This window comes from Pantoea sp. Tr-811 (assembly GCF_011752535.1).
Taxonomy (GTDB): domain Bacteria; phylum Pseudomonadota; class Gammaproteobacteria; order Pseudomonadales; family Pseudomonadaceae; genus Aquipseudomonas.
In genome coordinates this window covers 170,334-228,004 of record NZ_VWXJ01000002.1, presented here as the reverse complement: position 1 = coordinate 228,004, position 57,671 = coordinate 170,334, and the positions used below count along the sequence as shown (strand labels likewise).

Genomic DNA, 57,671 nt, shown 5'->3' with positions numbered 1-57,671 from the left:
GAGGCGTCGTCACGGCCGGCCGAGCGGCCACGGCCAGCACCATTGTTGTCACGGCGAGCGCCGCCACCGTTGTTGCTGCGCGGGCGCTTGTCGCCGTTGGCACTGCGCGGCTGGCCGCCGTTGTTGCTGCGCCCCTGGCCCTGGCCGCCGCCGTTGCTGCGTTGGCCATTGCCTTGGCCTTGCCCTTGCCCTGCGCCACCTGGGCGGCGGTTGCGGCCCTGGTTCTTGGCATTCTGGTAGGGGCTGACGTAATCGGCGCGGTTGCCGAAGTTGTCGACATCATCGTCCAGGAATTCTTCCGGGTCACGGTCGGCAGTTGCCTTGGGCGCGCTGTTGCTGCTGGCCTGCTGCTGGCGTGGCTTCTTGTCACGCGGCTTGCGCGGTTGCTGCTGTTGCTTGTCGCCGGCCTTTTCCTTGTCGGCTGGCTTGTCGGCCGCCTGCTGCTTGGCCTTGCCTTTGTCCTTGCCCTTGTCCTTGCGCCCGCCGTTGGCGTCTTTGCCGCCTTCGCCGCGGGCCTGCTGGTTACGGCCACCACGGCCGTTGTTCTGCGGGCGCTCGCGCACTTCGGGCTTCTCGGCTTCCACCTGGCTGGCATCGAAGCCCATCAGGTCGCCATCGGGAATCTTCTGCTTGGTGACGCGCTCGATGCTCTTGAGCAGCTTTTCTTCATCCGGCGCGACCATGGAGATGGCCTCGCCCGAGCGCCCGGCACGACCGGTACGGCCGATGCGGTGCACGTAGTCTTCCTCGACGTTGGGCAGCTCGAAGTTGACCACGTGGGGCAGTTGGTCGATGTCCAGGCCGCGGGCGGCGATGTCGGTGGCAACCAGCACCCGCACGCTGTTGGCCTTGAAGTCGGCCAGGGCTTTGGTGCGGGCGTTCTGGCTCTTGTTACCGTGGATGGCGGCGGCGGTCAGGCCGTGCTTTTCCAGGTACTCGGCCAGGCGGTTGGCGCCGTGCTTGGTGCGGGTGAACACCAGCACCTGCTCCCAGGCACCCAAGGTAATCAGGTGCGCCAGCAGCGCGCGCTTGTGGCTGGCCGGCAGGCGGTAGACGCGCTGCTCGATACGCTCGACGGTGGTGTTCGGCGGCGTGACCTCGATGCGCTCCGGGTTGTGCAGGAGCTTGTCGGCGAGGTCGGTGATGTCCTTGGAGAAGGTGGCCGAGAACAGCAGGTTCTGGCGCTTGGCCGGCAGGCGGGCGAGGACCTTCTTGACGTCATGGATGAAGCCCATGTCGAGCATGCGGTCGGCTTCGTCGAGCACCAGGATTTCCACGTGGGCCAGGTCGACCTTGCCTTGGCCGGCCAGGTCCAGCAGGCGGCCTGGGCAGGCCACCAGCACGTCGACACCCTTGGCGATGGCCTGGATCTGCGGGTTCATGCCAACGCCGCCGAAGATGCAGGCGCTGACCAGGGGCAGGTCGCGGGCGTACACCTTGAAGCTGTCGTGCACCTGGGCCGCCAGCTCGCGGGTCGGGGTCAGCACCAGCACGCGCGGCTGACGCGGGCCGTGGCGCTGGGACTTGTCCGGGTGGCCAGCAGGGAACAGGCGTTCAAGGATCGGCAGGGCAAAGCCACCGGTTTTACCCGTGCCCGTTTGCGCGGCAACCATCAGGTCACGGCCCTGCAACACGGCGGGAATGGCCCGCTGTTGCACGGGAGTCGGCTGGGTATAGCCCGCAGCTTCGATAGCGCGGACAAGAGCCTCGGAGAGACCGAGGGAAGCAAAGGACATGGGCAATCCTGTTCTCGTGTGGGCTGGGCCCGTAGGGATGTTCTGCCTGGCGCGACGGGCATCGGTGGGATGCGATCGCGTCCGGTCCAGCTGGGCTTTCACTGCACATCCGGGAAACGGAAGGTAGACGCCTAGGGGCGTCGGTGCCGATCGGGATGCCTGTTGCGAGGCCGAGCGTCCGGGCGTGAGCCGGGCGGGAAGGCCCGAGTATAACAGAGCTAACGCGGCGTGCTGCTTTCCTGCTGCTCAACGGCGTCAGCAAGATCGCTGGCGTCGCCAATGTAGCGTTCGATAATCGCCAGGTAGGCCGGTTCTTGCCTGAAACGGCGCAGTTCCTCGGTAAACGCCTGGGCCAGCGCTTCACGCCCCGGTTTGCGCGCAAGGCCCAGGTACTGGGCCCTGCGGTTGATCACCAGGGGCAATTCCTCGACCTGCTGTTCAACGCCCAGGTGCCGGCGCAGGTAGCGCCCGACCCGGCGGTCGGTAATCAGCAGGTCGATGCGCTTGCGCATGAGCTTGCCGAAATTGGCCTCATGGCTGGGCGCCGCCTCGCGGCGAAAGGCGTCGGACTCGTTGAATTCGGCGCCATAGTCGTAGCCAGGCGAGGTGCCCACGGTAAGCCCGGCAAGGTCTTGCAGTTGGTTGACGGCGTGGCGCCGGTCGCGGGCCTGGTACAGCACGAACTCGACCTCCGACATCGGGTCGGCGGTGTAGATCATCCAGGCCTGGCGCGCCTCGACCTGAAACACGTCCATCACTCCGTCGGCCTGGCCTTGCTCGACCATTGCCAGGCAGCGCCGCCAGGGCATGAATTGCCATTGCACCTCGATCCCCAGGCGCCTGAACACCTCGCTGGTGATTTCGTAGTCGATGCCCTTGGCCTGGCCGGCTTCCTGATAGATGTACGGGGCCCAGTCGTCGCTGACCAGGCGCAGCCGTTCGCCCAGCGCCATCGGGCTCAGGCAGGCGAGCAGCAGGATGCACAACAGGCGGGAGAGGGCGGGCATGGCGCGAGATTACGCGCTCGGTCGTGGCTTAGCCAGTGAAGTTGATAGGCGCCTGGGCCAGCCTCTTCGCGGGTAAATCCGCTCCATGGAGCGAATCGCAATTATCTGATTTAACAGAAAACCCTGTAGGAGCGGGCTTGACCCGCGAAGCAAGCACCGCGGTGGATGGCACCGGCTGCGCCGGTGTTCGCGGGGCAAGCCCGCTCCTACAGCGGATTGCACCGGCTCCACGCTCAGGCATGGGGCGCGCGTAGCAGGTGCGCCTCGATATCCTTGCGGCGCTCCCCCAGCGACAGGCGCAGGCTTGGATGGCGCAGGCACTGGCGCAGCTCCTCGGGCGCCATTTGCCCATGGCGGTGGTTGAGGTTTTCCAGCGCCTTGTCCCACCAGGCTGGGGCGCAGGCGCGGTCGAACTCGTTGGGGTAGGGGTAGCAGCCATACAGCAGCTCGCGCACGAACTGGCGCTCGCGGCTCGGCAGGGTCAGGCTCAAGGCCCTGTAGCCCAGGCGTTGCCAGGCCGGTGGGCGGGGCAGTTGGTCATTGACCAGGAGCACGTCGGCCAGCGCCGCCTCGCCCAGTGGGTCATCGCCGTGCTTGCGCAGCCAGGCCTGGATCTTGGCGCGAAACTGCGCCTTGCGGCTCCAGTAGTGGTGGATCACATCGGTACACCCGGCCAGTGCCAGGTGGCGGTAGGCGGCCACTGCCAGGCAGAACTCTTCCAGGGTGTAGGCGCTGCGGGCCAGCGGGTGGAATTCGTCCATCATGGCGATGGAGCGGTCGAGCACTTCGGCGTTTTCGGCGCACAGGCCGATCACGCCCGAATTGACCAGGGGCATCTTGCAGTCGGCCAGGCCGCGCTCGGCCAGGATGCCCAGCAGGTTCTTGTACAGCAGGCACTTCTGGTCCTCGCCATAGCGGCCGCCGACCGCGTTGCACAGCAGGGTGCCAGGCTTGACCCGCTGGAACAGTTGCAGCGGCGAGTGGCGGAAAAAGGTGTCGGTATCGATCAACACGGCCTGCGGGCAATCGCGCAGCACCTGGCGCAGCAGCACGTGCTTGCTGCGAAAGTGATAACCATGGGGGGCATTCCAGGCCGTGCGGGTGGCTTCGTCGAGCAGGTGCACGGTTACCGGCAGCCTGGCATAAGGCTCGGCAGTGTCGGTGTAGACCTGGATATCGATGGCCGGGGCGTGGAGGTTGCCCAAGTGCGCGAGGGCGCTGACGATGCTGAAACAGGCTTCCTGATGGTACGTGGCTGGGCCGAATGCCAGGTACACGAGCTGTGGGCGTGATGGCAGGCAATGTTGCATGACGCGAAACCTGTTTGGACCAGAAAAAATTAAGGCCTCAGTCTACGACCAAAGCCTTAATCGAATCTGAACCAGAGTTTGCCAAAAAATGTCAGCGCGGCAGCTTCAGGTTGTTCCAGATCGCCAGGCTCGGTTCAGCCTGGTTCAGGGTGTAGAAGTGCAGGCCCGGTGCGCCGCCTTGCAGCAGCTGTTCGCACATGCGGGTGATCACTTCCTCGCCGAAGGCCTGGATGCTGGCGGCGTCGTCGGCATAGGCTTCCAGCTGCTTGCGGATCCAGCGCGGGATCTCGGCGCCACAGGCGTCGGAGAAGCGTGCCAGCTTGTTGTAGTTGGTGATCGGCATGATGCCCGGCACCACTGGAATGTCCACGCCCAGCTTCTGCGCGCGCTCGACGAAGTAGAAGTAGCTGTCGGCGTTGAAGAAGTACTGGGTGATGGCGCTGTCGGCACCGGCCTTGACCTTGTGCGCGAAGTTGGCAAGGTCAGCTTCGAAATTCGGCGCTTGCGGGTGCATTTCCGGGTAGGCGGCGACTTCCAGGTGGAAGTGGTCGGCGGTTTCCTGGCGGATGAACTCGACCAGGTCGCTGGCGTGGCGCAGCTCGCCACTGGCCATGCCCATGCCCGACGGCAGGTCGCCACGCAGGGCAACGATGCGCTTGATGCCGGCTGCCTGGTACTCGGCCAGCAGGGCGCGCAGGTCTTCCTTGGTATCGCCCACGCACGACAGGTGCGGCGCGGCAGGCACCTTCACTTCGTTTTCCAGCTGCAGCACGGTGTTCAGCGTGCGGTCGCGGGTCGAGCCACCGGCACCGTAGGTGCAGGAGAAGAAGTCCGGGTTGTAGGTCGCCAGCTGGCGGGCGACGCCCATCAGCTTCTCGTGACCGGCCTCGGTCTTGGTGGGGAAGAACTCGAAACTGTAGCGGCGTTCTTGTGACATCAGGCGTTCCTCGTGCAGCCTGCTTCGGGTGGCAGGTTGCAAGTAAAAGCCAGATCGGTGATGGCCGATCTGGCTTGGGCGGCGTTCAGGTTGCGGTCTTGAAGCGCGACGCTTCAAGCCTGCCGCTTAGTAGCGGTAGGCGTCCGGCTTGAACGGGCCTTCGACGGTCACGCCGATGTACTCGGCCTGTTGCGGGGTCAGCTGGGTAACCACGCCGCCGAAGCCGCGGACCATTTCCAGGGCCACTTCTTCGTCGAGTTTCTTCGGCAGCACTTCAACGGTCAGGCGCTCGGCTTTCTTGGCGGCTGGCAGTTCGGCGAACTTCTGCTCGAACAGGAAGATCTGCGCCAGTACCTGGTTGGCGAACGAGCCGTCCATGATGCGGCTTGGGTGGCCGGTGGCGTTGCCCAGGTTGACCAGGCGGCCTTCGGCCAGCAGGATCAGGTAGTCGTCGTTGTGCGGGTCGAAGGTGCCAGCGCCGGTGCGGTGGATCTTGTGGACCTGCGGCTTGACCTCTTCCCATGCCCAGTTCTTGCGCATGAAGGCGGTGTCGATCTCGTTGTCGAAGTGGCCGATGTTGCAGACCACGGCACGCTTCTTCAGGGCCTTGAGCATGTTGGCGTCGCAGACGTTGACGTTACCGGTGGTGGTGACGATCAGGTCGATGCGGCCCAGCAGGTCGGCGTTGATGCCGGCTTCGGTACCGGTGTTGATACCGTCCTTGAACGGCGAAACCACTTCGAAGCCGTCCATGCAGGCCTGCATGGCGCAGATCGGGTCGACTTCGGTGACCTTGACGATCATGCCTTCCTGGCGCAGCGACTGGGCCGAGCCCTTGCCCACGTCACCGTAGCCGATCACCAGGGCCTGCTTGCCCGACAGCAGGTGGTCGGTGCCGCGCTTGATGGCGTCGTTCAGGCTGTGACGGCAACCGTACTTGTTGTCGTTCTTGCTCTTGGTGACCGAGTCGTTGACGTTGATCGCCGGGACTTTCAGCTCGCCTTTGGCCAGCATGTCCAGCAGGCGGTGCACGCCGGTGGTGGTTTCTTCGGTCACGCCGTGGATCTTGTCCAGCATGGCTGGGTATTTCTTGTGCAGGATTTCGGTCAGGTCACCGCCGTCGTCCAGCACCATGTTGGCGTCCCACGGCTGGCCATCCTTGAGGATGGTCTGCTCGATGCACCACTCGTACTCCTGCTCGGTTTCGCCTTTCCAGGCGAACACCGGGATGCCGGCAGCGGCGATGGCGGCGGCGGCCTGGTCCTGGGTGGAGAAGATGTTGCACGACGACCAGCGTACTTCGGCGCCCAGGGCGACCAGGGTTTCGATCAGCACGGCGGTCTGGATGGTCATGTGGATGCAGCCGATGATCTTCGCGCCCTTGAGCGGTTGCTCGGCCTGGTACTTGCGGCGCAGGCCCATCAGTGCCGGCATTTCCGATTCGGCGATGATGACTTCCTTGCGGCCCCAGTCAGCCAGGGAGATGTCGGCGACCTTGAAGTCGGAAAAACCTGCAGGCGTGTTTACAGCGCTCATGAGAGCCTCCATTCGTAGTGTGCGAATGGGCGCCGTTGTGCGTTGAGCGTCCGCTTGCGCGGACAACGCCCCAACCGAGCCTGACAGGCCGAGCCTGCTGCAGCGCCCCTCGGTTGGGTGGCGGGATGGCCGCCACCGCGGGTGGCCATGAAATCGGCAGGGATTATAGCCGGGGCTGTGTGACACACCCAAGGCTTTCTGTCGATTAATCGCGACGATAGTCGATGATCAATGGAGCGGCGGCGACCGCTCTGCCATCATTGCTTCACGTCAGCCAAGCCGGTCAGGAGCCAAGATGAACTTTCACACCCGCAAATGGGTAAAACCCGAAGACCTCAACCCCAACGGCACGTTGTTCGGCGGCAGCCTGCTGCGCTGGATCGACGAAGAGGCCGCGATCTATGCCATCGTCCAGCTGGGCAACCAGCGCGTGGTGACCAAGTACATTTCCGAAATCAACTTCGTCAGCGCCTCGCGCCAGGGCGACATCATCGAACTGGGCATCACCGCCACCGAATTCGGCCGCACCTCGATCACCCTCAAGTGCGAAGTGCGCAACAAGATCACCCGCAAGGCGATCTTGACCGTGGACAAGATGGTCTTCGTCAACCTGGGCGAAGATGGCCTGCCGGCGCCGCACGGGCGGACCGAGATCAAGTACATCCAGGACCAGTTCCCGGATTCGGAAGTCGAGTAAGTGTTTCGCCAGTGCCGGCCTCTTCGCGGGGCAAGCCCGCTCCTACAGGCGGGCTTGCCCGCGAAGAGGCTGGAACCTGTCTCAGGGCTGGGCGCTGACCCTGCGCACCACCCCACCAATGCTCAAGCCCTGCACCAGAATCGACGACAGCACCACGATATAGGTGATCGACAGCAGCAGGTCGCGCTCATCGCCCATGGGCAGCGACAGCGCCAGGGCCACCGACACGCCGCCACGCAGGCCGCCCCAGGTCAGTACGCGGATGGTGCCCTGGGGCACCGTGCGCCAGCGGCGCAGCAGCAGGATCGCCGGGGCCACGGTCAGCAGGCGCGAGGCCAGCACCGCCACCGCCAGCACACTGCCGGCCGCCAGGTGCAGCCAGTTGAACGGCAGCAGCAACAGCTCCAGGCCGATCAGGGCGAACAGCAGGGCGTTGAGCATGTCGTCGATCAGCTCCCAGAAACCGTCCATGTAGCGGCGGGTCATGTCGTTCATCGCCAGGTTGCGCCCCAGGTTGCCGATGATCAACCCGGCCACCACCATGGCAATCGGCGCCGACACATGCAGCTCGTAGCACATGGCCGAGCCGCCAATCACCAGTGCCAGGGTCAGCATCACCTCCACCTGGTACTGCTCGACGCTCTTGATCATGCGGTAGGTGGCATAGCCGATCAGGCCGCCGAACAGCACCCCGCCGATGGCCTCGCGGGCGAACAGGATGGCGGTGTCGGCAATGCTCGGCGTTTCGCCCAGTTGAATGATGCCCAGCAGCACGGTGAACACCACGACTGCGGTGCCGTCGTTGAACAGCGACTCACCGACGATGGTGGTTTTCAGCGGCTTGGAGGCATTGGCGGTACGTAGCGCACCCAGCACGGCGATCGGGTCGGTGGGCGAGATCAGTGCGCCGAACAGCAGGCAGTAGATCAGCGGCACCTGCCAGCCGAACAGGGCGAACACCCAGTGCGACAGGTAGCCGATCACCACGGTGGCGATCAGCACGCCCAGGGTCGCCAGCAGCCCAATGGGCCAGCGGTAGCTGCGCAGGTCGCTGAGGTTGACGTGCAGCGCACCTGCGAACAGCAGGAAGGCCAGCATCCAGTGCATCAGCAGGTCGTTGAAATCGATCTGGTTCATCAGCCCTTCGACGCGCTCTTCCAGGCCAGGGAAGCCGATCAGGCTCAGGCCCTGCAGCATCAGGGAGAACAGCAGCGCCGTCACCATCACGCCGATGGCGGGTGGCAGGCCGATAAAGCGGTAGTTCACATAGGTGAGGAGGGTGGTGAGGCAGATAAACGCGGCAACTAATTCAAGCATCCCGATTCCTGTGACAGTGGCTTCCAAGTCGTTACCCGAATGGCTCGGGCAGTTCTTTGATGATCTGGCGAGGGCCTCGGGACACAGCTTTTGACCCAAATCCCACAATTCGTTCCCAGCACAGCGCTACCGCCATGCCCGCCAACGCCTTATATTCAACCCCTGAAGATCGTCACAAGGACCCCAAGGCGTGCTGGCAACTTCCCTGGTATTGGTCGCCGCCCTGCTGCACGCGACCTGGAACACCCTGATCAAATTCAGCGCCGAGCGGTTGCTGGTGATCGCCAGCATGGATGTGGTGGCACTGATCTTCGCGGTGTTCGCCGTCGCCTTCACCGAATTTCCCCCTGGCGAGATCTGGCCCTGGCTGCTGGCCTCGGCACTGGCCGAGCAGCTGTACCGCTTCCTGCTGATCCAGGCCTACCGCGTGGGCGACCTGGGGCTGGTCTATCCGCTGATGCGCGGGCTGTCGCCCCTGGTGGTGCTGGGGCTGACCCTGGCCTTTGCTGGCGAGTCGCTGAGCCAGCAACAAATCATCGGTATCCTGCTGATTCCTTGCGGCATGGCCTGCCTGCTGTGGCAAGGCGGCGGCGGGGACCGCCTGCCTTGGTCGATGCTGCCGGTGGTGGCGCTGATCGGCCTGTGCATCGGCTGCTACACCTGGTTCGACGGCCAGGCGGTGCGCCTGTGGGGCAAGCCCTGGGACTACCTGGTATGGCTGACCTTGCTCAGTGCCTGGCCTTTCCCGTTACTGGCCAGCGTGGCCAGGCGCGCGCCGTTCGTGCTGTTCTGGCGCACGCAGTGGCGGCTGGGCCTGGCGGTGGGGTTTTGCGTGCTGTTCAGCTACGCGCTGGTGCTGTGGGCCATGCACCTGGGGTCGGTGGCCGAGGCGGCGGCGCTGCGCGAGCTGAGCGTGGTGCTGGTGGTGCTGCTGGGCATGCGCTACCTCAAAGAACCTTTTGGCGGGCCAAGACTCCTAGCTTGCGGGCTGGTGTTGGCCGGCATGTTGGTAATGAAGCTGTGACCTTACGACTGAACAAGGAGTGCTGTGCATGACCGTTGCCCTGTGGTGCATCCTGATCGCGTTGTTCCTGGCGCCGCTGTGCGCGCTGATTGCCAAGGTATCGAGCGGCCGCTTCGGCCTGAAGGACAACCACGACCCGCGGGCCTTCCTCGACACCCTGTCGGGCTTGCCGCGCCGCGCACACGCCGCCCAGCAGAACAGCCACGAGGCCTTTCCGGCGTTTGCCGCGGCGGTGCTGGTGGCCGATATCGTGGGCAATGCCGAACAGGTGACCCAGGATGTGCTGGGGGTGCTGTATATCACCAGCCGGCTGCTGTACATCATCTGCTACCTGGCGGACTGGGCAGCGTTGCGCTCGGTGGTGTGGTTCGCCGGGGTGGCGTTGATCGTGTCGTTCTTCGTGGTTTCCATTTAGTGAGCGACTAACTAGCTGATTTAGCAGAAAACTCTGTAGGAGCGGGCTTGCCCCGCGAAGCAGGCAACGCGGTGCGTGGCACCGGCTGCGCCGGTGTTCGCGGGGCAAGCCCGCTCCTACAGAGGCAAAGCGTAACGTCAGAGGACTTTAGGCACTTCAGGCAACGGCTTGCCCTTGGGCCACAGCATCCAGATCTGCCCCTGCTGCTTCATGTTCCCCGCCAGCTCACCCGCTTCAGGCCCGGTTCCCCAGAACAGGTCGGCGCGCACCTCGCCCGCAATCGCCCCTCCGGTGTCCTGGGCACCCACTGGCCGCACCACCGGCGTGCCATCAGGCCGGGTGGTCGACAGCCACAACAAGCTCCCCAACGGAATCACCTTGCGGTCGATGGCCACGCTGTAGCCTGCCGTCAGCGGCACGTTCAGCGAGCCGCGTGGGCCTTCGTTGCTGTCTGGGCGGGTGCTGAAGAACACGTAGCTGGGGTTACTGGCCAGCAGTTCCGGCACCCGCTGTGGGTTGGCCTGGGCCCAGGCATGGATGGCGCCCATGCTCACTTCTTCCTTTTTCAACTGGCCCTGGTCCACCAGCCAGCGCCCGATCGGCCGGTAGGGGTGGCCGTTCTGGTCGGCATAGCCCAGGCGCAGTTGGCGGCCGTCTTCCAGCTGAACCCGGCCAGAGCCCTGGATCTGCAGGAACTGCAGGTCCATCGGGTCGGTTAGCCAAGCCAGTACCGGCGCCTTGACGCCGTTGCGGTTGATGACCTCAGCCGTGTCGTAGGGCTTGAGCACGCGGCCATCCAGGCGCCCGCGCAGGCGCTTGCCCTTGAGCTCGGGGTACACGCTGGCCAAGTCGACGACGATCATGTCGTCTGGCACTCCATACACTGCCACGTGGGCGGCTTCGGTGCGCTTCAGGCTGCCGGGGTAGACCGGTTCGTAGTAGCCGGTGATCAGGCCGTTGGCGTTGTTGTCGGCGGCTCGCAGGCCGTAGACCTGCAGGTTCTGCTCAAGGAAGGTGCGTACCTGTGTGGCGCTTGCGCTGTCGCTGCCGGCGGCTTCGCAGGTGGCGGCCCACACCGGGTCGCGCTTGAGCTTTTCGCAGCCGCTGCGCCAGGCATAGAAGCCGGCCAGCAGGTCTTCGTCGCTGACCGCAGGCAGGTCCTGCCAGGTGGCCGGGGCATAGGTGGCGATGGCATGGGGCTCAGGCTTGGCGTTGTCGCCGCCGTTGCAGCCTGCCAGCAAGGCCAGGGCGGGGAGTGTCCAGGCCAGGTGGCGCAGGGCAGATTTCATCAGTGGGTACCTGTTGGGGGCGAACATGAAGATTCGCCCTTGTGTTTTATGTGGCTATTGGTCTTTGCCCGATGGGCGGCGATACTGGCGGCCCATTTACCTAGGCCGACGTGAACCCGATGTTCAAGCGATTGACCGTTGTACTGCTTGCCGCCCTTGCCCTGAGCGCCTGTGACCGGGTTGACCCGAACTCGCCGCTGGGCAAGCGCAAGGCCATCTTCAAGGACATGCTCAAGACCAGCGAAGACCTGGGGGGCATGCTGCGCGGGCGCTTGCCGTTCGACGGCGTGAAATTCGCCGTGGGTGCGGCGAAACTCGATGGCCTGGCCCATGAGCCGTGGCAGCACTTCCCGCAGGTGCGTGATGGCGGCGACAGCAGTGCACGGGCGGACGTGTGGCAGCGGCAAGCGCGCTTCCAGGACCTGGCCAGGCAGCTGGAGGGGGTGACCGGTGAGCTGGTGGGCGTAACCCGCACCCAGCCGCTGGACGCGGCGCGGTTGAAAGCGCCGATGGACAAGGTGGAGGCGGCGTGCAAGGCGTGCCATAGCGAATTCCGCAATCACTGAAGCGCTGGGCTGGCGCTCACTCTGTAGGAGCGAGCGTTGCTCGCGATGGGGCGCGTAGCGGCCCCAGGCTTTCAGCTTCGTGGCCACAATTGCCGGGGCTGCCTTGCAGCCCATCGCGAGCTGCGCTCGCTCCTACAGGTACCGCGCTGGCTGGCCCAGGCGCCTTAGCGGTCCAGGTCGTCAACCGCTTCCTGCAATTCCTTGCGTGACTCGGCCAGCTTGTCCTTGCGCTTGTTGATCTTCTCGGCGTCGCCTTTCTTCTCGGCTTTCTTCAAGTCTTTTTCACGCTGTGCCACTTCGTGACGCGCATCCAGCACCTTTTGCTCGCGCTCTTTGCGCAGGCTGCTGTCGGTGCAGTTCTGCGCACCGCGCAGGGCCTCTTCCAGCCCGGCCACCTGGTCGTTGTTGCCGTGGTCACGGGCAATCTGCAGCTGGTTCTCGATGGCGCTGCGCTTGGCGGCGCAGCCGGTCAGGCCTTCATCGGGCGCGGCGGCCTGTGCGGCGCCAGCCGCCAGGCCCAGCGCGGTCAGCAGGGCGAGGGTGGACATGGATTTCATCAAAGCCTCCTGGACGGGGCGGGGCAGCAAAAGTTGGGGCAAATCCTGCCTTGGTTTTCACGATTTAGAAACCCTTCTTCGATGTTTCTGAAACAAGTTGGACGTTTTCCTACAGGTGTTATTGTTAAAAGGCGTTGCCAACTCATTGAAAACCCTCTATTCCGCGCGCTCCCAGCTGCTCGGCAAGCGCCTGCACCTCTGCGGCGGCGAAGAACGCCGTGAGTTGCCGTGCGCGGATGTCGCCGATGCCCGGCAGTGCCTGCCAGTCCTGGGCGCCAAGCCCGGCAAGGTGTGCCCAATCGCCAGGCAGGCTGAGGTTGCGCGGGGCGGGCACGCCGAGCCCGCGCAGCCATTGGCTGAAAGGCCGGGCCCGGCCCAGCGCGAAGCTTGCCTGCAACTGCCTGGCTGCCGCGCTGCTGATGCCGGGCAGGGCCGCCAGTTGTTCCACATCAAGGCTTAGCCAGTCGCCCAGGTGGGTAACCTGCCCGGCCTGCACCAGTCGCCGCCAGGTGCCTGGCCCGGTGCCCGGCATGGCCAGCCCCTGCTTGCCACTGAGCCACACCAGGCGGGCGATGAACTGCTCCTGGCAGCCATCGCTGGCCTGCCAGCAGCTGTGGGCGCCGTATTGCCCGGGGCCGGGCGGCGTGACCGGCTGGCGCTCGGTGGCGCGGTGCACCACTTGGTCGAAGCGTGGGATGGTCAAGCCGGCAAGGCTGATGGCCACCTGGTCACCCGGGCGAATATCCAGCGCTTGCCAGCGGGCCAGGGAGCCCAGGCTGACCTGGGTAACCCGGCGATCGTCCAGTTCAACGGTGTTCAGCTTCAACACCGGGGTGACGCGCCCGGTGCGGCCAACCCGAAACTGCACGTCACGCACCTCGGCCATGGCCTGGGAAAACGGGTATTTCCAGGCTGCGATCCAGTACGGCGCACTGGCCTGCCAGCGGTCGGCAGGGGGGCGGCTGTCCTGGCGCAGGATGACGCCATCGGTGGCAAAGGGCAGCGCTGAGCGATACCAGTGCTCGCGCCAGCGGGCCGCTTCCTGGGCGTTGCGGATGGGCACGCTGAAGCGCTGGCTGTCGTCGAAGCCCAGGCGCGCCAGCTGTACCAGGCGCTCGGCCTGGGTGGCTGGGCCCTGGGGCCAGTCCCAAACGAACAGGCCGATGGTTGCGCCCTGCTCGTGGCTCAGTTGTTTGCGCGCCAACAGCCCGGCCACCGTGCCGCGGGCGTTGGCCGCGCCGGCCTGGGCTTGCACGTGGGCGTCCAGGCGCAGGTAAAGCTCGCCTTGCACCACCAGGTTTAGCGGCTCGGGCAATTGCCGGGTGATTGCGCCCAAGGCCGCGATATGCCGGCTCCAATCGTGGCCCTGAACGCCGTCACCGCGGCTCAGCACTTGCACCAGCTGGCCGTTTTGATAGACCAGCGTGGTGGCCACGCCATCGACCTTGGGCTGCAACCAGACGCCGGATTTACCGCGCATCCAGCGCTCCACTGCCTGCGCGTCGCCGAGTTTGTCGACGCCGGTGTGGGGGACCGGGTGGGCGATTGGGCCACGGGCGCTGGCCAGCGGGTTTGGTTGGTGCGCCAGGGCGAAACAGGCTTGCAGGTTTTGCAGGCGTTGGCGGCTCTGGTCGTAGAGCGTGTCGGCGACCAGGGCTTGGCCCAGGCGGTGGTAGTGGTCATCCCATTGGCTCAGGGTATTGCGCAGTTGCAGGACTTCCGCCCGGGCGCGTTCGGGTGGCCAGTCCGGGCACTGGGTGGCTTGGGCGGGGAGCGTGAGGAAAAGCAGGAGCAGCAACAGCGGCATGGCACGCATCCTTGCGTGGCGAGGTGGAGCGCTCAGCCTAGATACAGGCGAGCGCGAATGCGCGTTGCAGTTGTCAGGTGATATGTCGGGCGGCGCTTGCGCGGCGCCTGGTAGGAGCGAGCAAAGCTCGCGATGCGATGCATCAGGCAAAAAAAAAGCCCCCGCCGATCCACTCGGCAGGGGCTTTGATAAACCGCGTCAGGAAAAATTACAGGCCAGCAGCGTCACGCAGCGCCTGGGCGCGGTCGGTGCGTTCCCAGGTGAAGGTGGTGAAGGTGTCGTCGCCGACGGTCTTCTGCTGCGGCTCGCGGCCGAAGTGGCCGTAGGCTGCGGTTTCCTGGTACATCGGGTGCAGCAGGTCGAGCATCTTGGTGATGGCGTACGGGCGCAGGTCGAAGCACTCGCGCACGATCTGGATGATCTTGTCGTCGGAAACCTTGCCGGTGCCGAAGGTGTTGATCGAAATGGAGGTCGGCTGGGCCACGCCGATGGCGTAGGACACCTGGATCTCGCAGCGCTCGGCAAGGCCGGCGGCAACGATGTTCTTGGCGACATAGCGGCCGGCGTAGGCGGCGGAACGGTCGACCTTGGACGGGTCCTTGCCGGAGAACGCGCCACCACCGTGGCGGGCCATGCCGCCGTAGGAGTCAACGATGATCTTGCGGCCGGTCAGGCCGCAGTCGCCCACTGGGCCACCGATGATGAAGTTGCCGGTCGGGTTGATGTGGAACTGGGTGCCCTTGTGCAGCAGTTCGGCCGGCAGGGTGTGCTTGACGATCAGCTCCATCACGGCTTCCTGCAGGTCTTTTTGCGAAACCTCAGGGTTGTGCTGGGTGGACAGCACCACGGCGTCGATGCCCACCACCTTGCCATTTTCGTAACGGCAGGTGACCTGGGACTTGGCATCCGGGCGCAGCCAAGGCAGCAGCTTGGATTTGCGCGCTTCGGCCTGGCGCTCGACCAGACGGTGCGAGAAGCAGATCGGTGCCGGCATCAGCACGTCGGTTTCGTTGCTGGCGTAGCCGAACATCAGGCCCTGGTCGCCAGCGCCCTGGTCTTCTGGCTTGGAGCGGTCAACGCCCTGGGCGATGTCCACCGACTGCTTGCCGATGATGTTCATCACGGCGCAGGTGGCGCCGTCGAAGCCGACGTCGGAGCTGTTGTAGCCGATGTCGATGATGACCTTGCGCACCAAGTCTTCCAGGTCGACCCAGGCCGAGGTGGTGACTTCGCCGGCGATGATCGCGACACCGGTCTTGACCAGGGTTTCACAGGCGACGCGGGCGTACTTGTCCTGGGCGATGATGGCATCGAGGACTGCATCCGAAATCTGGTCGGCGATCTTGTCCGGATGCCCTTCGGACACGGACTCGGAGGTGAAAAGGGAGTATTCGCTCATCTCGACGGGTTCCTAAAATTTACCGATGGTGTGTGTCGCCAGCCGTCCGCTGAAAATGGCGGACCTGGATCTGGAAACCGTTACGCAAGCCCACATAGAGGCTGTCCCCCGGGGCCAGCCCGGCTGCTGTGGCCCAACGGGCCAGGTCGTCCTGCTCAAAGCCCAGCCAGAGGTCGCCGCAGGCATCGCGCGCCCACCCCTGGTCATGGCTGCACAGTTCGGTGACCAGCAGGCTGCCGCCTGCCTTCACCCGTTTGGCCAGCTGGCGCAGGGCCAGGGCCGGGTCGCTGAAATGGTGCAGGACCATGTTCAGCACAACGCAGTCGGCTTCCACATCCGTTGCACCCAGTGCATCGGCCAACTGCAGGTTTACGTTGCCCAGGTGTTCGCGTTCGCACACCTGGCGTGCCAGTTCGAGCATGGTCGGGCTGTTGTCCAGGGCCGTGACCTGGGCAAAGCGCCGGGCCAGGTCCGGGAGGAAACCACCATCGCCCGGGCCGACCTCCAGCACGCTGGCGCTGGCGGCGAAATGCAGCTTGTCGAGCAGGGCCAGCAGGCTTTCGCGGTATTGCGGCAGGCCGGCGATCAGGTCTTGCTGGGCGCGGAATTTCTCTTCCACCCGCAGGAAAAAGTCTTGGCTGGTGGCGGCGCGGCGCTGCTGCACTTGGGCGATACGCGCCTGCACGTCGTGCGCCAGGGGCAGCTCGTCGACCTCTTCGAGCAGCGCCGTGTGCAAGCGACCACCGAAATGCTGGCTGTCGGGCAGGGCACGGCGATAGAAGATTGCATTGCCTTCGCGGCGGGTGGCCACCAAGTCGGCCTGGGCCAGCACCTTGAGGTGGTGGCTCATGCCCGACTGGCCGATGCCGAAGATCTGCGCCAGTTCCAGCACGCCGAACGAGTCGCTGGCCAGGGCGCGCAACACGTTCAGGCGCAGCGCATCGCCACTGGCCTTGCACAGGGCGGCCAGGGTATCGCTTTGCTGGGGAACGGGTTGCTCATTGATGTTCATGGGGCGGCAGTCTAGACAGGCATGGCAGCACCCGCAAGGCCTATATCAAAAAGTTTTGATATTGAGTGATGGGCGGAAAACCCCATGCCTGCCGGGGCCTTTTCGCGGGTAAACCGGCTGTCACAGGATGAGGCCCGCACTGTTCTCCGGGTTTTTACCCGAAATGAGTGCCAATCAGAGGAAAATCCCCCAACTGCGACCATCCGTCATTGCCCCCAGCCCCTGCAGTGGGCGAAAATGGTCGCCTTTTTCGTGACACCACCCAATTCAAGCCCCAGGAGATAAGCGATGCCCAGCCGTCGTGAACGTGCCAACGCCATTCGTGCCCTCAGCATGGATGCCGTGCAAAAGGCCAACAGCGGCCACCCAGGTGCCCCCATGGGCATGGCGGATATCGCCGAAGTGCTTTGGCGCGACTATCTGAAGCACAACCCGAGCAACCCGAAATTCGCCGACCGCGACCGCTTCGTGCTGTCCAACGGCCACGGCTCGATGCTGATCTACTCCCTGCTGCACCTGACCGGCTACGACGTCACCATCGATGACATCAAAGGCTTCCGCCAGCTGCACAGCCGCACCCCGGGCCACCCGGAATACGGCTACACCCCAGGTGTGGAAACCACCACCGGCCCGCTCGGCCAGGGTATCGCCAACGCCGTGGGCTTCGCCCTGGCGGAAAAAGTCCTGGCGGCCCAGTTCAACCGTGACGGCCACACCATCGTCGACCACAACACCTACGTGTTCCTTGGCGACGGCTGCATGATGGAAGGCATCTCCCACGAAGTCGCCTCGCTGGCCGGCACCCTGGGCCTGAACAAGCTGGTCGCCTTCTATGACGACAACGGCATCTCCATCGACGGCGAAGTGCACGGCTGGTTCACCGACAACACCCCGGCCCGTTTCGAAGCCTACAATTGGCAGGTCATCCGCAACGTCAATGGCCACGATGCCGACGAAATCAAGATGGCCATCGAGACGGCGCGCAAGAGCGACCGCCCGACCCTGATCTGCTGCAAGACCATCATCGGTTTCGGCTCGCCGAACAAGCAGGGCAAGGAAGACTGCCACGGTGCTCCGCTGGGCAACGACGAAATCGCCCTGGCCCGCAAGGAACTGAACTGGAACCACGGCCCGTTCGAAATCCCCGCCGACATCTATGTCGAGTGGGATGCCAAGGCCGCTGGCGCCAAGGCCGAAGCCGACTGGAACCAGCGCTTCGACGCCTACGCCAAGGCTTACCCGGAGCTGGCTGCCGAGTTCAAGCGCCGTGACAGCGGCGAGCTGCCGGCCGACTTCAGCGAAAAAGCCCAGGCCTACATCAATGAAGTGGCTGCCAAGGGCGAAACCATCGCCAGCCGCAAGGCCAGCCAGAATGCGCTGAACGCCTTCGGCCCGCTGCTGCCTGAATTCCTCGGCGGCTCGGCTGACCTGGCCGGCTCCAACCTGACCCTGTGGAAAGGTTGCAAGGGCGTGGAAGCCAATGACGCCAGCGGCAACTACGTGTTCTACGGCGTGCGCGAGTTCGGCATGACCGCCATCATGAACGGCGTTGCCCTGCACGGTGGCCTGGTGCCTTACGGCGCCACCTTCCTGATGTTCATGGAATACGCCCGTAACGCCGTGCGCATGTCGGCGCTGATGAAGCAGCGCGTGATCCACGTCTACACCCACGACTCCATCGGCCTGGGCGAAGACGGCCCGACCCACCAGCCGATCGAGCAGCTGACCAGCCTGCGCAGCACGCCGAACCTGGACACCTGGCGCCCGGCCGACGCGGTGGAGTCTGCCGTGTGCTGGAAAAACGCCCTGGAGCGCAAGGACGGCCCTTCGGCGCTGATCTTCTCGCGCCAGAACCTGCAGCACCAGGACCGCGACGCCCAGCAGATCGCCGACATCAGCCGCGGCGGCTATGTGCTCAAGGACTGCGCCAGCGAGCCTGAGCTGATCCTGATCGCCACCGGTTCCGAAGTGGGCCTGGCCGTTCAGGCCTTCACCAAGCTGACCGAGCAGGGCCGCAAGGTGCGTGTGGTTTCCATGCCGTGCACCAGCGTGTTCGATGCCCAGGATGCCGCCTACAAGCAGTCGGTACTGCCGCTGGAAGTTGGCGCGCGCATCGCCATCGAAGCCGCCCACGCCGACTTCTGGTACAAGTACGTCGGCCTGGAAGGCCGCGTCATCGGCATGACCACCTACGGTGAGTCGGCCCCGGCCGCCGCGCTGTTCGAGGAATTCGGCTTCACCCTGGAGAACATCCTGGGTACTGCCGAAGAGCTGCTGGAAGACTGATACAGGCAAGGCGAGGGCCTTTGGCCCTCGTTCGCGGCGCAAGGCCGCTCCTACAGGGTATTGCGTACGCCGTCCCCTGTAGGAGCGGCCTTGTGCCGCGAATGGGCCGCACAGCGGCCCCGTACATTCGCCGGAGTTAACGAGCCACCTATGCCCCACCCGCGTCCCTACAAAGTTGCACTCAACGGTTACGGCCGCATCGGCCGCTGTGTCTTGCGCGCACTGTTCGAGCGTGGGGCCAGGGCCGGCTTCGAGATCGTTGCCTTGAACGACCTGGCCGACCAGGCCAGTATCGAATACCTGACCCGCTTCGACTCCACCCACGGGCGTTTCCCCGGTGAGGTGAAGGTCGACGGCGACTGCCTGCACATCAATGGCGACTGCGTGAAGGTGATGCGCAGTGCCACCCCCGAAGGCGTCGACTGGGCGTCGCTGGGCATCGACCTGGTGCTGGAGTGCTCCGGCGCCTACCACACCCGCGCCGACGGCCAGCGGTTCCTCGACGCCGGCGCACCGCGTGTGTTGTTTTCGCAGCCCATGGCCAGCGAGGCGGACGTCGATGCCACCGTGGTCTATGGCATCAACCAGGATTGCCTGACGGGCAACGAGCGCCTGGTGTCCAACGCCTCCTGTACCACCAACTGCGGCGTGCCGCTGTTGCGCGTGCTGGACCAGGCGTTCGGCATCGACTATGTGCAGATCACCACCATCCACTCGGCGATGAACGACCAGCCGGTGATCGACGCCTATCACCACGAAGACCTGCGCCGCACACGCTCGGCCTTCCAGTCGGTGATCCCGGTGTCCACGGGCCTGGCGCGCGGTATCGAACGCCTGCTTCCGGAACTTGCCGGGCGAATCCAGGCCAAAGCGGTACGGGTGCCGACCGTCAACGTCTCGTGCCTGGACATCACCCTGCAGACCGCCCGCGACACCAGCGCGGCCGAGGTCAACCGGGTGTTGCGCGAGGCGGCGCTGGACGGCCCGCTGAAAGGCCTGCTGGCCTACACCGAGCTGCCCCACGCCAGCTGTGATTTCAACCATGACCCGCATTCGGCCATCGTCGATGCCAGCCAGACCCGCGTCTCAGGCCCCCGCCTGGTGAACCTGCTGGCCTGGTTCGACAACGAATGGGGGTTCGCCAACCGTATGCTCGACGTTGCCGACCACTATCTGCACGTCGTCCACTCTACCCGCAGCAAACAGCCCTGAAGGACTGCATTCATGACCGTGTTGAAGATGACCGACCTCGACCTGCAAGGTAAGCGCGTACTGATTCGCGAAGACCTCAACGTGCCTGTGAAGGACGGTGTGGTAACCAGCGACGCGCGTATCCTGGCAGCGCTGCCGACCATCAAGCTGGCCCTGGAAAAGGGTGCCGCCGTGATGGTCTGCTCGCACCTGGGCCGCCCGAGCGAAGGCGAGTTCTCTGCCGAGAACAGCCTCAAACCGGTTGCCGACTACCTGAGCAAGGCCCTGGGCCGCGACGTGCCGCTGGTGGCCGACTACCTGGGCGGCGTCGAGGTCAAGGCCGGTGACCTGGTGCTGTTCGAGAACGTGCGCTTCAACAAGGGCGAGAAAAAGAACGCCGATGAACTGGCGCAGCAGTACGCGGCCCTGTGCGACGTGTTCGTGATGGACGCCTTCGGCACCGCCCACCGCGCCGAGGGTTCGACCCATGGCGTTGCCAAGTTCGCCAAGGTTGCCGCTGCCGGCCCGCTGCTGGCTGCCGAGCTGGACGCCCTGGGCAAGGCCCTGAAAGCCCCGGCCAAGCCGATGGCGGCCATCGTTGCCGGCTCCAAGGTGTCGACCAAGCTGGACGTGCTGAACAGCTTGAGCAGCGTCTGCGACCAGCTGATCGTGGGTGGCGGCATTGCCAACACCTTCCTGGCCGCCGCTGGCCACCCAGTCGGCAAGTCGCTGTACGAGCCTGACCTGGTCGACACCGCCAAGGCCATCGCCGCCAAGGTCAGCGTGCCGCTGCCAGTGGACGTGGTCGTGGCCAAGGCCTTCGCCGAAGACGCCGAAGCCACCGTCAAGGCCATCGCCGACGTGGCGGCCGACGACATGATCCTGGACATCGGCCCGCAAACCGCGGCCAACTTCGCCGAGCTGCTGAAGTCGTCGAAAACCATCCTGTGGAACGGCCCGGTTGGCGTGTTCGAATTCGACCAGTTCGGCAACGGCACCAAGGTGCTGGCCAAGGCCATCGCTGACAGCGCGGCATTCTCCATCGCCGGTGGTGGCGATACCCTGGCGGCCATCGACAAATATGGCGTCAGCAAGGATATCTCCTACATTTCTACCGGTGGCGGCGCGTTCCTCGAATTCGTCGAAGGCAAGGTACTGCCGGCCGTGGAGATCCTGGAACAGCGGGCAAAAGCCTGATAAAGGCGGCGCCTGGCAAAGGGAGCGACCTGATGGTCAAGCAATTGCCTGTGATGATCCTGGCCTGCCTGTTGGGCGCCTGCTCCAGCGGCCCCACAGCGGACGCCGACCCGGCGCACCCGCCCAAGGGCGGGTGCTACCAGTCCGAGTGGCAAGCCGAGACGGTGCCGGTGATCAGCAAGCGCGTCGGGCCGCAAGGCCTGGACAAGTATGATGAAGAACACCAGCGCCAGGCGCCGGGTTGCCCTTGAACCTGCGTTTCGTCGGTACAGGCAACCAAGCGGCCGTTGTGTGGTCATCTAGAGGATATTCAATGAAAGCGCTGATGGCCGCCTCGGCCCTGGCGACACTGGCAGGCTGCTCGCTGCTGCAGCCGGCGCAACCGGCCCCGGCCGACAACTGGACCCGCTGGGTCTGCGATACCCAGGCCGAAGTGCTGTGGCGCTTCGCCGATGCCAAACACGACCAGGTCGATGTCCGCCTGGGTGGCGGCGACCAGGTCTACCGGCTCAAATCCGAGCCGGGCGCCTCGGGCGCGCTGTACAGCGATGGCGTGCTGGCCTTCCACACCAAGGGCGAAGAAGGCCTGGTGTACTGGGTGGCAACCAACGATCTGATTGGGCGGGGCTGCAAGGCACCGTGACTGGCCGGGCCGCCACGCGGCCCACACAACTTGAACAGCAACCGCCCCTGCGGCAGGCTTGCATGAAACAAACGACGCTTGTCGGGAGAGAGATACACAATGGCACTCATTAGCATGCGCCAGATGCTGGACCACGCCGCCGAGTTCGGTTACGGCGTTCCGGCTTTCAACGTCAACAACCTCGAACAGATGCGCGCCATCATGGAAGCGGCCGACAAGACCGACTCCCCGGTGATCGTCCAGGCTTCGGCCGGCGCCCGCAAGTACGCCGGTGCCCCGTTCCTGCGCCACCTGATCCTGGCTGCCATCGAAGAATTCCCGCACATTCCGGTGTGCATGCACCAGGACCACGGCACCAGCCCGGACGTCTGCCAGCGCTCGATCCAGCTGGGCTTCAGCTCGGTCATGATGGACGGCTCGCTGGGTGAAGACGGCAAGACCCCGACCGACTACGAGTACAACGTGCGCGTTACCCAGCAGACCGTGGCCATGGCCCACGCCTGCGGCGTATCGGTAGAGGGCGAGCTGGGCTGCCTGGGTTCGCTGGAAACCGGCATGGCCGGTGAAGAAGACGGTATCGGCGCCGAAGGCGTGCTGGACCACAGCCAGATGCTGACCGACCCGGAAGAGGCCGCCGACTTCGTCAAGAAGACCCAGGTCGACGCCCTGGCCATCGCCATCGGCACCAGCCACGGCGCCTACAAGTTCACCAAGCCGCCTACCGGCGACGTGCTGGCCATCGACCGCATCAAGGAAATCCACAAGCGCATCCCCAACACCCACCTGGTGATGCACGGTTCTTCCTCGGTTCCGCAAGAGTGGCTGGCGATCATCAACCAGTACGGCGGCGACATCAAGGAAACCTACGGCGTACCGGTTGAAGAAATCGTCGAAGGCATCAAGCACGGCGTGCGCAAGGTCAACATCGACACCGACCTGCGCCTGGCCTCCACCGGTGCCATGCGCCGCCTGATGGCACAGAACCCAAGTGAGTTCGACCCGCGCAAGTTCTTCGGTGAAACCGTGAAGGCCATGCGCGACGTGTGCATCGCCCGTTACGAAGCCTTCGGCACCGCCGGCAATGCCTCGAAGATCAAGCCGATCTCCCTGGAAGGCATGTTCCAGCGATACCTGAAAGGTGAGTTGGCCGCCAAGGTCAACTAACAGGCCGTCAAAGCCAGAAAACCCGCAGCGATGCGGGTTTTTTTATGCGCGGAATTCAGGTTGAATTCCCTGCAGGGGAACCATTAGTCGGCTAACGTGATACTTATTCACTGATAGCGTTCTGATTGCATTGAATGTTGCATCCCCGAGGCTAGAGTATTTAATCGGATCCAATCAAAAGTTGATGCTGGTCAAACAAGAGAAGCAGCATGGATGGCGCTTACCCTCAACCATTGGATGGCAAGTCGGTTCTCCTGGTGGTAGACGATTACCCGGAAAACCTGATCAGCATGCGCGCCCTGCTGGCGCGCAATGATTGGCAGGTGCTGACGGCAAGCTCCGGGACCGAAGCCCTGGGCACCTTGCTCGAACACGATGTCGATCTGGTGCTGCTGGATGTGCAGATGCCGGAGATGGACGGTTTCGAGGTGGCCCGCCTGATGCGCGGCAGCCAGCGTACCCGGCTTACCCCCATCATCTTCCTCACCGCCAACGAGCAGTCCGACGCCGCCGTGCTCAAGGGCTACGCCAGTGGCGCGGTGGACTACCTGTTCAAACCGTTCGACCCGCAGATTCTCAAGCCCAAGGTGCAGGCGCAGCTTGACCAGCAGCGCAACAAACGCATGCTGCAGCGCCTGACCCGTGAGCTGGAAGCCGCCCGCGCGTTCAATGCCTCGATTCTGGAAAATGCCGCCGAAGGCATTCTGGTGGTGGGCGCCGAGGGGCTTATCAGTTTTGCCAACCCGGCGATTTCGCGCTTGCTCAAGACCCCGGTCGAGCAACTGCAGGGCGCCCCGTTGCTGAGCCTGCTGCAGCTGGCCAATGCCACCCTGTGGACCGAGTCGGAGTTCCATAGCGCCTACCTGGCGCGCCAGATCGTGCGCGTGCACGACGCGCACCTGCGCACCCCGGGTGGCCAACTGGTGCCGGTGGCCCTGTCCTGCGCACCGTTGCCGGCGGAGCAGCAGGCCATGGTGGTTACGGTGCTGGACATGTCGGTGGAGCGCAACCTGCACCAGCAACTCGAATACCAGGCGGTCACCGACCCGCTGACCGGGCTGCTCAACCGCCGCGGTTTCTACCAGGCCGCCGAGGGCGCATTGCTGCGCAGCGAGCGCTCGGACAAGGCCCAGGCCTTGATGTACATGGACCTGGACGGCTTCAAGCGGATCAACGACTCGCTTGGCCACGAAGCCGGCGACCGGGTGCTGCGCTGGGTGGCCGAGCAAATCAAGGACTGCCTGGGCAGCGAGGCGCTGCTGGCGCGCATGGGCGGTGATGAATTCACCGCCCTGTTCGACGGTTTGCCGTACCCGGAACAGGCCGGGCGTTATGCAGAGAAATTACTCGAACGTGTGTCGATCCAGCAGCAGATCGAAGGGCTCGACGTGTGCCTGGGCGTGAGTATCGGGATTGCCACCTACCCCGATTGCGGGGCCAATGTGGAAGGCTTGCTGAGCGCCGCCGACACTGCCATGTATGCGGCCAAGCAAGCCGGCCGCCAGCAGTACCGTTTCTACGACCAGGAACTCAACGGCCGGGCGCGTTCGCGCCTGATGCTCGAAGACAGCGTGCGCAATGCCATCGAGGCGCAGGATTTCACCCTGGTGTACCAACCCCAGGTGGCGTTCGCCGACGGCAAACTGCGCGGCTTCGAGGCGCTGTTGCGTTGGCAGCACCCCAGCGTCGGCGATGTGCCGCCCGGGCTGTTCATTCCATTGCTGGAAGAAGCGCGCCTGATCAACCGCCTGGCCAGCTGGATCTACCGCCAGGGCGCCGCCCAGCGCCAGGCCTGGAGCCAGCGCTTCGGCGCGGACCTGGTGCTGAGCATCAGCCTGAGCCGGGCGCAGTTCACCATGCCCGGTTTGGTCGACGAGCTGCAGCGGGTGATCCAGGACGACCAGCTGATTCCCTCGCAGCTGGAGGTGGAGGTGGCCGAAACCTCGCTGATGTACAACATCGACGCGGCCATCAAGCAGATTCACCGCCTGCGCGAGCTGGGCGTGCGCGTGGCCCTGGACGACTTCGGCGCCGGTGACTGCTCGTTGCGCATGCTGCGCGACCTGCCGATCGATACGGTGAAGCTGGACCGCCACCTGGTGGCGCGCTTGCCGGACTCAGCCGCCGATGCCGCGTTGGTGCGCAGCGTGATCAGCCTGTGCGCCGACTACCGCATCACGGTCATTGCCGAAGGCGTGGAAACCCCGGCCCAAGCTGCGTGGCTCAAGGCCAACGGGTGTGAATACGTGCAGGGCTTCCTGGTGGCCTACCCGATGACCGCCAGTGACGCCAGCGGCTTCCCGGCGAATTATTCCTGGCCACGGCCATGATTGGCTAGAATCGGCATTCGTTACACCGAAGCCGTGCCATGACCGAACTACGCTATTTGCAAGCCTACCCGCCACACCTGCAGGAGCAGGTGCGGCAGATGATCGACAGCGACCGCCTGGGCGAGTACCTGCAGCGCCGTTACCCCGGCCGCCATGCCGTGCAGAACGACAAGGCGCTGTACGGCTATGCCCAGGACTTGCGCCAGCAGTACCTGCGCAGTGCGCCGAACCTCGACAAGGTGCTGTTCGACAACCGGCTGGACCTCACCCACCGGGCCCTGGGGCTGAACACCGCGGTATCGCGGGTGCAGGGCGGCAAGCTCAAGGCGAAGAAGGAAATCCGTATTGCCTCGCTGTTCAAGGAGGCGGCGCCGGAGTTCCTGCGCATGATCGTGGTGCATGAGCTTGCGCACCTGCGCGAGCGCGACCACAGCAAGGCGTTCTACCAGCTTTGCCAGCACATGGAACCGGCCTACCACCAACTGGAATTCGACCTGCGCGTCTACCTGACCTACCGGGAGTTGCCAGGCAACCTGTAAGGACCCGCAGCATGGATGTGAGCAAGACCAAGAGCAGTTTCTACCGCCGCCTCTATGTGGCCTGGCTGATCGACAGCCAGACCGCCACCAGTGTACCGGCGCTGATGGAGGCCACCGGCATGCCACGGCGCACCGCGCAGGACACCATCGCCGCGCTGGCGGACCTGGACATCGTCTGCCAGTTCGAACAACAGGACGGCGCGCGCAACCACGCCGGGCAGTACCGCATCCATGACTGGGGCGCGATCGACAAGCAGTGGATCATCCAGCACCTGCGCCAGATCAAGACAGTGCTCGGGTACCCTTGAGGCACGCGGCGGCGCATCGCGAGCTGCGCTCGCTCCTACATTCCCAAGGCCAACACCACCCTGGTAGGAGCGAGCGCAGCTCGCGATAGGGCCCGCCCAGGAATCCTCACGTCGCCGGCGATTCCTTGACCAAATGCGCCGCCAGGGTCCGCAACGGCCCCAGCTGCCGGCAAATCAGCGCCAACTGTGTCTGCACCAGCCGCTGATGCTCATCCAGCTCTTCGGGCATCTGCTCCAGCGCATTGGCCAGCGCTTCTTCCTCGTCACTGTGGATCGCCACCGGCAAGCGCGCCGCCAGCCCATTGGCGATTTCATCCAGGCTGCTGGCCACGCGCTGTCCGGCTCCCTCGATCAACTGCTCCTGTACTTCGGCCGGCAGCGCCGTGTCGCGGTGCGCGCCTAGCCCAGACAGGTAGCTGAGCAGGGTGTGCGACAGCACCAGGAAGCGGAACCCCACATCGGCTTCCTTGCGAAAGTGCCCTGGCTCCATGAGCATGTTGGCCAGCGTGGTCGACAGCGCCGCGTCGGCGTTGTGGGCGTTGCGCCGGGCCAGGCGGTAGGCCAGGTCGTCGCGCTTGCCATGGGCGTACTGCTGCATGATCTGGCGCAGGTACACGCTGGCGCAGGCCAGGGTGTTTGCCAGCGCCTTGTTCAACCGCCGGCCCTGCCAGTCGGGCAGGAACAGGAACACCGCGAGGATGGCGATCAGGCTGCCGACCAGGGTATCGAACAGGCGCGGCAGGAACAGGCCATAGCCATCGCCGATCTGGTTGAAGCAGAACAGCACCATCAGGGTGATCGCCGCCGTGGCCAGGGTGTAGCGGGTGGTGCGGTTGACGAAGAACACCACCCCGGCGGCCACCGCGAACAGCGACTGGATGACCGGGTTGGGGAACAGGTCGAACAGCGCCCAACCCACGGTCAGGCCGATGGCCGTGCCGATGATCCGCTGCACCAGCTTGCGCCGGGTGGCGCCATAGTTGGGCTGGCAGACGAACAGCGTGGTGAGGATGATCCAGTAGCCTTGGGTGGGGTGGATCAGGTGCACCATGCCGTAGCCGATCGACAGCGCCAGTGGCAGGCGCAGGGCATGGCGAAACAGCAGTGAGGTTGGCGTCAGCTGAGTACGCAGGCGTGTCCACACGTCTTTCAGGTTGCGCGGCGAGCGGTCGAGCAGGCTGCTGTCGCTGGCATCGGCCAGGCTGTCGGGGTTGCTTGCGGCGCTGAGCAGGCGGTCGAGGGTCGCCAGGTTGGCGGCCAATGCCCGCAGCGAGCGCAACAGGCTGCGCCAGGCTGGGTTGCTTTGGATGCGCAGGTGCTCCAGCGAGGCGTTGAGGTCTTCCAGGGCTTCGGCGAAACCGCTGGCCAGGACGAAGGGCTGGCGCAGGCGGATCGACCGGGCCAGTTCCTGGCAGGACGAGCCTTGCTTGCGCAGCAGGCGTTGGCAGCGGAACATCACGTCGCTGTGGAAGAACGCCTCGCTCAGGGCGTTGTACGGGTAGTGCGAGGCGCTGACCCGCTCGTGGATATCCTGGGCCAGGAAATACAGCTTCAGGTAGCGGCTGACCTTGGAGTTCGGCTGGCTGTTGCCAACCCGGTGCAGGATGATTTCCTTGGCCGCATTGAGCGCCGCCACCACTTTGCCGTTCTGCCGCGCCAAGGCCAGGCGCTGGGCTTCGACATCGAGGGTGCGGATCGGCTCGAACAGCGCCGCCTTGAGCTTGAGGTAGCTGCCCAGCTCGAAGAACAGCTTGGCCAGGCTCTGTTGCACCGGCTGGTTGGAAAACAGCGCCTGCCACAGCACCGAGAGCAGGCCGTACCAGGCCGCACCGGCCACCAGCAGCATCGGTTCGTGCCAGAAATCGGTCACCAGGCCGCCGCGCTGGTCCACGCCGATCATGGTGTACACGGCGGTAATCAGCGTCGCCGAGGCGATCGCCCCGTAGCGCTCGCCCAGTGCGCCGAGCATGGTCAGGCCGAATGCCGCCAGGGCCAAGGCGATGGCGAAGATCCAGGGGTAGGGGAACAGCAACTCCACCGCCAGCGCGGCAATGGCGAAACACACCAGGGTGACGGCCAAGGCGCTGAGGCGGCCTTGCCAGCTGTCGTCGGTCTCGGCCAGGGCGCTGGCGATGATGCCGAGGAACAGCGGAATCAGCAGGGCCATCTCGTTCTGATACCAGCACAGGGCCAGGCTGCCGGTGAGGGCAAGGGTAACCCGGATGCTGTAGCTGAACTTGTCTTGGCCCCACAGGCGACGCAGTGACTGACGCAACGAGCTCGATGACATGATGGCCTGCTAGGCAGTGATCGAAAGAATGCATTGCAGCACGGCCCAGCAAGAAGCGTTCCGTGCTGCTGAATGGATTCTACCCTACACGAACTGCGCTGCGGCGTTGGCAGAGGCCCAGGCCCACTGGAAGTTGAAGCCGCCCAGATGCCCGGTCACATCCAGCACCTCGCCGATGAAGTACAGGCCTGGGCTTTTTAGCGATTCCATGGTCTTGGACGACACTTCGCGGGTGTCTACGCCACCCAAGGTGACTTCGGCGGTACGGTAGCCTTCGGTGCCGGCCGGCACCACCTGCCAGTTCGCCAGTTTTTCTGCGATCTGCGCCAATTCTGCCGGGGTGTACTGCTTCATCGGCCTGGATTCGAACCACTGCTCGGCCAACAGGTTGGCCAGCTTGCGGGTGAATACCTCGGCCAGTACCGTCTTGAGCTCGGCGTTGGCGCGCTCGGCCTGCACCTGTTGCAGCCAGTGCAAGGCATCGCGGTCGGGCAGCAGGTTGATCTCCACCGTGTCGCCGGCTTCCCAGAACGAGGAAATCTGCAGGATCGCCGGGCCACTGAGGCCGCGGTGGGTAAACAGCAGGTTTTCGCGGAAGCTGGTGCCGTTGCAGCTGGCGGTGCAGTCCAGCGAGGTGCCCGACAGCTCGGTGCACAATGCCTTGAGTTGGGGCTCGGTGATGGTGAACGGCACCAAACCGGCGCGGGTGGGCAGCAAGGCATGCCCGAACTGGCGCGCCACCTGGTAGCCGAACCCGGTGGCGCCCAGGGTTGGAATCGACAGGCCGCCGGTGGCGATCACCAGCGATTGGCAGGCGAAGGGGCCTGCACTGGTTTGCAGCAGGTAGCCGGTTTCGGTTTTCTCGATGTGCTCGATGCTGGTGCTCATGCGGATTTCGGCGCCGGCGTCGGCGCATTCGGCCAGGAGCATGTCGAGGATGTCACTGGCCTTGTTGTCGCAGAACAGCTGGCCGAGCTTCTTCTCGTGGTAGGGCACACCGTGCTTGGCCACCAGCTCGATGAAGTCCCACTGGGTGTAGCGGGCCAGTGCCGACTTGCAGAAGTGCGCGTTCTGCGACAGGAAATTGGCAGGCTCGGTGTACATGTTGGTGAAGTTGCAGCGTCCGCCGCCCGACATGAGGATTTTCTTGCCGGGCTTGTTGGCGTGGTCGAGCAGCAGCACCCGGCGGCCACGGCGCGCGCTGAGCTGGGCGCACATCAGGCCGGCGGCGCCGGCGCCGAGGATGATCACGTCGGTGGAGTGCACGGTGTTACCTCATAGATTGCCGGGGCTGCTCTGCAGCCCAATCGCGACCTGCGGTCGCTCCTACCGGAGCTGCGCGGCCCGCATTGGGCGCTACGCGATCCCTGGTAGGAGCGACCGCAGGTCGCGATTGGGCCGCAAAGCGGCCCCAAAAGGGTTCAGACGATACGAACTTTCAGGGACCGGCCCTTGATCTTGCCGCTGTTCAAGCGCTGCATGGCCTGCTTGGCCAGCGGCCGTTCGACGGCCACGAACGCCTGGAAGTCGAAAATCGCGATCTTGCCCACCTGCTTGCCCGGAATGCCGGCATCGCCGGTCAGCGCGCCGAGGATATCGCCCGGGCGCAACTTGTCCTTGCGCCCGGCGGCGATGCACAGGGTGCTCATCAGCGGCAGCAGCGGCTCGCCGCCCTTGTTCTTCAGGCTGTCCAGCTGGTCCCAGCGCAGCGGGCTTTTCTGCAGGGCCTCGATGGCCTGGGCACGGTGGCCTTCGGCTGGCGCCACCAGGCTCACCGCGATGCCTTTTTCGCCGGCCCGGCCGGTGCGGCCCACGCGGTGTACGTGGATCTCGGCATCACGCGCCAGTTCCACGTTGATGACCATGTCCAGGCCATCGATATCCAGGCCGCGGGCGGCCACGTCGGTGGCCACCAATACCGAGCTGCTGCGGTTGGCGAACATGGTCAGCACCTGGTCGCGGTCGCGCTGTTCCAGGTCGCCATGCAGGGCCTGGGCGACGATGCCCTTGGCGGTCAGGTGGGCAACCACGTCCTCGCACTGCTGCTTGGTGAAGCAGAAGGCCACGCAGGACTGCGGGCGGTAGTGGCCGAGCACGCGGGTCACGGCGTCCAGGCGCTGCTGCGGGTCGATCTCGATGAAGCGCTGCTCGATCTGGTTGTCGGCGTGCAGGCTCTCGACCTTCACCTGCTGCGGCTTGCGCATGAAATCGGCAGCCAGTTGCTCGATGCCGGCCGGGTAGGTGGCCGAGAACAGCAAGGTCTGGCGACGCGAAGGGGTTTTGCCAATGATGCTGGCGATGGCATCGAAGAAGCCCATGTCGAGCATGCGGTCGGCTTCGTCGAGGATCAGGGTGTTCAGGCCATCGAGCACCAGGGTGCCTTTGTCCAGGTGCTGCTGGATACGCCCAGGGGTGCCGACGATGATGTGCGCGCCATGCTCCAGCGAAGCGATCTGCGGGCCCAGCGACACGCCGCCGCACAGGGTGAGGATCTTGATGTTGTCCTCGGCACGGGCCAGGCGGCGCAGTTCCTTGGCCACCTGGTCGGCAAGCTCGCGGGTGGGGCACAGCACCAGGGCCTGGCAGCCGAAGTAGCGCGGGTTGATCGGGTTGAGCAGGCCGATGCCGAAGGCGGCGGTCTTGCCGCTGCCGGTCTTGGCCTGGGCGATCAGGTCCTGGCCGCGCAGGATGACGGGCAGGCTCTGGGCCTGGATTGGCGTCATCGAGGCATAGCCGAGGGCGTCCAGGTTGGCCAGCATGGCGGCGGACAGCGGCAGGGAGGCAAAGGCGGTGGATTCGGTGGTCACGAGGCGGGCCTGCGGTGCGAAGCGAAAAATGCCGCACAGTCTACCAGCCTCATGGCCATTCGCCCTACGACTCCATGTGTTGTTCCGGACGACGGGCACGCCTTCCGTCCGTCGGCGACAGCTGCAGGAAGATCGCCGCCGCCAGCATGGCCATGACGCCGATGGTGACGAACGTCAGCTGGAACGCGCCCAAGGTGGTTTCCACGCCCTCGGCGCTGCCGGCGGCGGTGAAGCCGCCAAGCAAGGCCCCGGCGCAGGCCACGCCCAGGCTCAACGACAGTTGCGCAACCACCGACAGCAGGCTGTTGCCGCTGCTGGCGCTGGCATCGTCGAGGTCGATCAGGGTCACTGTGTTCATGGCCGTGAACTGCATCGAGTTGACCGCACCGAGCAGCGCCAGCTGCACCAGCAGCAGGGCATACGGGGTTTGCTCATCGACCAGCCCCAGGCTTGCCAGCAACAGCCCCAGCAGCAAGGTGTTGCCGGTGAGCACGATGCGGTAGCCCAGGCGTTCGATCAACGGCCGGGCCACGGACTTGGCGACCATCGCCGAGGCCGCCAGCGGGATCATGCTCATGCCGGCCTGGGCCGGTGAATAGCCCAGCGCTACCTGCAACAGCAATGGCACCAGGAACGGCAGGGCGCCGCTGCCCAGGCGCGAGAACAGGTTGCCGAGGATGCCGATGGCGAAGGTGCGCACGCGGAACAGGCTGGGCGAGAACAGCGGCTCCGGGTCGCGCCCGGCACGCAGCCAGTAGGCGGCCAGGCAGGCCATGCCGGCAAACAGCAGCAACATGACCCGCAGGTGCGGCAGGTGCAGCTCGCCCAACCCCTCCATGGCGATGGTGATCAGCACCATGGCCGCGCCGAACAGGACGAAGCCCGGGCCGTCGAAGCTGGTGCGCTCGGCGCCGCGCAGGTCGGGGATGAACTTCCACACCGCGTAGCAGCCCAGGGCGCCGACCGGCAGGTTGAGCAGGAAAATCCAGTGCCAGCTAAGGATTTCCACCAGCCAGCCGCCCAGGGTCGGGCCCAGCAGCGGGCCGAGCAGGCCGGGGATGGTGATGAAGCTCATCACCCGCACCAGCTCGCTGCGCGGGTAGGCGCGCAGCACCACCAGCCGCCCGACGGGCAGCATCAGCGCGCCGCCCAAGCCCTGGACCACACGCGCGAAGATCAGGAACACGAGGCTGTTGGCGGCGGCGCACAGCAGCGAGCCGAAGCTGAACAGCAAGATGGCGCTGAAGAAAATGCGCTTGGTGCCGAAGCGGTCGGCGATCCAGCCCGAGGCCGGTATCAGCAGCGCCACGGTGAGCATGTAGGCGATCACCACGCCCTGCATGCGCAGCGGGTCTTCGGCAAGCGAGCGGGCCATGGCGGGCAGGGCAGTGTTGAGGATGGTGCCGTCCAGGGACTGCATGAAGAAGGCGATGGCCACCACCCAGGGCAGCCAACGGGCGGTGGTGGGGTCAAGCGGTGCTCGGTCGGGCATGGCTTCCTCTTTTTGCCTGTGCCGGCCCTTTCGCGGGGCAAGCCCGCGCCTACAGCGAAAGGGCCGGAAATGCCAATCACAATGTCAGGGTAAGGCCTTTGACCAGCGCACCCGGCAGATGACTCGACCCGGTGCTGCGCTGCCCATAGGTACTGGTAGACAAGATCATCTCGCGCTCGCAGGTCAGGTCTTCCAACTGGCTTCCCAGCAGGCTGTACAGGCTGTCGTCAAAGCGCATGGTGCTCACCGGCCCCTGGATCTCGCCGTTCTCCACCCAGAAGGTGGCAAAGCGGGTCAGCCCGGTCATGCGCGCGGCTGGCAGGTCCGAGTAGTTCAGGTACCACAGGTTGCTGATATACAGCCCGGTGCCGAGCCGCTGCAGGATCTGCCCGGTGGCAAGGCTGCCCGGCGCCAGGCTCAGCGCACAGGGCGACTCATAGCTGTCGGCACCATTGGCCAGCAGCGCGAACTCCGCCGCGCTGCGTGCGCTGATCAGCCGCTTCAGTGCCTGGCCCTGCTGGATCAGCGGTACATCCAGGCGCGGCGAGCCTTCGTCGGAAAACGCCGGGCTCAGCGAGCCGCTGACCTGCTCGGTGAAGCTCACCAGCGGGCTGAGCTGCGCATCGCCGCTGTACAGGCGTTGCAGCGCGCTGTTGCCGGTGGCCAAGGCCTGCGCGGAGAAACCGCCCCAGCACAGCATGCCGGCGATTTCGTCCATGGCGGCCGGCGCCAGGTAGGCGCGGTAGCTGCCGGGCTTGAGGGTGACCGCCGGGCGGCCCAGATAGCCCAGCTGTTCCCGGGCCTGGCGCAGGCGGGCGCTGAAGTCTGCGGCGCTCCACTGCTGCCCGGCGTAATTGGCCTTCACTGCCTGGCCATTGTTGTGGAACAGGCTCCAGTCGAAGTTGAAGCTGTTGGCCTGGTGCCAGCCCAAGGCCCCGTAGGAGCTGGCAAAGCCCCGGCAGATCGGGCCGGCGGCGTAGATCCCGACCAGGTCGAGGTCGCCGGCTTCGCGGTCGAGCAAGGCCAGCACTTCACTCAGCTCGGGCAGCGGCTGCACCTGCTGGCTGTGGCTTTGCCAGGCGCTTTCGTCCAGGCGCAAGTACGGGTCGACGGCCAGCAGCGGCAAGGTCTGGCGCAGTTGCGCCAGGGCATCGAGCAGGCGCTGGTGGTCGAGCGGGGCGTCACCACTCAAGGTCACCTGCTGCTCTGCCTGGCGGTTGTCGCGGATCAGCCGCAGCTGTGCGCTGGCTTGGCTCACGTCGCCGGCCTGGCGCACCTGGGCGTGGTTGAAGCGCACGAACTGCGAGTGCTCGGCGCTGTAGCCGAGGGTGAACTGTTCACCGGCCTGCAGGGCGCTGCGCACGGCGCCTACCAAGGCTTCGAATGCATGTTTCATCAGGCGTCTCCCCCGAATACGTCGATCTGGCGGAACACGCAGGCGGGCGAGGCGTGCCCAACCCGCACCACCTGGTTGGGTTCGCCCTTGCCGCAGTTGGGCGTGCCCAGCACCTGGAAGGTGCTGCGGTCACCGACTGCCGCCAGGTTTCGCCAGAACTGCGCGGAGATGCCGCGGTAATTGGGGTTCTTGACGATGCCCTTGAGCTCGCCGTTCTCGATCAGCTGGCCCCATTCGCAGCCGAACTGGAACTTGTTGCGCGCATCGTCGATGGACCAGGAACGGTTAGTGCGCATCAGGATGCCGTGCTCGATGCCGCCGACCAGTTGCTCCAGGCTCTGGTCGCCCGGTTCGATGTTGAGGTTGGCCATGCGGTCGATCGGGGCGCGGTTCCAGCCACAGGCGCGGCTGTTGGCAACGCCGTCCAGGCCCGAGCGGAACTGCGACAGCGCGCCGCCCAGCGGGCGCAGCAGCAGGCCATCGCGGATCAGGAACTGCTTGCTGGCCGCTGTGCCGTCGTCATCGAAGCTGTAGCTGGCCAGCTCTTCGCCGATGGTGGGGTCGAAGGTCACGTTGAGCTGTGTGGAGCCGTACTGCAGGTGGCCGAAATCGCTGGCCTTGACGAAGCTGGTGCCGGCGTAGTTGCGCTCGTCACCGAGGATGCGGTCCATCTCCAGCGGGTGGCCGATGGACTCATGGATCTGCAGCATCATCTGGTCGGGCATCAGCAGCAGGTCACGCGGGCCGCTGGGCGTATTTGGCGCCAGCAACAGCTGCAGCGCCTCATCGGCGACCTGGCGGGCGGCGCTGACCAGGCCACAGCGTTCGATCACCTCGAAACCGCCCTGCTGGCCGAAGTTGTCGCGGCCCAGGCTGCGGCTCTGGCTGTCCTGGCCGTTGCTGGCGGTGACGCTCAGGCCGGGGAACAGGAAGCGCTGGGCATGGCGCAGCTCGGCGCCCGCGCTGTTCAGGTAGGTTTGCTCCACCAGGCTCAGGCCGAGGCTGGCTTGCCAGTCCACCAGGCGGCTGTCCTTGGGCACGCTGGCCGATTCGGCGGCGAGCAAACCCAGGCAGTCGGCAAGGTTGGGCAGCGGCTGGTCGAAGTTGGGCGAAATGTGGTCGTGGCGGGCATCGGTCACGGGCTGGCCGCGCAGGTCGAGCAGGCTGTAGCTGGCGATCTGCCGGGCCAGTGCCTCGGCCTGTTCCAGCGCCCGTTGCAGGCCGGGCTGGGACAGGTCGGCAGTGGCCGCGTAGGCCTCCACGCCGTTGACCCGTACCGTGAGCATGGCGCCTTCGTCCTGGCTGAAGAAGGGTGGCTCGGCCACATTGCGGCGCACCGACAGCGCCTGGTGCGACTGTTTTACATGGCGCAGGGAAAACAACTCGGCCCTGCTGCGCAGCGCGTTGAAGCGCTGGCGCAGCAGGGCGCTGGAATCGAACATGTGCAAGCCTCCGTTTTCACGGTGGCTCCCCCTAGAACCACCCGTCTTGCATGGTGAGGCAGGTGTCGTCGCGTGCCTCTAGCAATGCCAGGTCATTATGGCAGCCCGGTACTTCCCAGGTCAGGAAATAACGAGCGGCTTGCAGCTTGCCCAAGTAGAAGTCGCGGTCGGCGGGGTTGCCCTTCAACAGGCCGAGCTCAGCGTGAACCGCCTGCTCCAGCCAGCGCCAGCCGATCACGCAGTGGCCGAACGCCTTGAGGTACAGGGCCGAATTGGCCAGGGCGCCGGCGACCTTGCCCTGGGCCAGGTCACCGAGCAGCGCCAAGGTCACGCTTTGCAGGCGGTTGACCAGTTGTTCCAGCGGCTGGCGCAGTGGGTCGAGGGCGGGGTGAGGGCTGGCACGCTCGGCGGTGGTGGCGATCAGGCGGATCAGTTGCTTGAGGCCGGCACCGTTGTTCTGGGCAAGCTTGCGGCCCAGCAGGTCGAGCGACTGGATGCCCTCGGTGCCTTCGTGGATCGGGTTCAGGCGGTTGTCGCGGTAATACTGCTCCACCGGGTATTCGCGGGTGTAGCCGTGGCCGCCAAGGACCTGGATCGCCAGTTCGTTGGCCTTGAGGCAGAAGGCCGAAGGCCAGGACTTGACGATGGGCGTCAGCAGGTCGAGCAGTTCCTGGGCCTGCTTGCGCTCGGTTTCTGCACCGGCGGTGTGGGTATCGTCGAACAGCCGCGCGGCATACAGGCCCAGGTCGAAGGCGCCTTCGACATAGGCCTTCTGTGCCAGCAGCATGCGTTTCACATCGCTGTGCTCGATGATCGGCACGGCCGGGCTGTGTGGGTCTTTGTTGTCTGGCAGGCGGCCTTGGGGCCGCTGGCGGGCGTATTCCAGTGAGTAGAGGTAGCCGGCGTAACCCAGCATCACCGCGCCCATGCCCACACCGATGCGCGCCTCGTTCATCATCTGGAACATGCAGGCCAGGCCCTGGTGTGGCTGGCCGACCAGGTAGCCGACGCATTGGCCGTTGTCACCGAAGTTCAGTGCGGTGGAGGTAGTGCCGCGCCAGCCCATCTTGTGGAACAGCCCGGCCAGCAGCACGTCGTTGCGTGGGCCGCGGCTGCCGTCTGCGTTGACCAGGTACTTGGGCACGATGAACAGCGAGATGCCTTTCACCCCAGCGGGTGCGTCCGGCAGCTTGGCCAGCACCATGTGCACGATGTTCTCCGACAGTTCGTGGTCGCCGCCGGAGATGAAGATCTTGTTGCCCTTGAGCCGGTAGCTGCCATCGCCTGCCGGTTCGGCGCGGGTGCGGATGTCGGCCAGCGACGAGCCTGCATGGGGTTCGGTCAGGGCCATGGTGCCGAAGTAGCGGCCTTCGATCATCGGTTGCAGGTACAGGCGTTTCTGTTCCGGGCTGCCAAAGCTTTCGATCAGGTTGGCCGCGCCCATGGTCAGGAACGGGTAGGCCGTGGTGCCGGCATTGGCTGCCTGGAAATGGGCGAAGCAGGCCTGCGAGACGAGGCTGGGCAGTTGCATGCCGCCCACTTCGAAGTCGCGGTTGGCATTGAGGAAGCCGGCTTCGAGGAAGGCATCGACAGCGGGTTTCACTTCGGCAATCAGTTCGGCACGGCCATCCATATACCGCGGTTCGTTTTCGTCGGCCTTGCGGTTGTGCGGGGCGAAGAATTTTTCGGCGATGGTGCGTGCGGTGGCCAGGGCGGCGTCGAAGGTTTCGCGGCTGTGCTCGGCGAAGCGTGGGCGCTGGGTGAGCGCTTGGGCGTCGAGGACTTCGTAGAGTTCGAAGGCGAGGTTGCGGGGGCTGAGCAGAGTCTCGGGCATGGTCGCGGTCCTTGGGCGGGATGCAGCGAGTCTAGGGGGTTGGGTGGGGGGCGGGGAGGTTAATAGGTTTGGGTGATATGGGTTTAGAAAGGGGGGAGGCGTTTTTGGGGCCTGCCTTGGGGATTTTAGCGCCTGTGAGATCGAGCGCCGCCCGCGCGGCGCATCGCGAGCTGCGCTCGCTCCTACGTTTGTTTCCGGCCAGTAACGCCTGTGGCAGACGCGCGCGACCGCCTTGTTGGTACGACGCGATATCGCGCCATGCGCCAAAGCGTTCGCGCGCAAATCCCCCAGGACTCACTGGCCCGAAACAAACGTAGGAGCGAGCGCAGCTCGCGAAGCGCCGCGCGGGCGGCGCTCGATCTTTCAGGCGCTGAACCTCTCAAGACATGCATGAAAACAGAAAACTCCTACAGCGTTTTCAGATTATCTGGAAGTGCGAAATTTATTTTGATGATGTAGATGTGATCCTTTCGTGAGGAAGGAATAACAATGGAAAAGTTGGCTCGCTGGAAAAATATCAGAAAGGAAGAATTGTGTAAGGTTGAAGATCCATTTTTTTCAGTTTCGATAGTCAGGGATAATTTGAAAAGTAGACGCTATGTGCAAGAGTTATGTGGCGTCACCGACCTCTTGAGGGAGTGTGGTCTGTATAGCTCGGTTAGCCTGACTGGCGATCAGATAGAAAGGGCGCTCAGGCCAGTTGCATCGGGTGAATGGATGCTGATTAAAGATCAGCCATTCAAACCGATTGATCTCGATAAGTGGTGGTATGCGAAAATTTGCAACAGTAGAGGTGACGGTGAGTATTTGATAAACACGCTCTCAACGGTGCTTGGGCCTGGCAAGTGGAAAATAGATGACGTGCGTGTTAATAAAGTTGCATCGAGTGCTGCTTTTTTTGCAAATTTTCTGACATCTAGAGGTGATGAGGGACGGGTGTTCCTGTCCTCAGGAAAGGATTTTGCGAATACGACGAGAACGGTAACTCAGAAATGGGTGCCGCTTGGCAGTGAAGAACTTGATTTTGCGTCGTCCTCGGCAATTCATCGGTATGGTCTGGAGCGTGAGGTTACACAAATCTATGTCGAAGCTGATGATGATTGGGATGTATCGGGCACCTCGTGGCATTCGCGTCCGGTCATAGCAAACGAAGAATATGAGTTCAAAGACAAATGACAGGGAGATCAAGTTTAATCACATCAAAGCGTTTGGTCGGTTTTTTCTGGGGGGTAATGGACGCTTTCTATATTTGCTTTGTGGTGTTCAGTGCTCTCGGAAGAGGCGTTACACCCTTTTTAAGTGACTTCGAATCTGCCCTCGCAAACATGGAACAGTGGGGGGGAGGTCTTGAATTTATGGTGTGGATGGGCCTCGTTACCCAGGCCTCTCTTGTGGCCAGTAGCCTCATGCTTTGTTTGGGTAGGGTTTCGGGGATCTACTTGGCGTTCATTCAGATTCCTTTTCGTGTCTTTTTTGTGATCCCATCTTTTATGTTGATTTTGCTCTTGCCTGATACCAACACGTGGATTTGGTTGAGCCTTGTAGCTGCTTCTGAAGGGGCTAAAGCTTGGAGTCTCTGGTGGCTCTGGAGGCACCGCAGCTGAAAACAACAAGGTAGGAGATGTAGGTGTCTGTTTGATCGAGCACTGCCCGCGCCCTGTAGGAGCGGGCTTGCCCCGCGAACACCGGCTTAGCCGGTGCCATGCACCGCGGTGCCTGCTTCGTAGAGTTCGAAGGCGAGGTTGCGGGGGCTGAGCAGAGCCACAGGCATGGTCGCGGTCCTTGGGCGGGATGCAGCGAGTCTAGGGGGTTGGGTGGGGGGTGGGGAGGTTAATAGGTTTGGGTGATATGGGTTTAGAAAGGGGGAGGCGTTTTTTCGTCTGCCTTGGGTGTTTTAGCGCCTGAAAGATCGAGCGCCGCCCGCGCGGCGCATCGCGAGCTGCGCTCGCTCCTACGTTTGTTTCCGGCCAGTAACGCCTGTGGCAGACGCGCGCGACCGCCTTGTTGGTACGACGCGATATTGCGCCATGCGCCAAAGCGTTCGCGCGCAAATCTCCCAGGACCCACTGGCCCGAAACAAACGTAGGAGCGAGCGTAGCTCGCGAAGCGCCGCGCGGGCGGCGCTCGATCTCACAGGCGCAGAATCTCTTCGGGCAATCACAGGGAAGAACCCTACGCGCAATGGTGGCATTACCGTCGCTCTGCGCGACTCCTTAGGCGTTAGGCGGTGCATGATTCACGCGGGCAAGGCTATCGGAATTTTCTTACTTTGCCCTCGGAAGCGTATGGCATACGCCTAAATAGGCACCGATGTTCAATGGCAACCCTAAACAACACAAGGGTTGCTAATAATGTCTGAACAAGAGAAGGCCCCGGCTACTCAACAGCCGCAGTTTTTTGTGGTGTCTTTAAAGAAAGTAGCGATCGTCAGCTTTTTTACATTTGGTTGGTATTGGCTTTTTTGCTTTCATCGTAGCTGGGTACTGCACCGAAGGTACACAGGGGAGCGGGTGCTACCACTGATTCGTGCATTGTTCGCCGTTTTTTTTGTTTATTCGTTGCTAAGGCGTGTGGATAAGAAGATTGGTAGTTCAGGGCGCAGGTATCAGTGGTCGCCGCTCGCGATAACTCTGGTTTTTATTGTCAGCTGCGTACTTACTTTTTATGTAGAACACGGTCTGTACGGACCCAGCGTTAACGCTGCGATTATTGGGCTTTTTTTGTTGGATGTATTGAATGTCTGGTGCGTGGTGATCATGCAGCGCGCAATAAATTATTCTGAGGGGGATGTTAGCGGGGAGGCAAATTCGGCGATTACTGTTTTTAATTGGCTGTGGATGGCATTAGGCCTGTTGATATGGCCCAGCCTGATTTTGGCAGTGCTTGCGGGATTGCTGATGGGTATCGATTAGGCGCAGCTTGATGGTGCGGGCTCGTTGCCCGCAAGCGCGCCGCCATCCCGTGTAGGAGCGGGCTTGCCCGCGAACACCGGCTCAGCCGGTGCCATGCACTGCGGTGCCTGCTTCGTAGAGTTCGAAGGCGAGGTTGCGGGGGGGCTGAGCAGAGTCTCGGGCATGGTCGCGGTCCTTGTGCGGTCAGACAGGGGGCGTTCTTGGGGGCTGCCTTGGGGATTTTAGCGCCTGTGAGATCGAGCGCCGCCCGCGCGGCGCTTCGCGAGCTGCGCTCGCTCCTACGTTTGTTTCCGGCCAGTAACGCCTGTGGCAGATGCGCGCGACCGTCTTGTTTGTACGACGCTATATCGCGCTATGCGCCAAAGCGTTCGCGCGCCAATCCCCCATTACTCACTGGCCCGAAATAAACGTAGGAGCGAGCGCAGCTCGCGAAGCGCCGCGCGGGCGGCGCTCGATCGTTCAGGCGCTGAACCTCTCAAGGCATGCCATCAGCCAATGGTCATCAAGCTGGCATTACCGCCCGCCGCCGCAGTGTTCACGCTCACCGCCCGCTCGATCACCAGCCGCTCCAGCGCAATCTGGTGGTCGCCGCTGGACAGCCCGTGCACGCCAACAATCGCCCCGGCGCGCTTGGCCACCTGCTGGCACACGCCGCGCAACTGGTCCGAGTCGCCATGGTGGATCACCGCGTCGAACGCCACCTCATCCTTGTTCCAGTCTGCCACCAGCTTGACCTTGGCCTGCAGCTCCTTCGGCAGGCGGCCACGCAGGGCCTTGCCGGGTTCGCTGTCGGCCCACACCGCCGAACTACCCACCGCCAGTACGGCAGCGAACTGCGCCAGCAGGTCGGCCTCGTTGTCGGCCAGGCACAGCACGTGCTCGCGCGGCAGGATGGTGTAGGTGTTGCGCTCGCCGGTCGGGCCGGGCAGCAGGCGGGCGATGCCGCTTTGCGACTGGCCGGCGAACTGGTTGCACAGGGCAGCCAGGTCGGCGTGCTGGTTGCTTTCGGCCCAGGCCTTGAGGGCGTGCAGCGGCTTCACCAACTGCTCGTGCAGGGCACGGTCTGGTTGGGTTGCGCCATCCCGCTGGTGGAAGTGCCGGCCAATCGCATCGGCCGGGCGGGTTGACAGCAGGCGGTACAGGTACAGCGGGCCACCGGCTTTCGGGCCGGTGCCGGAGAGGCCTTCACCGCCGAACGGCTGCACACCCACCACGGCGCCTACGATGTTGCGGTTGACGTACATGTTGCCGGCATTGGCGGTTTCCACCACCTTGGCGATGGTTTCATCGATGCGGGTGTGCACGCCCAGGGTCAGGCCGTAGCCGGAAGCGTTGATCTGGGCGATCAGCTGGTCCAGGTTGCGGCGGTTGTAGCGCACCACGTGCAGTACCGGGCCGAAGATCTCGCGCTTGAGTTCATCGAAGCTTTCCAGCTCGATCAAGGTCGGCATCACGAAGATGCCACGCTTGACCTCGGCGGCATCGGCGATGGCCACTTGATAGACCGGGCGGCCTTTCTCGCGCATGCCCTGGATATGCTTCTCGATGCCGGCCTTGGCTTCGGCGTCGATCACCGGGCCGATGTCCACGGCCAGGCGGTCTGGGCAGCCCAGGCGGCTTTCGGCCATGGCGCCCTTGAGCATTTCGATCACGCGGTCGGCCGAATCTTCCTGCAGGCACAGCACGCGCAGGGCCGAGCAGCGCTGGCCGGCACTGTCGAACGCCGAGGACACCACATCGATCACCACCTGCTCGGTCAATGCCGAGGAGTCGACGATCATCGCGTTCTGGCCACCGGTTTCGGCAATCAGCGGAATCGGCCGGCCCTGGTTGTCCAGGCGCCCAGCCACATTGCGCTGCAGCAGGCGGGCGACTTCGGTGGAGCCGGTGAACATCACGCCCTTGACCCGCTCATCACCGACCAGCCCGGCACCGACGGTTTCGCCGCGCCCTGGCAGCAGCTGCAGCACGCCCTCAGGGATGCCGGCTTCCAGCAGCAGGCGCACGGCCTGGGCTGCAATCAGCGGGGTTTGCTCGGCCGGCTTGGCCAGCACCGGGTTGCCGGCGGCGAGGGCCGCGGCCACCTGGCCGGTGAAGATCGCCAGTGGGAAGTTCCACGGGCTGATGCACACCACCGGGCCCAGCGGGCGATGGGCGTCGTTGCTGAAGTCGTTGCGTGCCTGCACCGCGTAGTAGCGCAGGAAGTCCACGGCCTCGCGCACTTCGGCGATGGCGTTGGCGAAGGTCTTGCCGGCCTCGCGGATCAGCAGGCCCATCAGCGGCTGGATCTCGGCCTCCATCAGGTCGGCGGTGCGCTCAAGGATCGCCGCACGCTCGGCCGGCGGCGTGGCCTGCCAGATGGGCGCTGCGTTCAGCGCGCACTGGATGGCGTTGTCGACGTCGGCAACGGTGGCTTCTTGCACGTGGCCCACCACGTCGCGGTGGTCGGCCGGGTTCAGCACCGGCGCTGCGGCAGCTTCGCTGGCGGCGCAGGCCAGCAGCGGGGCGGCTTGCCAGGCATGGTTGGCCGTCGCCAGCATGGCGCAGGACAGCGACGCCAGGCGGTGTTCGTTGGCCATGTCGATGCCGGCCGAGTTGGCCCGCTCGCTGCCATACAGTTCACGCGGCAGGGCGATGCGCGGGTGGGGCAGGCCAATGCTGCCTTCCTGGGCACCCATGCGCTCGATGCTGGCGACCGGGTCGGCCACCAGTTCCTGAATGGAGATGGAGTGGTCGGCAATGCGGTTGACGAACGAGGTGTTGGCGCCGTTTTCCAGCAGCCGGCGCACCAGGTAGGCCAACAGGGTTTCGTGGGTGCCGACCGGGGCGTATACCCGGCACGGGCGGTTCAGCTTGCCATCGGCAACCTTGCCCACGACCTGTTCGTACAGGGGTTCGCCCATGCCGTGCAGGCACTGGAATTCGTACTGGCCCGGGTAATAGTTCTGGCCCGCGATATGGTAGATGGCCGACAGGGTGTGGGCGTTGTGGGTGGCGAACTGCGGGTAGATAGACTCCGGCACCGCCAGCAGCTTGCGTGCGCAAGCCACGTAGGACACGTCGGTATACACCTTGCGGGTATACACCGGGTAGCCTTCCAGGCCCTCGACCTGGGCGCGCTTGATCTCGCTGTCCCAGTAGGCGCCTTTCACCAGGCGGATCATCAGGCGATGGCGGCTGCGCTTGGCCAGGTCGATGACGTAGTCGATCACGTACGGGCAGCGTTTCTGGTAGGCCTGGATAACGAAGCCGATGCCGTTCCAGCCGGCCAACGTCGGTTCGAAGCACAGGCGCTCAAGCAGGTCGAGGGACAGCTCCAGGCGGTCGGCTTCCTCGGCGTCGATGTTCAGGCCGATGTCATATTGCTTGGCCAACTGGGTCAGCGACAGCAGGCGCGGGTACAGCTCTTCCATCACGCGCTCGTACTGGGCGCGGCTGTAGCGCGGGTGCAGCGCCGACAGCTTGATCGAGATGCCTGGCCCTTCATAGATGCCACGGCCGTGGGAGGCCTTGCCGATCGAGTGGATGGCCTGCTCGTAGGACGCCAGGTACTTCTGTGCGTCGTGCTCGGTCAAGGCCGCTTCGCCGAGCATGTCGTAGGAATAGCGGAAGCCCTTGGCTTCGAAGCGGCTGGCGTTGGCCAGGGCTTCGGCGATGGTTTCGCCGGTGACGAACTGCTCGCCCATCAGGCGCATGGCCATGTCGACGCCCTTGCGGATCATCGGTTCGCCGCTCTTGCCGATGATGCGGGTGAGCGAGGAGGTGAGGCCGGCTTCGTTGTGGGTGGACACCAGCTTGCCGGTCAGCAGCAGGCCCCAGGTGGCGGCGTTGACGAACAGCGACGGGCTGTTGCCCAGGTGAGGCTGCCAGTTGCCGTTGCTGATCTTGTCGCGAATCAAGGCGTCGCGGGTGCCTTTGTCGGGAATGCGCAGCAGGGCCTCGGCCAGGCACATCAAGGCCACGCCTTCCTGGGACGACAGGGAGAATTCCTGCAGCAGGCCCTGAACGATGCCAGCACGGCCACCGGCGCTTTTCTGGTTGCGCAGTTTTTCGGCGATACCGGCGGCCAGTTTGTTGGTGGCCTCGGCCAGCGGCGCGCTCAGGCGCGCCTGTTCCAGCAGCATCGGCACCACTTCCGGCTCGGGGCGGCGGTAGGCCGCCGTAATGGCCGAGCGCAGCACCGATTGCGGCAGGATGCTTTCGGCGAATTCGAGGAAGCATTGGTGGCTGTGGTCGGCCTGGACCTCACCGGCGTCATCGGCAAGGCCACTGGCGTGGCCATTGAGTTCGGTCAGGGTAGCGCCACCCTCGAGCTTCTCCAGGTAATTGAAGATCGCTTGCTTGATCAACCAGTGCGGCGTGCGGTCGATGGACTGCGCAGCGGCCTTGAGTCGCTCACGGGTAGGGTCGTCAAGTTTGACCCCAAGGGTGGTCGTCGCCATTTCTTATCCTCATTATTGCCACGGTCGTGGCTTTAGCTGGGGCCAAGATTAGCTGTAGGATTTTTCAGGTGCAACCAGGTGCAACCCGTTTTTTTCATGAAAAAGGTGCAACTCGTCTGGCGCACGGGCTGGTGCGGCGAAAAGGGGCATTTGTGGTGCGTTTTATTCTGAAAAACGGCGGTTATGCTCCAAAAAGGAGCAAAAAAGCCGGTTTAATGGGAAATGCACGGCCAGGTGCAACTTGCAAATGAAAAATGGTTGCACCCACTTTGCGTTGTTGCATAGGATTCGCCGCCTGGGTGCAACCGTCCTCTCGCCGGTTGCGCATGAAATAAAAACAAACGCCAGGGCACACGCATGGGCAATCCACTCACGATCACCTTCGTGATCTACATCGCGGCAATGGTGCTGATCGGCTTCGCCGCCTATCGCTCCACCAAGAACCTTTCCGATTACATCCTCGGCGGTCGTAGCCTGGGTAGCGTGGTGACCGCGCTGTCTGCCGGCGCTTCCGACATGAGCGGCTGGCTGCTGATGGGCCTGCCGGGCGCCATCTACTTCTCGGGCCTTTCCGAGGCCTGGATCGCCATCGGCCTGACCGTGGGCGCGTATCTCAACTGGCTGTTCGTCGCCGGCCGCCTGCGCGTGCAAACCGAGCACAACGGCGATGCGCTGACCCTGCCGGACTACTTCTCCAGCCGCTTCGAAGACAACAGCGGCCTGCTGCGGATCATTTCGGCCATCGTCATCCTGGTGTTCTTCACCATCTACTGCGCCTCCGGCATCGTCGCCGGTGCCCGCCTGTTCGAAAGCACCTTCGACATGCCGTATGAAACGGCCCTGTGGGCCGGCGCTGCGGCCACCATCGCCTACACCTTCGTCGGCGGCTTCCTGGCGGTGAGCTGGACCGATACCGTGCAAGCCTCGCTGATGATCTTCGCGCTGATCCTGACGCCGGTGATCGTGCTGATCTCCACCGGCGGCTTCGACACCACCTTCCTGGCCATCGAAGCGCAGAACCCTGCCAACTTCGACATGCTCAAGGGCGCGACCTTCGTTGGCATCATTTCCCTGATGGGCTGGGGCCTGGGCTATTTCGGCCAGCCGCATATCCTGGCACGCTTCATGGCCGCCGACTCGGTGAAATCGATCGCCAACGCCCGTCGCATCTCCATGACCTGGATGATCCTGTGCCTGGCCGGCACTTGCGCGGTGGGCTTCTTCGGTATCGCCTATTTCTCGGCACACCCTGAGCAGGCAGGCCCGGTCACCGAGAACCACGAGCGGGTGTTCATCGAACTGGCGAAGATCCTGTTCAACCCGTGGATCGCCGGTGTACTGCTGTCGGCCATCCTGGCGGCGGTGATGAGTACCCTGAGCTGCCAGCTGCTGGTGTGCTCCAGTGCCTTGACCGAAGACTTCTACAAGGCCTTCCTGCGCAAGAACGCTTCGCAGGTCGAGCTGGTGTGGGTCGGCCGCCTGATGGTGCTGGCCGTGGCCCTGATCGCCATTGCCATGGCGGCCAACCCGGAAAACCGCGTGCTGGGCCTGGTGGCCTACGCCTGGGCCGGTTTCGGTGCGGCCTTTGGCCCGGTGGTGCTGATTTCGGTGCTGTGGAAGGGCATGACCCGTAACGGCGCCTTGGCAGGTATCGTGGTCGGTGCGCTGACCGTGATCCTGTGGAAGCAGATCGATACCTGGGGCCTGTATGAAATTATCCCGGGCTTCCTGCTGGCGAGCATCGCCATCGTTCTGGTGAGCAAGCTGGGCAGCCCGTCGCAGGCGATGGTGCAGCGGTTTGAAACGGCTGATGCGGCGTATCACGCTGACAAGTAACAACTGTTGAATCGGTGGTGGCTTCTTCGCGGGGCAAGCCCGCTCCTACAGGGATTGCATGGGTTTCGACGCCCTTGTAGGCGCGGGCTTGGCCCGCGAAGAAGGTGCCGCCGATCGACAGCCAGGCCTGACGCCGCCTGCAAGGCAAGGTAAACTTGCCGCCTTCGCAGGAGTTGCCATGAACTATCGTCACGCCTTCCACGCCGGCAACCACGCCGACGTCCTCAAACACATCGTGCTGACCCGCCTCATCGCCTTGATGTCGCGCAAGGAGCAGCCGTTCGCCTACATCGACACCCACGCAGGCCTTGGCCTTTATGACCTGCAGGGCGACCAGGCAAGCCGCACCGGCGAGTACCTGGAGGGCGTTGCGCGCCTGTGGAACCGCGATGACCTGCCGGCCATGGCCGCCGACTACCTGCGCATCATCAAGCGCCTGAACGCCGACGGCGAGCTGCGCTACTACCCAGGCTCCCCCGAGCTGGCCCGGCGCTTGATGCGCGAGCAGGACCGTGCGCTGCTCAACGAGAAGCACCCGGAAGACGGCCCGCTGCTCAAGGAAAACATGAAGAAGGACCCGCGCGTGGTCGTGCACCTGGGTGAAGGCTGGCATGTGCCACGTGCCTTGCTGCCGGTGCAGGAAAAGCGCGCGATCATGTTGATCGACCCCCCCTTCGAGAAGGCCGACGAGCTCAAGCGCTGCACCACCTCCATGAAGGAGGCGATTGGCCGCATGCGCCAGACCGTCGCGGCCATCTGGTACCCGATCAAGGACCAGCGCTCGCTGACCCGCTTCTACCAGGACCTGACCAGCACCGGCGCGCCGAAACTGCTGCGCGTGGAGCTGTACGTGCACCACCAGGACAGCCCCCAGGGCCTCAACGGCTCGGGCCTGGCCATCGCCAACCCGCCATGGGGCCTGGAAGAAGAACTGCGCGAGTTGTTGCCCTGGCTGGCCAAGGAACTGGCACAAACCGCCGGCAGCTTCCGCATGGACTGGCTGATCGCCGAGTAACTGGCATCGCGGTCCCCTGTAGGAGCGAGCGCAGCTCGCGATGGGCTGCAAGGCAGCCCCGGCACTGCCTGCTACGAAGCTGAGCACCCGGGGTCGCTGCGCGCGCCCTCGCGAGCTGCGCTCGCTCCTACCAGGCCGATGCAGTGGCTGCCGTTTGCGTTATAATCCCGCCCTTTAGCCGCCACCCGCCCACGAGGCCGCTGGCGCATCTCTACCGAATGAAGAGGCTAATCCCTTGGCATTGACGATTCTTGGCCTGTCCGGCGCCCTTAGCCATGACCCTTCCGCGGCCCTGTACATCGACGGCAAACTGATTGCCGCCGCCGAAGAAGAGCGCTTCGTGCGTGACAAGCATGCGAAGAACCGCATGCCCTACGAGTCGGCGAAGTTCTGCCTGGAGCAAGCTGGCATCAAGCCATCTGATGTCGACGTGGTGGCCATTCCGTTCGCCCCGATCAGCCTGTTCGGCAAGGCCCGCTGGCACTATGCCAAACGCTACTGGTACGCCCCGGACCGCGCCCTCGACGCGATCCTGATGGGCAACCGCCGCTACAAGCGCTACCGCAAGAAGATCGTCTGGTGCCTGGAGCAACTGGGCTTCGACCCGAAAAAGGTCAAGATCGAGCCGGTCGAGCACCACCTGGCCCACGCCTCCAGTGCCTACCACTGCTCGGGCTTCAAGGAAAAAACCGCGATCCTCGGCATCGACGGCAAGGGTGAGTACGCCACCACCTTCTTCGGCTATGGCGAAAACGGCAAGATCCACAAGCTCAAGGAATTCTACGACCCGGACTCCCTGGGCGGCCTGTACGGCGCGATCACCGAGTTCCTTGGCTTCGAAATGCTCGACGGCGAGTTCAAGGTCATGGGCATGGCGCCGTATGGCGACGCCAGCAAATACGACTTCTCGCGCCTGGCCAGTTTCGAAAATGGCGAACTGGTGATCAACACCGAGTACGCCAACGTCATCGGCCTGCGCCGCCATAAAGAGAAGGGCAAGGGTTTCTACTTCTCGCCCAAGCTGATCGAATGGCTGGGCCCCAAGCGCGAAGGCGATATCGCCGACGAGCCGTACATTCACTATGCCGCCAGCATGCAGGCGCTGTTCGAAAAGCTCGCCCTGCAGATGATCGACCACTACCTTGGCGACACCCTGCGTGAAACCGGCAAGCTGGCCTTCGCTGGCGGCTGCGCGCTGAACGTCAAGCTCAACCAGAAGATCATCGCCCGCCCAGACGTGAAGGAGCTGTTCGTCCAGCCGGCGTCCGGCGATGCCGGTACCGCGGTGGGTGCTGCCGCCTACGTGTCCCACGCCCGTGGCGTGCCGGTGGAGAAGATGGAGCACGTCTACCTCGGCCCGTCGTACTCCAACGAGGACGTGATTGCCGCCTGTGCCCGTCACCCGAACGCACCGAAATGGCGCAAGCTCGACGACATGCCACAGCGCATCGCCAAGATCATGGTCGAAGGCAACCCGGTGGCCTGGTTCCAGGGCCGCATGGAATTCGGCCCACGTGCCCTTGGTGGCCGTTCGATCATCGGCTGCCCGAGCGTGCCGGGCGTGGCCAACCGCATCAACGAGCAGATCAAGTTCCGCGAGCGCTGGAGACCCTTCTGCCCGTCGATGCTCGACACCGTTGCCCCGCAGATGATCAAGGTCGATCACCCGGCGCCGTTCATGACCTTCACCTTCGAAGTGGCTGAAGAGTGGAAGACCCGCGTGCCGGAAGTGGTGCACGAGGACGGCACCTCGCGTGCCCAGGTGCTCAAGCGCGAATACAACCCGCGCTACTACGACATGATGAAGGCACTGGAAGACCTGACCGGCAACGGCGTGTCGCTGAACACCTCGCTGAACCGCCGTGGTGAGCCGATGATCTGCTCGCCAACCGACGCCCTGAACATGTTCTTCGGCTCGGACCTGCAGTACCTGATCATGGAAGACATCCTGGTCGTTAAGGACGGCGCCGCCGCCTATGACCAGCCGCTCTGAACCGCGCATCCTGCAGTTCTGCCATGGCTATGACGGGCCGTTCCTCGACTGCGCCCGTCAATACGCCAGCCTGTTCCAGGGCAGCGGCTACAAGGTCACCACCGTGTTCCTCACTGGCGCCGCCGACCCGCAGGTGGCGGCTGGCTGCGCGTCGGACGAGGTGCTGTTTCTCGAATTCAGCTCCAAGGCCGTTCGCGGCCTGAAGCTCGGCGCGATCCGCGCCTTGCGGCGGATCGCTGCCCAGCGCCACTTCAGCTTCTGCATCGCCCACCGCTTCAAGCCCATCTACGTGGCGTTGCTGGGCACGGGCCTGCCAGTGATCGGCGTGCACCATGCCTTTGGCGACTACCAGCGCAAAGGGCGGCGGCTGTTCGCCAACCTGTTCGCCAAGCGCCTGAGCCTGCTCGGCGTGTCGGATGCGGTGCGCGACGACATGCGCCGTTGCCTGCCAACGTGGCCGGCCGAGCGCATCCAGACCCTGTACAACCGTATCGACATCGGCGCCCTGCAGGCGGCCCTGGCGCCGCGTGCCGAGGCCCGTGAAGTGCTGGGCCTGGATGCGCAGGCGTGGGTGGTCGGCAATGTTGGCCGGCTGCACCCGGACAAGGACCAGGCCACCTTGCTGCGCGGGTTTGCCCAGGCGCTGCCGGGCCTTCCGGCTGGCGCGCGCCTGGCGATCCTTGGCGAGGGCCGCCTTGAGGCCAAGCTCAAGGCGCTGGCCGCCGAGCTGGGTATCGCCGGGCAGGTGGACTTCCTTGGCCAGGTGCCGGATGCCCGCCGCTATTTCCAGGCGTTCGACGTGTTTGCCCTGAGCTCCGACCACGAGCCGTTCGGCATGGTGCTGCTCGAAGCCATGGTCGCCGGCGTGCCGGTACTGGCCACGGCCTGTGGCGGTGCCCGTGAAGTGGTGGAGGGTGTGGGCGTGCTGTTCCCGCTCGCCGACGCCGGCCAATTGGCCCAGGGGCTCAAGCACATGGCCCTGCTGGATGCGCAGCAACGTGAGGCGTGCGCCGAGCACATGCTGCAGCGCCTGCACGAGCGTTTTTCCGATTCGGCGGTGCGCGAGGCCTTCTGGCAGCTGCCGCAGGTGCGCGCACTGGTGGGGCAGGCCTGATGTTCAATCGTATTCGGGCCGTGCGCGAGCGCGGTTGGCAAACCATCGACGCCACGGCATACGCCCAGGCATGGGCACGCTTTGGCGGCAGTGTGGCCACGCACCCGCTGGTGGTCGAGCAACTGGCGGACCTGGCGCAGATTCCCGTGCGCTACCTGGGTTGGTACCAGGGCGGTGAACTTAAAGCAGCGATCCCGACCTGGGGCCGCCACCTGGCGCTGGCCAAGGACGTGCTCAAGCAGGCCGGCAAGAAAGCCCTGTTCGACCTGGGCAATGCCGAAATCATCCTGCCCGCGGCCGCCGATGCCGGCGCGCCGCTGCGTCACGCGGCGCGCTACCTGTCCGAACTGAACCAGGGGCGCTTCAGCGGCCTCAAGGTACAGAAAGAGCAGCTGGCCATGGCCCGTGCCCATGAAGACCTGTCGAAGAAATTCCGCTACAACCAGCGCCGCGAACTGCGCCTGCTGGAAGAGGCCGGTGGCCAGGTGCGCCCCATCAGCGACTTCAGCGCTGCTGAAATTGCCACCATGTACTGCGACCTGTTCCAGCGCCGCTGGGGCTTCCCGGCCACTGGCGCCGAGCGCATGGGCGAGGTGCTGGAGCGCTTGCGCGAGCTATTGATCGGCTCGGTGCTGCTGCTCGACGGCAAGCCGATCGCCATCCAGCTGGTTTACCGGGTGGAAGCGCCGGAGTGGATCAGCGTCGAGTACATCAACGGTGGCGTCGATCCGCAACTCAAGGCCTTCAGCCCAGGCAGCGTGCTGAGCTTCCTCAATACCCAGGCCGCCTGGGACGATGCCCGCGCGCGTGGCAAACCCCTGCGCTTCTCGTTCGGCCGCGCCGACCGCGAGTACAAGGACCGTTGGTGCAACCCCGTGCCGGTGTTCCAGGCGTGAGTCGCAAGCAGCAGTTGCTCAAGCGCCACCGGCGCAACAAGCGCCTGGGCGTGCTGGCCAGCCTGGTGCTGCTGTTGGCCCTGGGCCTGTTCGCCTGGTGGTGGCTGCCGCTGTTACTGCTGCCGGTGCTGTGGGCGGCGCATGAAGCCTGGTTTGCCGACCACTTGTTCTACACCCCGGGCGAGGACTACGCCTACCGTTTTGGCGAGCACACCCATGAAGCGCCGGTGACCCTGCGCGAAGGTGTGCTCAAGGCCGACGCGCCCTTGCAGGGTGATGAAACCCTGGTGCTCGAAGTGCGGGTGAAAAGCAACTGGCTGGGCCGTTTGCTCGACCCTCGGGTAGAGCTGCAAGGCGCAGGCCTTGCAGACCGGCAAACCTTCGAGCGCGGTGTTGCCGGCGTGCGCTATCTGAACCTCACTGGCCTGGCCGCGCCGCTGCAGGCCGGCAGCCTGCGCCTGCGCGGGCGCCATTGCCGGCTGCAGGGCGAGCCGCGCCTGTGGGTAACTCCAGGCGTCGAGCTGCAGCGCCGCCGTGTCATGGTCATTGCACCGCACGCTGACGATGCCGAGCTTGCCGCCTATGGCCTGTACAGCCAGGCCGAGGAAACCTGGGTGGTGACCCTGACCGCCGGTGAAATCGAAGCCGAGCATTATCAGCAGATGGGCCTGGGCAACGCCGAGGCCGCCCGCCTCAAAGGCCGCCTGCGCGCCTGGGACAGCATCGCCGTACCGCGCTGGGCCGGGGTGCCGGAAGCGCGCTGCGTGCAACTGGGCTATTTCTGCCTGCAGCTGCCTGCCATGCAGGCAGCGCCTGGCCAACCAGCGGCCTCGCGTGAAGCCGACATGGCCGATATCCGCCCGTTCCGCCAATTCAACCCGTTCCCGCTGCCGGGCGACCAGGATGGCGCCCCCACCTGGCAGAACCTGCTGGCCGACCTGCGTGCCTTGCTGGAACTGGCCAGGCCCGAAGTGCTGGTGATGCCGCACCCGCAGCTCGACCCGCACCCCGATCACATCTGCGCCCAGGCCGCTGTACTGGAGGCCCTGCAAGGCCTGGCCTGGCAGCCACAAACGTTGCTGTGCTACGCCAACCACCTGCACGACAACGACCGCTGGCCCATGGGCGACAGTGGCGATGGCGTGGCCTTGCCGCCGCAGCTGCAAGCCGACCAGGCATGGGCCCCGTGCAGCCTGGTGCTGAGCCTGGCCACACAGCGTGACAAGGCCATGGCCCTGGGGATGATGCACGACCTGCAGCCGTCGGCGCCGTTCAAGCGTCGCCTGCGCCGCTTGCTGCAGCGTTGGCTGGCGGGCCGGCGCCCCTCGCCTTACGGGGAGAATGAATTCTTCCGCAAGGCCGTGCGCCGGCATGAGCTGTTCTGGCGGCGTGAGCTGTAACCCCGACCGCGATGGCGCAAAGCGCCCAAGGAAAGCAATGAAAGTCCTATTTCTGGTACAGAAGGAACAGCGCGCGATCCTCGATCGCCTGTACGACGGCGTCGCGGCCAACTGTGAATGCGACCTGCGCTGGCTGAGCAGCGACGACCAGCGCAACCTGCGCCGCTACTTCAAGCGCGAAGTGCAGGTGGAGCGCTACGACCGCATCGTGTTCTTCCTGCGCTTCAAGCAGGAGATCCGCCAGGTGGCGTTCATTCGCACGGTGCCCAACCTGGTCATCCTCGAACACGATGCCTACCAGAACTACATCCCCTGCAAGTACACCGGCAAGTTCAGCGCGCATTACCGCCAGCTGCCCTGGGTGCGCGTCATCAGTTCGGGCTACAGGGTCAGCGAGCGCCTGCGCGAGGAAGGCTTCGACGCCGTGTTCGTGCCCAAGGGCTACGATGAGCAGCTGCTTGCCGACCAGGGCCGCGAGCGCGACATCGAGCTGGCCTTCGTCGGCAGTACCAACAGTGTCGCCTATAGCGGGCGCAAGGCGCTGCTCGACGAGCTGGGGCGGGTGGAGAACCTGGTGGTGACCCGTACCAATTCGGGTGAAGACTACTGCAACACGCTCAACCGCATCCGCTTTTTCGTCAGTGCCGACGTGGGCATGGGCGAATACATGATCAAGAACTTCGAGGCCATGGCCTGCGGCTGCGTGCTGCTGGCCTTCGACCAGGGCGAGGCGGAAAACCGCGCCCTGGGCTTGCAAGACATGCACAACGTGGTGCTGTATGACACCATTCCGACCTTGCAGGCCAAGCTGCGTACCTTGCGCGCCGACCCGGAACTGGCGCGGAAAATTGGCGAAAACGGGCGCCAGCTGGCAGTTTCCCGCTTTAGTTTCGCTGAGGTAGGCCGTAGCATCGTCGAACACATGCGCCCGGCACTCAGGCCGCAGCCGCCCTTGTCTGCATGGCAGCGGCTGCGGTTGAAGCTGGGCATCTAACGAAAAGAACTTTTGGCGCCTGGGGCTGGCGAACAAACGTCGAGCGATGTAACACGGAGGGGGTGCGGTGCGCTTTTCCCATGAGAGTGATGTCACGCTGGTCGTGACCAGTTGCGGCCGCTTTGACCTGCTCAAGGCTACCCTTGAGAGTTTCGACCGTTATAACACGGCCGCCATCCGCGAAGTCTTCATCACCGAAGACTCGGGGGACGATGCCGTGCACGACGCAGTGCCGGCGCATTGGAGGCCGCATTGCCGGGTGTTCGTCAACCGGCCAAAGCTTGGCCAGTTGGCGTCCATCGACCTGGCCTACAGCCAGGTGAAGACGGCGTACGTTTTCCACTGCGAGGACGACTGGCAGTTCTACCGCGAACATTTCGTCGAAGACTCCCAGGCCATTCTCGAACAGCGCCCGGACCTGCTGCAGGTGTGGCTGCGCAGCCATGCCCATGACCTGGCCATTCACAGCCCGTACATCCACCTTGGCGAGCGCCAGGTGATTGCAGGCGTGCCGTGTTACCCGCTGTTGTCCGACAAGCCCGAGTGGCAGGCCTTTTCGCTGAACCCTGGCCTTCGCCGGCTGAGCGATTACCAGCGCTGTGCGCCATTTGCCGGTTATTCCGGAGAGAAGGCGCTGTCCCGGCGCTATGCCGAGCTGGGCCTGAACGCCGTTACCCTAGAAGGCGACGCGGTGTTGCACACAGGCTTTGGCAACCATGTGACCTTGCCCGAGGAAGTGCGGCGCAAGGCCAAGCGGCGCAGCCGCGACCGGGTGAAGCTGGCCGCGACGCTGGTGATGGGGGCCTTTATCGGCCTGGGTATTTCCTTTCTGGTGCACTGATTCGAGCACGTGTGCCGTGCTCGGGAAGTGCGGCTTGCGTTCAGTGGGCCAGCAGGGCGGCCTTGAAGTCGGCGAGGGGGAAGCGTTCGCCCAGGTTTTCCCGCTCGATGTAGCTCACCATGTGCTGCACGTTGCGGCGAATCATGCGGGCTGACAGTGGTGGGCGCAGGAAGCGCATGTCGGCCACGTCGATCAGGCCCAGGCGCTGATCGGGCGTTACCACCACATTGCCCAGGTGCAGCGAGCGGAAGTAGATGCCGCTACGGTGCAGTTGGCGAATCAGCTCGATCAACCGCGGCAGGTAGGTGCCCCAGCTGAAATCCTCGTCACGCGACATCTGCAGCAGCGTGCGCCCTGGCAGCGGGCGGTACAGCACGGCGGTGCGCCCTGGCAGGTCCAGCTTGTGCTGGCTGATCACTTCCAGCGTGGGGATGCCCAGTTGCGCAAGGCGCGTGGCATTGTCGACGAAGCGCTGCGAGTAGGGGCGCAGCAGCGCTGATGAGATCAGGCGCTTGCGGCGAAACACCTTGAGGAAGTTGCCATCCTTGAGCAGGTAGACCTTGGCCCCATGGCTGTCCGCCTCCAGTATCTGGGCGCCAAGAGTCAGCTGGTCGAAGTCGACTTGGGTGAGCCGGGAGCATTGCATGGGTAGGGCCTTGTCGTCTGGCAAGCAAAATGACCGGTAATAATGCCGAAAATAATGCGCCAACACCATGACAGCGTCTTGCAATGGCGCTGTGGCGACCCGCCATGCCGCTGTCGTCGCCTGGGGGCGTGCCGAAAACGACGCCTGTGGTAAAATTCGCGGTTCAACCTGAACAGCGAGCTCGATGATGGCCGAAACACCGCGACCGGCGGAGCACACCTCCAGCCTGAAGATCTACTTCCGGCTGCTGAGCTATGTGAAACCCTATGTCGGCATTTTCCTGCTGAGCATTGTCGGTTTTGTGATCTTTGCCTCCACCCAGCCCATGCTGGCCGGGATCCTCAAGTATTTCGTCGATGGGCTGAGCAACCCCGAAGCGGTGTTGTTCCCCAACGTTCCCTACCTGCGCGACCTGCAGCTGCTGCAGGCCGTGCCATTGCTGATCATCCTGATCGCCGCCTGGCAGGGCCTGGGCTCGTTCCTGGGCAACTACTTCCTGGCCAAGGTGTCCCTGTGCCTGGTGCACGACCTGCGCGTGGAACTGTTCAACAAGCTGCTGGTGCTACCTAACCGCTACTTCGACAACCACAACTCCGGGCACCTGATCTCGCGCATCACCTTCAACGTGACCATGGTCACCGGCGCCGCCACCGACGCCATCAAGGTCGTGATCCGCGAAGGCCTGACCGTGGTGTTCCTGTTCGCCTACCTGCTGTGGATGAACTGGCACCTGACCCTGGTGATGGTCGCCATCCTGCCGGTGATCGCCGTGATGGTCAGCGTGGCCAGCAAGAAATTCCGCAAGCAGAGCAAGAAAATCCAGGTGGCCATGGGCGATGTCACCCATGTTGCCTCCGAAACCATCCAGGGTTACCGCGTGGTGCGCAGCTTCGGCGGCGAGGCCTACGAGCAGCAGCGCTTCGGCAAGGCCAGCCAGAGCAACACCGACAAGCAGCTACGCATGACCAAGACCGGCTCGCTGTACACGCCGATGCTGCAGCTGGTGATCTACAGCGCCATGGCCGCTTTGATGTTCCTGGTGCTGTTCCTGCGCGGCGAATCCACTGCAGGCGACCTGGTGGCCTATATCACCGCCGCGGGCCTGCTGCCCAAGCCGATTCGCCAGTTGTCGGAAGTCAGCTCCACCATCCAGAAGGGCCTGGCGGGCGCCGAGAGCATCTTCGAGCAGTTGGACGAGGAGCCTGAGGTGGATGCCGGCACCGTCGAGAAGGACCGTGTGGAAGGCCGCCTTGAAGTGCGCAACCTGAGCTTCACCTACCCAGGCACCGAGCGTGAGGTGCTGAGCGACATCAGCTTCGTCGCCGAGCCTGGGCAGATGATCGCCCTGGTCGGCCGCTCGGGCAGCGGCAAGTCGACCCTGGCGGCGCTGATTCCGCGCTTCTACCACCACGACCAGGGGCAGATCCTGCTCGACGGCGTGGAAATCGAGCAGTACCGCCTGCGCAACCTGCGCCGGCACGTGTCGCAGGTGACCCAGCACGTCACCCTGTTCAACGACACCGTGGCCAACAACATTGCCTACGGCGACCTGGCCGGCGCCCCGCGCGCAGACATCGAAGCCGCCGCTGCCGATGCCTATGCCAAGGAGTTCGTCGACCGCCTGCCCAAGGGTTTCGACACTGAAGTGGGCGAGAACGGCGTGCTGCTGTCCGGTGGCCAGCGCCAGCGCCTGGCGATTGCCCGTGCGCTGCTGAAGAATGCGCCATTGCTGATTCTCGACGAAGCCACCTCGGCGCTGGACACCGAGTCGGAGCGGCACATCCAGGCCGCCCTCGACCACGTGATGCAGGGCCGCACCACGCTGGTGATCGCGCACCGCCTGTCGACCATCGAGAAGGCCGACCAGATCCTGGTGATGGACCAGGGCCGCCTGGTGGAGCGTGGCACCCACGCCGAGCTGCTTGCGGCTAATGGCCATTATGCCCGCTTGCATGCCATGGGCCTGGATGAGCCGGCCAAGGCCGATATCACCTGAACCCTCGCTGATCGGGGCCGCCATGGCCCCGATTGTCACGGGAATTTTCCAGGGCTGA

General features: G+C 64.3%; 44 protein-coding genes, 1 pseudogene and 1 riboswitch. Of the genes and pseudogenes, 25 read left to right on the top strand and 20 right to left on the bottom strand.

The window, feature by feature from the left end; all coding sequences use genetic code 11:
- Window positions 1-356: 356 nt before the first annotated feature.
- The 5 genes and pseudogenes from F3J44_RS29755 to ahcY all read right to left on the bottom strand — a co-directional run.
- A pseudogene (locus F3J44_RS29755) lies at window positions 357-1,736 on the bottom strand (DEAD/DEAH box helicase); the annotation flags it as partial.
- A gap of 218 nt (window positions 1,737-1,954) precedes the next feature.
- Window positions 1,955-2,743 (bottom strand): ABC transporter substrate-binding protein, encoded by a 789-nt coding sequence (locus tag F3J44_RS03580; RefSeq protein WP_167270676.1) that lies wholly within the window; start codon window positions 2,741-2,743, stop codon window positions 1,955-1,957.
- Between the two features lie 233 nt (window positions 2,744-2,976).
- The gene (locus F3J44_RS03575) at window positions 2,977-4,053 is read right to left on the bottom strand and encodes a hypothetical protein (RefSeq protein ID WP_167270667.1); all 1,077 of its coding nucleotides are present in this window, start codon (window positions 4,051-4,053) and stop codon (window positions 2,977-2,979) included.
- 91 nt (window positions 4,054-4,144) lie between these two features.
- Entirely contained in the window at window positions 4,145-4,990 is an 846-nt protein-coding gene (gene metF / locus F3J44_RS03570; protein WP_167068400.1) for a methylenetetrahydrofolate reductase [NAD(P)H], read from the bottom strand.
- Window positions 4,991-5,116: 126 nt separating this feature from the next.
- Window positions 5,117-6,526 carry an adenosylhomocysteinase gene (gene ahcY / locus F3J44_RS03565; RefSeq protein WP_167068402.1) on the bottom strand — a complete coding sequence of 470 codons (1,410 nt, stop codon included), beginning with the start codon at window positions 6,524-6,526 and terminating at the stop codon, window positions 5,117-5,119.
- Between the two features lie 20 nt (window positions 6,527-6,546).
- A riboswitch (S-adenosyl-L-homocysteine riboswitch) is annotated at window positions 6,547-6,643 on the bottom strand.
- A gap of 178 nt (window positions 6,644-6,821) precedes the next feature.
- Here ahcY and F3J44_RS03560 point away from each other — a divergent pair.
- Window positions 6,822-7,223, top strand: a complete 402-nt coding sequence (locus F3J44_RS03560; RefSeq protein ID WP_167068405.1) for an acyl-CoA thioesterase — start codon at window positions 6,822-6,824, stop codon at window positions 7,221-7,223.
- An 81-nt stretch (window positions 7,224-7,304) separates the two neighbouring features.
- Here the strand turns inward: F3J44_RS03560 and F3J44_RS03555 are convergent, their stop codons facing one another.
- The gene (locus F3J44_RS03555) at window positions 7,305-8,540 is read right to left on the bottom strand and encodes a sodium:proton antiporter (RefSeq protein ID WP_167270665.1); all 1,236 of its coding nucleotides are present in this window, start codon (window positions 8,538-8,540) and stop codon (window positions 7,305-7,307) included.
- A gap of 190 nt (window positions 8,541-8,730) precedes the next feature.
- Between F3J44_RS03555 and F3J44_RS03550 the strand changes: the two genes are divergently transcribed.
- Entirely contained in the window at window positions 8,731-9,564 is an 834-nt protein-coding gene (locus F3J44_RS03550; protein ID WP_167068411.1) for an EamA family transporter, read from the top strand.
- 28 nt (window positions 9,565-9,592) lie between these two features.
- Window positions 9,593-9,979 carry an MAPEG family protein gene (locus tag F3J44_RS03545; protein WP_167068414.1) on the top strand — a complete coding sequence of 129 codons (387 nt, stop codon included), beginning with the start codon at window positions 9,593-9,595 and terminating at the stop codon, window positions 9,977-9,979.
- 137 nt (window positions 9,980-10,116) lie between these two features.
- On the opposite strand, the gene F3J44_RS03540 is transcribed toward F3J44_RS03545, so the two are convergent.
- Window positions 10,117-11,268, bottom strand: a complete 1,152-nt coding sequence (locus F3J44_RS03540; RefSeq protein WP_167270664.1) for a murein transglycosylase A — start codon at window positions 11,266-11,268, stop codon at window positions 10,117-10,119.
- Window positions 11,269-11,387: 119 nt separating this feature from the next.
- Here F3J44_RS03540 and F3J44_RS03535 point away from each other — a divergent pair, with 119 nt between their 5' ends.
- Window positions 11,388-11,834, top strand: a complete 447-nt coding sequence (locus F3J44_RS03535; protein WP_167068422.1) for a cytochrome c — start codon at window positions 11,388-11,390, stop codon at window positions 11,832-11,834.
- Window positions 11,835-11,998: 164 nt separating this feature from the next.
- Here F3J44_RS03535 and F3J44_RS03530 read toward each other — a convergent pair whose 3' ends face one another.
- The 4 genes from F3J44_RS03530 to F3J44_RS03515 form a co-directional block, all read right to left on the bottom strand.
- Window positions 11,999-12,391 (bottom strand): DUF1090 domain-containing protein, encoded by a 393-nt coding sequence (locus F3J44_RS03530; RefSeq protein ID WP_167068425.1) that lies wholly within the window; start codon window positions 12,389-12,391, stop codon window positions 11,999-12,001.
- 142 nt (window positions 12,392-12,533) lie between these two features.
- The gene (ligB, locus tag F3J44_RS03525) at window positions 12,534-14,198 is read right to left on the bottom strand and encodes an NAD-dependent DNA ligase LigB (protein ID WP_167270663.1); all 1,665 of its coding nucleotides are present in this window, start codon (window positions 14,196-14,198) and stop codon (window positions 12,534-12,536) included.
- A gap of 208 nt (window positions 14,199-14,406) precedes the next feature.
- Window positions 14,407-15,597 carry a methionine adenosyltransferase gene (gene metK, locus F3J44_RS03520; RefSeq protein ID WP_167068431.1) on the bottom strand — a complete coding sequence of 397 codons (1,191 nt, stop codon included), beginning with the start codon at window positions 15,595-15,597 and terminating at the stop codon, window positions 14,407-14,409.
- Between the two features lie 19 nt (window positions 15,598-15,616).
- Entirely contained in the window at window positions 15,617-16,609 is a 993-nt protein-coding gene (locus F3J44_RS03515) for a metalloregulator ArsR/SmtB family transcription factor (protein WP_167068434.1), read from the bottom strand.
- A gap of 288 nt (window positions 16,610-16,897) precedes the next feature.
- Between F3J44_RS03515 and tkt the strand changes: the two genes are divergently transcribed.
- From tkt to F3J44_RS03470, 9 genes are all read left to right on the top strand, one after another.
- A complete protein-coding gene (gene tkt / locus F3J44_RS03510; protein ID WP_167270662.1) occupies window positions 16,898-18,895 on the top strand; it encodes a transketolase in 1,998 nt (665 codons plus the stop codon).
- 150 nt (window positions 18,896-19,045) lie between these two features.
- On the top strand, window positions 19,046-20,107 hold the full coding sequence (gene epd, locus F3J44_RS03505) for an erythrose-4-phosphate dehydrogenase (RefSeq protein ID WP_167068440.1): 1,062 nt from the start codon (window positions 19,046-19,048) through the stop codon (window positions 20,105-20,107).
- A gap of 12 nt (window positions 20,108-20,119) precedes the next feature.
- Window positions 20,120-21,283 carry a phosphoglycerate kinase gene (locus F3J44_RS03500; RefSeq protein WP_167068444.1) on the top strand — a complete coding sequence of 388 codons (1,164 nt, stop codon included), beginning with the start codon at window positions 20,120-20,122 and terminating at the stop codon, window positions 21,281-21,283.
- A 32-nt stretch (window positions 21,284-21,315) separates the two neighbouring features.
- Complete coding sequence (locus tag F3J44_RS03495) at window positions 21,316-21,534, top strand: hypothetical protein (protein ID WP_167068447.1); 219 nt, start codon at window positions 21,316-21,318, stop codon at window positions 21,532-21,534.
- A gap of 62 nt (window positions 21,535-21,596) precedes the next feature.
- Window positions 21,597-21,926 (top strand): MliC family protein, encoded by a 330-nt coding sequence (locus tag F3J44_RS03490; protein WP_167068450.1) that lies wholly within the window; start codon window positions 21,597-21,599, stop codon window positions 21,924-21,926.
- A gap of 99 nt (window positions 21,927-22,025) precedes the next feature.
- The gene (gene fba / locus F3J44_RS03485; RefSeq protein WP_008093958.1) at window positions 22,026-23,090 is read left to right on the top strand and encodes a class II fructose-bisphosphate aldolase; all 1,065 of its coding nucleotides are present in this window, start codon (window positions 22,026-22,028) and stop codon (window positions 23,088-23,090) included.
- A 209-nt stretch (window positions 23,091-23,299) separates the two neighbouring features.
- Window positions 23,300-25,420, top strand: a complete 2,121-nt coding sequence (locus F3J44_RS03480; RefSeq protein ID WP_167270661.1) for a bifunctional diguanylate cyclase/phosphodiesterase — start codon at window positions 23,300-23,302, stop codon at window positions 25,418-25,420.
- A gap of 38 nt (window positions 25,421-25,458) precedes the next feature.
- On the top strand, window positions 25,459-25,959 hold the full coding sequence (locus F3J44_RS03475) for a M48 family metallopeptidase (RefSeq protein ID WP_167068457.1): 501 nt from the start codon (window positions 25,459-25,461) through the stop codon (window positions 25,957-25,959).
- An 11-nt stretch (window positions 25,960-25,970) separates the two neighbouring features.
- Window positions 25,971-26,267: a helix-turn-helix domain-containing protein gene (locus F3J44_RS03470; RefSeq protein ID WP_167068460.1), complete on the top strand. Its 297-nt coding sequence runs from the start codon at window positions 25,971-25,973 to the stop codon at window positions 26,265-26,267.
- Window positions 26,268-26,373: 106 nt separating this feature from the next.
- On the opposite strand, the gene yccS is transcribed toward F3J44_RS03470, so the two are convergent.
- The 7 genes from yccS to F3J44_RS03435 form a co-directional block, all read right to left on the bottom strand.
- On the bottom strand, window positions 26,374-28,557 hold the full coding sequence (yccS, locus tag F3J44_RS03465) for a YccS family putative transporter (protein ID WP_167068463.1): 2,184 nt from the start codon (window positions 28,555-28,557) through the stop codon (window positions 26,374-26,376).
- A gap of 84 nt (window positions 28,558-28,641) precedes the next feature.
- The gene (locus F3J44_RS03460; RefSeq protein ID WP_167270660.1) at window positions 28,642-29,823 is read right to left on the bottom strand and encodes an NAD(P)/FAD-dependent oxidoreductase; all 1,182 of its coding nucleotides are present in this window, start codon (window positions 29,821-29,823) and stop codon (window positions 28,642-28,644) included.
- A gap of 155 nt (window positions 29,824-29,978) precedes the next feature.
- Window positions 29,979-31,364: an ATP-dependent RNA helicase DbpA gene (dbpA, locus tag F3J44_RS03455; protein ID WP_167068470.1), complete on the bottom strand. Its 1,386-nt coding sequence runs from the start codon at window positions 31,362-31,364 to the stop codon at window positions 29,979-29,981.
- Window positions 31,365-31,428: 64 nt separating this feature from the next.
- On the bottom strand, window positions 31,429-32,856 hold the full coding sequence (mdtD, locus tag F3J44_RS03450; protein ID WP_167270659.1) for a multidrug transporter subunit MdtD: 1,428 nt from the start codon (window positions 32,854-32,856) through the stop codon (window positions 31,429-31,431).
- A 76-nt stretch (window positions 32,857-32,932) separates the two neighbouring features.
- Window positions 32,933-34,252, bottom strand: a complete 1,320-nt coding sequence (locus F3J44_RS03445) for a TldD/PmbA family protein (protein WP_167068476.1) — start codon at window positions 34,250-34,252, stop codon at window positions 32,933-32,935.
- Complete coding sequence (locus tag F3J44_RS03440) at window positions 34,252-35,694, bottom strand: TldD/PmbA family protein (protein ID WP_167270657.1); 1,443 nt, start codon at window positions 35,692-35,694, stop codon at window positions 34,252-34,254. The genes F3J44_RS03445 and F3J44_RS03440 overlap by 1 nt, the downstream gene beginning before the upstream one ends.
- Window positions 35,695-35,725: 31 nt before the next feature.
- Entirely contained in the window at window positions 35,726-37,528 is a 1,803-nt protein-coding gene (locus F3J44_RS03435; RefSeq protein ID WP_167270655.1) for an acyl-CoA dehydrogenase, read from the bottom strand.
- Between the two features lie 489 nt (window positions 37,529-38,017).
- On the opposite strand from F3J44_RS03435, the gene F3J44_RS03430 reads away from it, so the two are divergent.
- A complete protein-coding gene (locus F3J44_RS03430; RefSeq protein ID WP_167270653.1) occupies window positions 38,018-38,704 on the top strand; it encodes a hypothetical protein in 687 nt (228 codons plus the stop codon).
- 1,175 nt (window positions 38,705-39,879) lie between these two features.
- Window positions 39,880-40,440 carry a hypothetical protein gene (locus F3J44_RS03425; protein WP_167270651.1) on the top strand — a complete coding sequence of 187 codons (561 nt, stop codon included), beginning with the start codon at window positions 39,880-39,882 and terminating at the stop codon, window positions 40,438-40,440.
- Between the two features lie 488 nt (window positions 40,441-40,928).
- Here the strand turns inward: F3J44_RS03425 and putA are convergent, their stop codons facing one another.
- Window positions 40,929-44,882, bottom strand: a complete 3,954-nt coding sequence (putA, locus tag F3J44_RS03420) for a trifunctional transcriptional regulator/proline dehydrogenase/L-glutamate gamma-semialdehyde dehydrogenase (protein ID WP_167270649.1) — start codon at window positions 44,880-44,882, stop codon at window positions 40,929-40,931.
- A gap of 68 nt (window positions 44,883-44,950) precedes the next feature.
- Here putA and F3J44_RS03415 point away from each other — a divergent pair, with 68 nt between their 5' ends.
- The 9 genes from F3J44_RS03415 to F3J44_RS03375 all read left to right on the top strand — a co-directional run bounded on the left by F3J44_RS03415 (window position 44,951) and on the right by F3J44_RS03375 (window position 54,971).
- Window positions 44,951-45,133 (top strand): hypothetical protein, encoded by a 183-nt coding sequence (locus tag F3J44_RS03415; RefSeq protein ID WP_167270646.1) that lies wholly within the window; start codon window positions 44,951-44,953, stop codon window positions 45,131-45,133.
- A 106-nt stretch (window positions 45,134-45,239) separates the two neighbouring features.
- Window positions 45,240-46,718 carry a sodium/proline symporter PutP gene (gene putP, locus F3J44_RS03410; protein ID WP_167067138.1) on the top strand — a complete coding sequence of 493 codons (1,479 nt, stop codon included), beginning with the start codon at window positions 45,240-45,242 and terminating at the stop codon, window positions 46,716-46,718.
- A 178-nt stretch (window positions 46,719-46,896) separates the two neighbouring features.
- Window positions 46,897-47,733, top strand: a complete 837-nt coding sequence (locus F3J44_RS03405; protein ID WP_167270644.1) for a 23S rRNA (adenine(2030)-N(6))-methyltransferase RlmJ — start codon at window positions 46,897-46,899, stop codon at window positions 47,731-47,733.
- Between the two features lie 235 nt (window positions 47,734-47,968).
- Entirely contained in the window at window positions 47,969-49,726 is a 1,758-nt protein-coding gene (locus F3J44_RS03400; RefSeq protein ID WP_167067132.1) for a carbamoyltransferase, read from the top strand.
- Window positions 49,710-50,840: a glycosyltransferase gene (locus F3J44_RS03395; RefSeq protein ID WP_167270642.1), complete on the top strand. Its 1,131-nt coding sequence runs from the start codon at window positions 49,710-49,712 to the stop codon at window positions 50,838-50,840. Before F3J44_RS03400 ends, F3J44_RS03395 begins: the two co-directional genes overlap by 17 nt.
- Entirely contained in the window at window positions 50,840-51,736 is an 897-nt protein-coding gene (locus F3J44_RS03390; RefSeq protein ID WP_167270640.1) for an antimicrobial resistance protein Mig-14, read from the top strand. Before F3J44_RS03395 ends, F3J44_RS03390 begins: the two co-directional genes overlap by 1 nt.
- Window positions 51,733-53,136 (top strand): PIG-L family deacetylase, encoded by a 1,404-nt coding sequence (locus F3J44_RS30295; protein ID WP_167270638.1) that lies wholly within the window; start codon window positions 51,733-51,735, stop codon window positions 53,134-53,136. Before F3J44_RS03390 ends, F3J44_RS30295 begins: the two co-directional genes overlap by 4 nt.
- Window positions 53,137-53,173: 37 nt before the next feature.
- Window positions 53,174-54,130, top strand: a complete 957-nt coding sequence (locus F3J44_RS03380; RefSeq protein WP_167067120.1) for a glycosyltransferase — start codon at window positions 53,174-53,176, stop codon at window positions 54,128-54,130.
- 67 nt (window positions 54,131-54,197) lie between these two features.
- Window positions 54,198-54,971: a glycosyltransferase family 2 protein gene (locus tag F3J44_RS03375; RefSeq protein WP_167067117.1), complete on the top strand. Its 774-nt coding sequence runs from the start codon at window positions 54,198-54,200 to the stop codon at window positions 54,969-54,971.
- Window positions 54,972-55,011: 40 nt separating this feature from the next.
- Here the strand turns inward: F3J44_RS03375 and F3J44_RS03370 are convergent, their stop codons facing one another.
- A complete protein-coding gene (locus tag F3J44_RS03370) occupies window positions 55,012-55,617 on the bottom strand; it encodes a toluene tolerance protein (protein ID WP_167067114.1) in 606 nt (201 codons plus the stop codon).
- Window positions 55,618-55,804: 187 nt separating this feature from the next.
- Between F3J44_RS03370 and msbA the strand changes: the two genes are divergently transcribed.
- Window positions 55,805-57,613, top strand: a complete 1,809-nt coding sequence (gene msbA / locus F3J44_RS03365) for a lipid A export permease/ATP-binding protein MsbA (protein ID WP_167067111.1) — start codon at window positions 55,805-55,807, stop codon at window positions 57,611-57,613.
- Window positions 57,614-57,671 lie beyond the last annotated feature (58 nt).

What these genes read in the sequence shown, in the direction of transcription:
- F3J44_RS03490 (WP_167068450.1), top strand. Translation starts at nt 21,597, where the DNA reads ATGAAAGCGCTGATGGCCGCCTCGGCCCTGGCGACACTGGCAGGCTGC.
- F3J44_RS03380 (WP_167067120.1), top strand. Translation starts at nt 53,174, where the DNA reads ATGAAAGTCCTATTTCTGGTACAGAAGGAACAGCGCGCGATCCTCGAT.
- ligB (WP_167270663.1), bottom strand. Translation starts at nt 14,198, where the DNA reads ATGCCGCTGTTGCTGCTCCTGCTTTTCCTCACGCTCCCCGCCCAAGCC.
- F3J44_RS03395 (WP_167270642.1), top strand. Translation starts at nt 49,710, where the DNA reads ATGACCAGCCGCTCTGAACCGCGCATCCTGCAGTTCTGCCATGGCTAT.
- msbA (WP_167067111.1), top strand. Translation starts at nt 55,805, where the DNA reads ATGGCCGAAACACCGCGACCGGCGGAGCACACCTCCAGCCTGAAGATC.
- F3J44_RS03425 (WP_167270651.1), top strand. Translation starts at nt 39,880, where the DNA reads ATGTCTGAACAAGAGAAGGCCCCGGCTACTCAACAGCCGCAGTTTTTT.
- F3J44_RS03370 (WP_167067114.1), bottom strand. Translation starts at nt 55,617, where the DNA reads ATGCAATGCTCCCGGCTCACCCAAGTCGACTTCGACCAGCTGACTCTT.
- yccS (WP_167068463.1), bottom strand. Translation starts at nt 28,557, where the DNA reads ATGTCATCGAGCTCGTTGCGTCAGTCACTGCGTCGCCTGTGGGGCCAA.
- F3J44_RS03530 (WP_167068425.1), bottom strand. Translation starts at nt 12,391, where the DNA reads ATGAAATCCATGTCCACCCTCGCCCTGCTGACCGCGCTGGGCCTGGCG.
- metK (WP_167068431.1), bottom strand. Translation starts at nt 15,597, where the DNA reads ATGAGCGAATACTCCCTTTTCACCTCCGAGTCCGTGTCCGAAGGGCAT.
- F3J44_RS03580 (WP_167270676.1), bottom strand. Translation starts at nt 2,743, where the DNA reads ATGCCCGCCCTCTCCCGCCTGTTGTGCATCCTGCTGCTCGCCTGCCTG.
- F3J44_RS03540 (WP_167270664.1), bottom strand. Translation starts at nt 11,268, where the DNA reads ATGAAATCTGCCCTGCGCCACCTGGCCTGGACACTCCCCGCCCTGGCC.
- putP (WP_167067138.1), top strand. Translation starts at nt 45,240, where the DNA reads ATGGGCAATCCACTCACGATCACCTTCGTGATCTACATCGCGGCAATG.
- F3J44_RS03555 (WP_167270665.1), bottom strand. Translation starts at nt 8,540, where the DNA reads ATGCTTGAATTAGTTGCCGCGTTTATCTGCCTCACCACCCTCCTCACC.
- F3J44_RS03495 (WP_167068447.1), top strand. Translation starts at nt 21,316, where the DNA reads ATGGTCAAGCAATTGCCTGTGATGATCCTGGCCTGCCTGTTGGGCGCC.
- mdtD (WP_167270659.1), bottom strand. Translation starts at nt 32,856, where the DNA reads ATGCCCGACCGAGCACCGCTTGACCCCACCACCGCCCGTTGGCTGCCC.
- F3J44_RS03535 (WP_167068422.1), top strand. Translation starts at nt 11,388, where the DNA reads ATGTTCAAGCGATTGACCGTTGTACTGCTTGCCGCCCTTGCCCTGAGC.
- F3J44_RS03390 (WP_167270640.1), top strand. Translation starts at nt 50,840, where the DNA reads ATGTTCAATCGTATTCGGGCCGTGCGCGAGCGCGGTTGGCAAACCATC.
- ahcY (WP_167068402.1), bottom strand. Translation starts at nt 6,526, where the DNA reads ATGAGCGCTGTAAACACGCCTGCAGGTTTTTCCGACTTCAAGGTCGCC.
- F3J44_RS03435 (WP_167270655.1), bottom strand. Translation starts at nt 37,528, where the DNA reads ATGCCCGAGACTCTGCTCAGCCCCCGCAACCTCGCCTTCGAACTCTAC.
- F3J44_RS03430 (WP_167270653.1), top strand. Translation starts at nt 38,018, where the DNA reads ATGGAAAAGTTGGCTCGCTGGAAAAATATCAGAAAGGAAGAATTGTGT.
- F3J44_RS03405 (WP_167270644.1), top strand. Translation starts at nt 46,897, where the DNA reads ATGAACTATCGTCACGCCTTCCACGCCGGCAACCACGCCGACGTCCTC.
- tkt (WP_167270662.1), top strand. Translation starts at nt 16,898, where the DNA reads ATGCCCAGCCGTCGTGAACGTGCCAACGCCATTCGTGCCCTCAGCATG.
- metF (WP_167068400.1), bottom strand. Translation starts at nt 4,990, where the DNA reads ATGTCACAAGAACGCCGCTACAGTTTCGAGTTCTTCCCCACCAAGACC.
- F3J44_RS03545 (WP_167068414.1), top strand. Translation starts at nt 9,593, where the DNA reads ATGACCGTTGCCCTGTGGTGCATCCTGATCGCGTTGTTCCTGGCGCCG.
- F3J44_RS03560 (WP_167068405.1), top strand. Translation starts at nt 6,822, where the DNA reads ATGAACTTTCACACCCGCAAATGGGTAAAACCCGAAGACCTCAACCCC.
- epd (WP_167068440.1), top strand. Translation starts at nt 19,046, where the DNA reads ATGCCCCACCCGCGTCCCTACAAAGTTGCACTCAACGGTTACGGCCGC.
- F3J44_RS03500 (WP_167068444.1), top strand. Translation starts at nt 20,120, where the DNA reads ATGACCGTGTTGAAGATGACCGACCTCGACCTGCAAGGTAAGCGCGTA.
- putA (WP_167270649.1), bottom strand. Translation starts at nt 44,882, where the DNA reads ATGGCGACGACCACCCTTGGGGTCAAACTTGACGACCCTACCCGTGAG.
- F3J44_RS03445 (WP_167068476.1), bottom strand. Translation starts at nt 34,252, where the DNA reads ATGAAACATGCATTCGAAGCCTTGGTAGGCGCCGTGCGCAGCGCCCTG.
- F3J44_RS03475 (WP_167068457.1), top strand. Translation starts at nt 25,459, where the DNA reads ATGACCGAACTACGCTATTTGCAAGCCTACCCGCCACACCTGCAGGAG.
- F3J44_RS03470 (WP_167068460.1), top strand. Translation starts at nt 25,971, where the DNA reads ATGGATGTGAGCAAGACCAAGAGCAGTTTCTACCGCCGCCTCTATGTG.
- F3J44_RS03575 (WP_167270667.1), bottom strand. Translation starts at nt 4,053, where the DNA reads ATGCAACATTGCCTGCCATCACGCCCACAGCTCGTGTACCTGGCATTC.
- fba (WP_008093958.1), top strand. Translation starts at nt 22,026, where the DNA reads ATGGCACTCATTAGCATGCGCCAGATGCTGGACCACGCCGCCGAGTTC.
- F3J44_RS03480 (WP_167270661.1), top strand. Translation starts at nt 23,300, where the DNA reads ATGGATGGCGCTTACCCTCAACCATTGGATGGCAAGTCGGTTCTCCTG.
- F3J44_RS03515 (WP_167068434.1), bottom strand. Translation starts at nt 16,609, where the DNA reads ATGAACATCAATGAGCAACCCGTTCCCCAGCAAAGCGATACCCTGGCC.
- F3J44_RS03440 (WP_167270657.1), bottom strand. Translation starts at nt 35,694, where the DNA reads ATGTTCGATTCCAGCGCCCTGCTGCGCCAGCGCTTCAACGCGCTGCGC.